Annotated in this window: 53 protein-coding genes and 1 tRNA gene; 21 read left to right on the forward strand and 33 right to left on the reverse strand. The window is 71.2% G+C overall.

Annotation, left to right across the window (positions count from 1 at the left end; all coding sequences use genetic code 11):
* Positions 1–309: transposase (locus BLT97_RS34835; RefSeq protein ID WP_143041435.1), on the reverse strand; the 309-nt coding region annotated here is incomplete at its 3' end.
* Positions 310–362: 53 nt separating this feature from the next.
* Between BLT97_RS34835 and BLT97_RS34840 the strand changes: the two genes are divergently transcribed.
* Positions 363–1,229 carry a hypothetical protein gene (locus BLT97_RS34840; protein WP_093617640.1) on the forward strand — a complete coding sequence of 289 codons (867 nt, stop codon included), beginning with the start codon at positions 363–365 and terminating at the stop codon, positions 1,227–1,229.
* Positions 1,230–1,476: 247 nt separating this feature from the next.
* Here the strand turns inward: BLT97_RS34840 and BLT97_RS37650 are convergent, their stop codons facing one another.
* The 3 genes from BLT97_RS37650 to BLT97_RS38795 form a co-directional block, all read right to left on the reverse strand.
* Positions 1,477–1,779, reverse strand: a complete 303-nt coding sequence (locus BLT97_RS37650) for a hypothetical protein (protein ID WP_143041436.1) — start codon at positions 1,777–1,779, stop codon at positions 1,477–1,479.
* A 406-nt stretch (positions 1,780–2,185) separates the two neighbouring features.
* Entirely contained in the window at positions 2,186–2,476 is a 291-nt protein-coding gene (locus BLT97_RS39150) for a DUF6896 domain-containing protein (RefSeq protein WP_425442818.1), read from the reverse strand.
* Positions 2,382–2,624, reverse strand: a complete 243-nt coding sequence (locus BLT97_RS38795; RefSeq protein WP_245769716.1) for a DUF6896 domain-containing protein — start codon at positions 2,622–2,624, stop codon at positions 2,382–2,384. Before BLT97_RS38795 ends, BLT97_RS39150 begins: the two co-directional genes overlap by 95 nt.
* A 312-nt stretch (positions 2,625–2,936) precedes the next feature.
* Here BLT97_RS38795 and BLT97_RS34855 point away from each other — a divergent pair, with 312 nt between their 5' ends.
* A complete protein-coding gene (locus BLT97_RS34855; protein ID WP_245769717.1) occupies positions 2,937–3,497 on the forward strand; it encodes a hypothetical protein in 561 nt (186 codons plus the stop codon).
* A gap of 248 nt (positions 3,498–3,745) precedes the next feature.
* Here the strand turns inward: BLT97_RS34855 and BLT97_RS34860 are convergent, their stop codons facing one another.
* On the reverse strand, positions 3,746–5,026 hold the full coding sequence (locus tag BLT97_RS34860) for a WD40 repeat domain-containing protein (RefSeq protein ID WP_093617644.1): 1,281 nt from the start codon (positions 5,024–5,026) through the stop codon (positions 3,746–3,748).
* A gap of 729 nt (positions 5,027–5,755) precedes the next feature.
* Between BLT97_RS34860 and BLT97_RS34870 the strand changes: the two genes are divergently transcribed.
* Positions 5,756–6,421: a hypothetical protein gene (locus BLT97_RS34870; RefSeq protein WP_245769718.1), complete on the forward strand. Its 666-nt coding sequence runs from the start codon at positions 5,756–5,758 to the stop codon at positions 6,419–6,421.
* Between the two features lie 103 nt (positions 6,422–6,524).
* Here BLT97_RS34870 and BLT97_RS34875 read toward each other — a convergent pair whose 3' ends face one another.
* A complete protein-coding gene (locus BLT97_RS34875) occupies positions 6,525–7,007 on the reverse strand; it encodes a hypothetical protein (RefSeq protein WP_093617646.1) in 483 nt (160 codons plus the stop codon).
* Between the two features lie 62 nt (positions 7,008–7,069).
* Here BLT97_RS34875 and BLT97_RS34880 point away from each other — a divergent pair, with 62 nt between their 5' ends.
* The 3 genes from BLT97_RS34880 (at position 7,070) to BLT97_RS34890 (ending at position 9,106) form a co-directional block, all read left to right on the forward strand.
* Positions 7,070–7,666: a TetR/AcrR family transcriptional regulator gene (locus BLT97_RS34880; RefSeq protein WP_093617648.1), complete on the forward strand. Its 597-nt coding sequence runs from the start codon at positions 7,070–7,072 to the stop codon at positions 7,664–7,666.
* Between the two features lie 125 nt (positions 7,667–7,791).
* Positions 7,792–8,625, forward strand: coding sequence for a PIG-L family deacetylase (locus tag BLT97_RS34885; protein WP_093617650.1), 834 nt, complete (start codon positions 7,792–7,794; stop codon positions 8,623–8,625).
* 100 nt (positions 8,626–8,725) lie between these two features.
* A complete protein-coding gene (locus BLT97_RS34890) occupies positions 8,726–9,106 on the forward strand; it encodes a VOC family protein (protein WP_093617652.1) in 381 nt (126 codons plus the stop codon).
* A 111-nt stretch (positions 9,107–9,217) separates the two neighbouring features.
* On the opposite strand, the gene BLT97_RS34895 is transcribed toward BLT97_RS34890, so the two are convergent.
* The gene (locus BLT97_RS34895; protein WP_093617734.1) at positions 9,218–10,561 is read right to left on the reverse strand and encodes an MFS transporter; all 1,344 of its coding nucleotides are present in this window, start codon (positions 10,559–10,561) and stop codon (positions 9,218–9,220) included.
* 426 nt (positions 10,562–10,987) lie between these two features.
* Here BLT97_RS34895 and BLT97_RS38180 point away from each other — a divergent pair, with 426 nt between their 5' ends.
* Positions 10,988–11,131 (forward strand): hypothetical protein, encoded by a 144-nt coding sequence (locus BLT97_RS38180; RefSeq protein ID WP_176954003.1) that lies wholly within the window; start codon positions 10,988–10,990, stop codon positions 11,129–11,131.
* A 142-nt stretch (positions 11,132–11,273) separates the two neighbouring features.
* Here the strand turns inward: BLT97_RS38180 and BLT97_RS34900 are convergent, their stop codons facing one another.
* Together BLT97_RS34900 and BLT97_RS34905 are read right to left on the reverse strand one after the other, a co-directional pair.
* A complete protein-coding gene (locus BLT97_RS34900; protein WP_093617654.1) occupies positions 11,274–11,642 on the reverse strand; it encodes a YciI family protein in 369 nt (122 codons plus the stop codon).
* Positions 11,643–11,827: 185 nt separating this feature from the next.
* Complete coding sequence (locus BLT97_RS34905; protein ID WP_093617656.1) at positions 11,828–14,566, reverse strand: helix-turn-helix transcriptional regulator; 2,739 nt, start codon at positions 14,564–14,566, stop codon at positions 11,828–11,830.
* A gap of 242 nt (positions 14,567–14,808) precedes the next feature.
* Between BLT97_RS34905 and BLT97_RS34910 the strand changes: the two genes are divergently transcribed.
* Positions 14,809–15,348, forward strand: coding sequence for an SRPBCC domain-containing protein (locus BLT97_RS34910; RefSeq protein ID WP_093617658.1), 540 nt, complete (start codon positions 14,809–14,811; stop codon positions 15,346–15,348).
* A gap of 80 nt (positions 15,349–15,428) precedes the next feature.
* Positions 15,429–16,616 carry a PP2C family protein-serine/threonine phosphatase gene (locus tag BLT97_RS34915; RefSeq protein ID WP_281251166.1) on the forward strand — a complete coding sequence of 396 codons (1,188 nt, stop codon included), beginning with the start codon at positions 15,429–15,431 and terminating at the stop codon, positions 16,614–16,616.
* A 99-nt stretch (positions 16,617–16,715) separates the two neighbouring features.
* Here BLT97_RS34915 and BLT97_RS34920 read toward each other — a convergent pair whose 3' ends face one another.
* The 3 genes from BLT97_RS34920 to BLT97_RS34930 form a co-directional block, all read right to left on the reverse strand.
* Positions 16,716–17,693, reverse strand: a complete 978-nt coding sequence (locus BLT97_RS34920) for an L-threonylcarbamoyladenylate synthase (RefSeq protein WP_245769721.1) — start codon at positions 17,691–17,693, stop codon at positions 16,716–16,718.
* Positions 17,694–18,055: 362 nt separating this feature from the next.
* On the reverse strand, positions 18,056–18,757 hold the full coding sequence (locus tag BLT97_RS39025; RefSeq protein WP_093617664.1) for a helix-turn-helix domain-containing protein: 702 nt from the start codon (positions 18,755–18,757) through the stop codon (positions 18,056–18,058).
* A complete protein-coding gene (locus BLT97_RS34930) occupies positions 18,758–19,054 on the reverse strand; it encodes a hypothetical protein (RefSeq protein WP_093617666.1) in 297 nt (98 codons plus the stop codon). It abuts the gene before it with no gap.
* 189 nt (positions 19,055–19,243) lie between these two features.
* Between BLT97_RS34930 and BLT97_RS34935 the strand changes: the two genes are divergently transcribed.
* From BLT97_RS34935 to BLT97_RS34945, 3 genes are all read left to right on the forward strand, one after another.
* The gene (locus tag BLT97_RS34935; RefSeq protein WP_093617668.1) at positions 19,244–21,043 is read left to right on the forward strand and encodes a chitinase; all 1,800 of its coding nucleotides are present in this window, start codon (positions 19,244–19,246) and stop codon (positions 21,041–21,043) included.
* Positions 21,044–21,112: 69 nt separating this feature from the next.
* On the forward strand, positions 21,113–22,057 hold the full coding sequence (gene bla / locus BLT97_RS34940; protein ID WP_093617670.1) for a class A beta-lactamase: 945 nt from the start codon (positions 21,113–21,115) through the stop codon (positions 22,055–22,057).
* A 65-nt stretch (positions 22,058–22,122) separates the two neighbouring features.
* Entirely contained in the window at positions 22,123–22,320 is a 198-nt protein-coding gene (locus tag BLT97_RS34945; RefSeq protein ID WP_093617672.1) for a hypothetical protein, read from the forward strand.
* 68 nt (positions 22,321–22,388) lie between these two features.
* Here BLT97_RS34945 and BLT97_RS34950 read toward each other — a convergent pair whose 3' ends face one another.
* The gene (locus tag BLT97_RS34950; RefSeq protein ID WP_093617674.1) at positions 22,389–24,350 is read right to left on the reverse strand and encodes a GMC family oxidoreductase N-terminal domain-containing protein; all 1,962 of its coding nucleotides are present in this window, start codon (positions 24,348–24,350) and stop codon (positions 22,389–22,391) included.
* 115 nt (positions 24,351–24,465) lie between these two features.
* A complete protein-coding gene (locus BLT97_RS34955) occupies positions 24,466–26,067 on the reverse strand; it encodes a long-chain-fatty-acid--CoA ligase (RefSeq protein ID WP_093617676.1) in 1,602 nt (533 codons plus the stop codon).
* Positions 26,068–26,292: 225 nt separating this feature from the next.
* On the opposite strand from BLT97_RS34955, the gene BLT97_RS34960 reads away from it, so the two are divergent.
* Positions 26,293–27,456, forward strand: a complete 1,164-nt coding sequence (locus BLT97_RS34960) for a TetR/AcrR family transcriptional regulator (RefSeq protein WP_093617678.1) — start codon at positions 26,293–26,295, stop codon at positions 27,454–27,456.
* A 97-nt stretch (positions 27,457–27,553) separates the two neighbouring features.
* Here the strand turns inward: BLT97_RS34960 and BLT97_RS34965 are convergent, their stop codons facing one another.
* Positions 27,554–28,762 carry an oxygenase MpaB family protein gene (locus tag BLT97_RS34965; protein WP_093617680.1) on the reverse strand — a complete coding sequence of 403 codons (1,209 nt, stop codon included), beginning with the start codon at positions 28,760–28,762 and terminating at the stop codon, positions 27,554–27,556.
* A gap of 206 nt (positions 28,763–28,968) precedes the next feature.
* Between BLT97_RS34965 and BLT97_RS34970 the strand changes: the two genes are divergently transcribed.
* From BLT97_RS34970 to BLT97_RS34980, 3 genes are all read left to right on the forward strand, one after another.
* Complete coding sequence (locus BLT97_RS34970) at positions 28,969–29,556, forward strand: DUF4334 domain-containing protein (RefSeq protein WP_093617682.1); 588 nt, start codon at positions 28,969–28,971, stop codon at positions 29,554–29,556.
* The gene (locus BLT97_RS34975; protein WP_093617684.1) at positions 29,553–30,608 is read left to right on the forward strand and encodes an alcohol dehydrogenase catalytic domain-containing protein; all 1,056 of its coding nucleotides are present in this window, start codon (positions 29,553–29,555) and stop codon (positions 30,606–30,608) included. Before BLT97_RS34970 ends, BLT97_RS34975 begins: the two co-directional genes overlap by 4 nt.
* Positions 30,609–30,706: 98 nt before the next feature.
* Entirely contained in the window at positions 30,707–31,870 is a 1,164-nt protein-coding gene (locus tag BLT97_RS34980; protein ID WP_093617686.1) for an acyl-CoA dehydrogenase family protein, read from the forward strand.
* A 163-nt stretch (positions 31,871–32,033) separates the two neighbouring features.
* On the opposite strand, the gene BLT97_RS38185 is transcribed toward BLT97_RS34980, so the two are convergent.
* Both BLT97_RS38185 and BLT97_RS34985 read right to left on the reverse strand, forming a co-directional pair.
* Positions 32,034–32,127, reverse strand: a tRNA-OTHER gene (locus tag BLT97_RS38185).
* 60 nt (positions 32,128–32,187) lie between these two features.
* On the reverse strand, positions 32,188–32,868 hold the full coding sequence (locus BLT97_RS34985; RefSeq protein ID WP_093617688.1) for a TetR/AcrR family transcriptional regulator: 681 nt from the start codon (positions 32,866–32,868) through the stop codon (positions 32,188–32,190).
* Between the two features lie 104 nt (positions 32,869–32,972).
* On the opposite strand from BLT97_RS34985, the gene BLT97_RS34990 reads away from it, so the two are divergent.
* Positions 32,973–33,938, forward strand: coding sequence for an NAD(P)-dependent alcohol dehydrogenase (locus tag BLT97_RS34990; protein WP_093617690.1), 966 nt, complete (start codon positions 32,973–32,975; stop codon positions 33,936–33,938).
* A gap of 63 nt (positions 33,939–34,001) precedes the next feature.
* Here the strand turns inward: BLT97_RS34990 and BLT97_RS34995 are convergent, their stop codons facing one another.
* The 6 genes from BLT97_RS34995 to BLT97_RS35020 all read right to left on the reverse strand — a co-directional run bounded on the left by BLT97_RS34995 (position 34,002) and on the right by BLT97_RS35020 (position 40,321).
* Positions 34,002–34,865 carry an arylamine N-acetyltransferase family protein gene (locus BLT97_RS34995; RefSeq protein ID WP_093617692.1) on the reverse strand — a complete coding sequence of 288 codons (864 nt, stop codon included), beginning with the start codon at positions 34,863–34,865 and terminating at the stop codon, positions 34,002–34,004.
* Positions 34,866–35,080: 215 nt separating this feature from the next.
* Positions 35,081–35,425, reverse strand: coding sequence for a hypothetical protein (locus BLT97_RS35000; RefSeq protein WP_143041437.1), 345 nt, complete (start codon positions 35,423–35,425; stop codon positions 35,081–35,083).
* Between the two features lie 121 nt (positions 35,426–35,546).
* Positions 35,547–36,449 carry a hypothetical protein gene (locus BLT97_RS35005; protein WP_093617696.1) on the reverse strand — a complete coding sequence of 301 codons (903 nt, stop codon included), beginning with the start codon at positions 36,447–36,449 and terminating at the stop codon, positions 35,547–35,549.
* Between the two features lie 255 nt (positions 36,450–36,704).
* Positions 36,705–37,979 carry a sulfite oxidase gene (locus tag BLT97_RS35010; RefSeq protein ID WP_093617698.1) on the reverse strand — a complete coding sequence of 425 codons (1,275 nt, stop codon included), beginning with the start codon at positions 37,977–37,979 and terminating at the stop codon, positions 36,705–36,707.
* Between the two features lie 132 nt (positions 37,980–38,111).
* Positions 38,112–39,221 carry a hypothetical protein gene (locus tag BLT97_RS35015; RefSeq protein WP_093617700.1) on the reverse strand — a complete coding sequence of 370 codons (1,110 nt, stop codon included), beginning with the start codon at positions 39,219–39,221 and terminating at the stop codon, positions 38,112–38,114.
* Between the two features lie 2 nt (positions 39,222–39,223).
* On the reverse strand, positions 39,224–40,321 hold the full coding sequence (locus BLT97_RS35020; RefSeq protein ID WP_093617702.1) for a hypothetical protein: 1,098 nt from the start codon (positions 40,319–40,321) through the stop codon (positions 39,224–39,226).
* 187 nt (positions 40,322–40,508) lie between these two features.
* Between BLT97_RS35020 and BLT97_RS35025 the strand changes: the two genes are divergently transcribed.
* A complete protein-coding gene (locus tag BLT97_RS35025) occupies positions 40,509–41,462 on the forward strand; it encodes a YihY/virulence factor BrkB family protein (RefSeq protein ID WP_093617704.1) in 954 nt (317 codons plus the stop codon).
* 105 nt (positions 41,463–41,567) lie between these two features.
* Here the strand turns inward: BLT97_RS35025 and BLT97_RS35030 are convergent, their stop codons facing one another.
* Positions 41,568–42,173 (reverse strand): dihydrofolate reductase family protein, encoded by a 606-nt coding sequence (locus tag BLT97_RS35030; RefSeq protein ID WP_093617706.1) that lies wholly within the window; start codon positions 42,171–42,173, stop codon positions 41,568–41,570.
* A gap of 323 nt (positions 42,174–42,496) precedes the next feature.
* On the opposite strand from BLT97_RS35030, the gene BLT97_RS35035 reads away from it, so the two are divergent.
* The 3 genes from BLT97_RS35035 to BLT97_RS35045 all read left to right on the forward strand — a co-directional run bounded on the left by BLT97_RS35035 (position 42,497) and on the right by BLT97_RS35045 (position 44,867).
* Positions 42,497–43,075, forward strand: coding sequence for a TetR/AcrR family transcriptional regulator (locus BLT97_RS35035; RefSeq protein ID WP_093617708.1), 579 nt, complete (start codon positions 42,497–42,499; stop codon positions 43,073–43,075).
* A gap of 106 nt (positions 43,076–43,181) precedes the next feature.
* Positions 43,182–43,907: a VWA domain-containing protein gene (locus BLT97_RS35040; protein WP_093617710.1), complete on the forward strand. Its 726-nt coding sequence runs from the start codon at positions 43,182–43,184 to the stop codon at positions 43,905–43,907.
* Between the two features lie 102 nt (positions 43,908–44,009).
* A complete protein-coding gene (locus BLT97_RS35045; protein ID WP_093617712.1) occupies positions 44,010–44,867 on the forward strand; it encodes a GNAT family N-acetyltransferase in 858 nt (285 codons plus the stop codon).
* 38 nt (positions 44,868–44,905) lie between these two features.
* Here the strand turns inward: BLT97_RS35045 and BLT97_RS35050 are convergent, their stop codons facing one another.
* The 9 genes from BLT97_RS35050 to BLT97_RS35090 all read right to left on the reverse strand — a co-directional run bounded on the left by BLT97_RS35050 (position 44,906) and on the right by BLT97_RS35090 (position 52,890).
* Complete coding sequence (locus tag BLT97_RS35050; RefSeq protein WP_093617714.1) at positions 44,906–45,469, reverse strand: DUF5709 domain-containing protein; 564 nt, start codon at positions 45,467–45,469, stop codon at positions 44,906–44,908.
* A 151-nt stretch (positions 45,470–45,620) separates the two neighbouring features.
* Positions 45,621–46,004, reverse strand: coding sequence for a hypothetical protein (locus tag BLT97_RS35055; RefSeq protein ID WP_245769719.1), 384 nt, complete (start codon positions 46,002–46,004; stop codon positions 45,621–45,623).
* Between the two features lie 43 nt (positions 46,005–46,047).
* Positions 46,048–47,013 (reverse strand): LLM class F420-dependent oxidoreductase, encoded by a 966-nt coding sequence (locus BLT97_RS35060; protein WP_093617716.1) that lies wholly within the window; start codon positions 47,011–47,013, stop codon positions 46,048–46,050.
* A 91-nt stretch (positions 47,014–47,104) separates the two neighbouring features.
* Positions 47,105–48,094, reverse strand: a complete 990-nt coding sequence (locus tag BLT97_RS35065; protein ID WP_093617718.1) for a glutathione S-transferase family protein — start codon at positions 48,092–48,094, stop codon at positions 47,105–47,107.
* Positions 48,095–48,169: 75 nt separating this feature from the next.
* Positions 48,170–48,520, reverse strand: a complete 351-nt coding sequence (locus BLT97_RS35070) for a hypothetical protein (protein ID WP_093617720.1) — start codon at positions 48,518–48,520, stop codon at positions 48,170–48,172.
* Positions 48,521–48,529: 9 nt separating this feature from the next.
* Positions 48,530–48,970, reverse strand: coding sequence for an SRPBCC family protein (locus tag BLT97_RS35075; protein WP_093617722.1), 441 nt, complete (start codon positions 48,968–48,970; stop codon positions 48,530–48,532).
* Between the two features lie 39 nt (positions 48,971–49,009).
* Complete coding sequence (locus BLT97_RS35080) at positions 49,010–50,104, reverse strand: baeRF3 domain-containing protein (RefSeq protein WP_093617724.1); 1,095 nt, start codon at positions 50,102–50,104, stop codon at positions 49,010–49,012.
* Between the two features lie 14 nt (positions 50,105–50,118).
* Positions 50,119–51,378 carry an arginine deiminase gene (locus BLT97_RS35085; protein ID WP_093617726.1) on the reverse strand — a complete coding sequence of 420 codons (1,260 nt, stop codon included), beginning with the start codon at positions 51,376–51,378 and terminating at the stop codon, positions 50,119–50,121.
* Positions 51,379–51,438: 60 nt separating this feature from the next.
* Positions 51,439–52,890 carry a basic amino acid/polyamine antiporter gene (locus tag BLT97_RS35090; protein ID WP_093617728.1) on the reverse strand — a complete coding sequence of 484 codons (1,452 nt, stop codon included), beginning with the start codon at positions 52,888–52,890 and terminating at the stop codon, positions 51,439–51,441.
* Between the last annotated feature and the right edge of the window lie 425 nt (positions 52,891–53,315).

A 53,315-nucleotide genomic window follows, 5' to 3' on the forward strand; every position in this document is an offset into this window, starting at 1 on the left:
GCAGCGCGACCAGTCCAACTCGCCGTTCGCGCCAAGCCGATCAAGAACGACGCGGTGCAGCTTGGCCCATACCCGCGCCCGCGACCAGTCCGTGAAACGCCGATGCACCGTCTGCCAGGAGGCGCCGAAGACCGGTGGCAGCTGCCGCCAGGCGCAACCCGAGGTCGCGACGAACACGATCGCGGCCAGCACCGCCCGGTCATCGCATCGCCGGCGGCCTCCGCCCTGGACGCGTACCGGCGGCTCCGGCGCCACGTCCTCGAAGATCTCCCACAGTCCGTCCGGCACGAGCCGCTCAACTATGTCCATGCCCGAAGCAACGACCTACCGCCAATCGAGACACCGTCTTAGGAGAGCCCACCTTGCGAAAGACCGTTCTCGTCCCCTACGCCCATCTGCCCCGTGCGCACGATGGCCACCACATCCTGACCAGTACCGTCGACGTTTTCGGCGCCGCCCACTGGCTGCTTGCCGACCGCGTGCCGCGGCCTGGTGAAGCTGCGCGGCCCTTTGACGCGCTGGTCGTATCCGTCCATCCGGACGGCGGCGCCGAACTCACCGAGCTGAGCGGCGTGCGAGCCCGTCGGCCGCACCTGGACCGCCTGCCCGACGGCAGGTTCGTCGTCGCCGCTCCTCGCGCCCGCCGATCTGCGGACGCGAACCAAGTTCAGGTCTTCGACACACTCGGCCGCGAGACCTCGTCCTTCTCCGTCGGGGACGCCATCGAGCACCTGCTCGTGGACGAGGCCGGCCGTATCTGGGTCGGGCACTTCGACGAGAACCCGGCGGGAATCCGCTGCTGGAGTGCAACCGGCCGACTCACTTGGACATCAGACGATGCGGGCATCCCCGGCCTCTTCGACCGCTACGCCCTGAACGTGTCGGGCACCACCGCCTGGGCCTGCCCGTACACGGACTTCCCGCTCGTCGAGATACGCCCCGACCGCACCCATCGGCCCGTGAGGGTGTGGGCGAACCGCGTACGAGGAGCCAGAGCGGTCGCGGTCCACGGTGAACGGATCGCGTTCTACGGCGGTTACGGCGACGAATGGGACCGACTCGTCCGCGGAGAGATCAGCGAAACATCCGTTGAGCCAACCGACGTCGGCCTGCTCACCCTGGCCGACGGCTCCGCCCCCGGCCGTCGGCGGGTTGTCGGCCGAGGCAGCAGGATCCATGTCCAGGCCGAACCGTTCACCACCTGGGGCGTATTCGACCTCAGCGGTTGATCCCCCGTCCGACCTCACAGGGAGCAGGAGTTAAGTAGCAGCCGGACGAGGAACTGAGTTCCTCTCCTCCTGCCACGTCGAAGAGTGTTTGAGCCCCGGAAACCGCGATGCTGCGGGGACCGGGGCCGGGCTGGGGTCGCCCGCAATTCGCCTTGCTCGGCGCATCCTTGCACCGGTCAAGGCCTGCACAGCGACAGCGCCTGTCCATCTGGCACACGGCCAGACACCGCACCCGCAGCCCAGCAATTCAGTCGTCGCCTACTTGAAGGAGCACGGCGAAGACGTCGCCGTTGGCCCCTGCAATCACGCCGTCAAAGGTATGCCGGGTCACCGGTGACGACGCCACCTCCTTGAGGGGCCCTGGTGCCAGCTTAAGGTTCGTCATCCAGGTGGCCTCATTGCCGAGCCGGCTGACGATCTGCTCCGCAACCTGCCGGGCATGGATCTGATCCTGGAGCATTACGCCCGACCAGACGAGGCTCTCGGTTGCCAGCGACGCTAGCAGGCTCGCACTCGATCCGACGTCCACAACCTGGAGTGCGTCTGCCACCTCAGTAGGTGAGGGTTCCGGGATTCGCTCGTCAGCATGGGCTGCCCACTCTTCTTGAGCAGTCCGAGCCAGCGCATGGATCTCGGAGGGCAGGTCAGCGACGCTCCCGACGCCGGATCTCACGTAGACCTCACGCGGTCCCAGCAGGGACCCCAATAACTCTCCGACCTGCTCCGATGCATTCACCACGTCATCCTGACACGACTCCGGCATGCATCACCTGGGACCGGACAAAGCGCCCGCGCGTGGCGCGGACAGTCAGCCGCCTTGGTGCGAGCCGCGAAGGTCGTGACCCCAATCGGGACCTGACGGGCGGATCCACGAGCCTTCCGGATTCGCGTGGCAGCGTGAAGCGAGCACAATCACTCGCGCGAAGGCAGCTCCAGTCCAAAGCCCGACACCGGATTCAGGTTGCCGTCGCAGCCTTAGCCCGGCAGAACCACCCAGGCCGCACCTCTGTCAGTAGAGGGCTCAGCGACTGCACAGCAGCGCGCAAGACCTGGTCGGAGAGGTCAAGAGGGTCGGGCAGACTCCGGGCGTAGAGACGCAGTCGCCAGAAGTCGAAGATCTCTGTCCCGTCGGGTGCAAAGTCCACGTCGATCTCAACGCCGTCCTGCCTGCAGAAGACACCCTGCTCCGTGAACGCTGTACGAGTAGTCGTCGAATTCGCCGGTCCGGCTGATCTCGTGCCGCGCACGAACCAGGTCGAGAACGTCAGCAAGCTGCTCCACTGAGGGGAATGCTGCCCGCATGGCCAGGCCGACCGAGCTCAGTGCATCGACATAGGCCATCACCACGCCACGCGCTGTCAATACGCCAGCCTCCACACGCTCGACCTCCGCCATGCCCTCCCCCTCGATGGCTACAGGCGAAGACCATCCTGTCGTGAGCGTAGACCGCCCACCAGAGACATCCTTGCCTCTAGCGTTCCCGTTCGAGCCTGGAGCCACAGGGAAGACCGGTCGCTGTCGGGCCTCATACGTGGAAGTTGCCCCAGAGCCCCACAGGCCAGTGGTGCGGGACACCGTCGACGCGACCCACGTCATGCCCCTGGGCAGCGGCCACTTCGGGGCGAGCTTCGAAGGCGATGTCTCTACTAGTTAGTTGGGCACCAAATTGAGGTGCTCCGAGGCCGGATCACACTGCATGATCGCGTCATGTCGGATTCTGCTTCCTTCCGGTATGAGTCCAACTGGGGCGGTTGCTACGAGCTGTCCATCGAGGTTGGTACCAGCGGTGACGCCGAGCTGCAGACTCTCCTGAGTGCTCTGTGGTCTGTGGCAGACATGCTGGGGTGCTTCGGGCGGTGTGACCGTGAGCACGAGTACACGGAAGTGCCGTGCACCGTGGCCTCGCTGAGTCAGTCCGGTCAGCTGGTCGGTCAGATCCGCTTGCCGACGGGCCGGCTGACGGTGAGTGGTTGCACGGCCGTGCGGGGTGGTGACGGAAGCGACTGGCTGGACCTGTCCATCCCGACATCCGAGCTGGACGAGGCGGGCATCGAGTACCACGCTGACGACCAGCCGTTCTTCAGGTCCGCCGTCCTTGACGACTGGCTCGCCGGCATCGCGTCGGCGACCTTCCAACAGGCATCCTTCAGCCTGGCGATCGTCGGCTGGATGATCTCCGGAGGCGCGGATGCCGCCATGCTGGCGGGCGAGTTGCCTCAGGAGCGCGCCATGGGATATCTGCTGCCACGTGACGGGGTTCTGCACTAAGGGCCGGCCAACAGCTGAGCCTGGCGTCGGACGTGCAGCCAGTGGGACACGTACGCCGCCCCACGCTCGTCACCCGTCTTCTCAAAACGTTCAACGCGCGTCGTCGACGGCCGCTGCTTCCCTACCGGCCCTCGCCTCGCGCCGCGGGCGCATCAGGGCGGGCACAAGTTCGCGACAGCGGAGGACGCGGAACAGACGGCCACGCCCGGGCAAAGGCAGGCTGCAACGACCGCACCCCTCCTTCCCGATCACCGTCCATCAGCGCGCATCTTGTTCACCGCCGCCTGGACCTGCAGCCAGGTCGGGTCGGCGCTCGATGCCTCGGTCACGCTGTCCAGGTCGTCCTGGTCCCAAGAGCGTTCGCCGTCGGCGAGGACCAGGTGCCGCTCCAGGTCTTGGTCGTCGTCGGGTACTTCGCTTGTGGAGTCCACGAAGGTGCGCACGACTTCAACCATCGCCTCGCGGTCCGGGATGTGTGGGCCGCCTGCCACAGCCACGAGCACGACCTCGCCTGTGGCGGTGGCGGCCACGAGGTCTCCTGTCACCAGCCTGCCGAGGGCAGTGACGGGTGCGCCGCCCAGCAGGGGATGCGGCGTGACGGTCTCCTCGTCGAGGTTGAGTTCGAGCAGGGTGCCGTCCGGTCGGCCGATCCACAGCACACCCGGCCGGGCGTCGAAAGCGATGTTGTGCCGGGACCAGTCCGCAACGTCCGCCCCCTCCCCCGTAGCCGAGGACAGCCGATCGGGCTCGTCGTCGCCGAGAGTCGTGAAGAGCATCAGCCGCAGTGTGGGGAACTCGTAGACCGACAGGGTTTCCTCGTAAGCGTTGCCCCGGATCGCGAAACGACGTCCATCGGAACTGAACACCGGGGCCTCGTACCCGTCGACATCGATGATCAGCGCACGCCGAAGGAAACGCAGCGGTCCGGACGCAAGGTCGGTGCGGGCGAACAGCACGAGGGTGGCACCCTGGTCGCTGTTGTACGTGGCCACCAGACCGCCCCCGGGGTGCTCCACGATCCCGGTGTCCCAGGCCCGGCCCGAACGGACAGTTCCGCTGCGCAGATCGATCGTGTCGCTGCGGTCCCACGCGTTGGTGGTGTTGTGCGCCGGCCAGGCCCACAGGGCGTCACCGTCCGGGCTGAACGCCAGATGCTGGTAGTCGAAATCAGGCACGTGGTGCATCGCCCGGACCTCCGTCCCGTCGCCTGCATGAGGCGCATCGTCGGCGAGGCGATGGACCCACTGACGGACGCGGCCCTCGTGCGTCACCGCAAGTGCGGCTTCGGTGGGGTGCCAGGCAACGGAAGGGGTGTCCCGATCCCAAGCCCCCACTTCCCCGTAGGGATCAGAGTGGGCCCCGATCGTGGCCAGTCGATCCAGACGTCCCGCCGAGCAGTCCCAGACGTGTACGGCAGGACGCACCGCATCAAGCGCAGCCACCAGAGGCAGCCGCGGATGACACACGAGGCGCTCCGCCCACGAGCCGTCCCCGACGCCCGCCCGCGTCACGATCACCACATCGCTCATGCCGGGCACCCTACGGGGCACCACCGACAACCAGCGTGCCGTCCCCAACCCCCTTGTCCGGAAGGGAACCTGTGCGACGACTACGGGCGTGTCAGGGCCTACTGGGAGAACGCGTAGGTGCGGACCGGGTCCAGGTGCAGCTCGTAGGGCCCGAGGCAGTCGGCCGCCAGGGTCGCGACCCGAGCGCCACAGGGGCAGGCTCGGTTGAGTCCCTCATCGCCTGCCGCCCGCAGCACCCCATGCTGTTCTCCCCGTCGGGCAACGGCTGAAGGCCGGCGGCATCCTCTGGGTGCACCACAACGGTCAGTCGGCTGCCGGCCGAAATGACGTAGCCCTCATCACGGCAGATCAAGTGCCCTCGTGGCTGAGCCGGCCTCGGGTTCCTCTGGTCGCCCTGCACGACGTAGGGAGGTCCCCAAGGCTCGGGATCGATCGCGTAGCGGCCCTGTGGAACGGTGGAAGGTGTTAGACGCGTCTTCTTGTCCCGGTCGCGCTCGCGGATCAAGGAGGCCGGGATGACAGCCAGTTCAACCAGCTCCGGTGTGATCGCGGTGCCGCACTTGGAACAGAGGAAGATGGTCATCGCCTCGTTGTAATCCTCTGAGCAGCTGCTTCGCACCCTCGTTTCGCCGCGCGGAGACTGCGCTCGCAGCGGGCGGACTTCACCTGCTGCATCCAGTCAGCAGATTCCGGATCTTCGGCTTGTCCACGATGAGGGAGACTGTGGAGGTGATCCCTTCCAGCGCCCTTGCCCCCTCTGAAGAGATACGCGCCCACCTTGTCGAGTACTTGAACCTGGCACTCCGTCGGCCTGGGATGTTCGGCGGTGAGACGACCCTTCGGATCTTGTTTGATCACCTGCTGTTTGTTGAACGTCAGCCCGAGGGATTCGCTCAGCAGCAGCAAGTTCTTGCAGATCGCGGGGCCTGGTCTGCCATAGGTGTGACCGGGGCCTTCCGAGATCTCATCCCAGGGCGCAATTACGAATACGGAATGGCTTCGGTGTACGCGGAGTTCGCGCTGCGACGCGGATGGCTCCGACCGGACCGGGTTCTTGCGGACGACGAGTACGAAGCGTTGAAGGGCCGCGTGCGGCAGTGGGCGGGCGAGGACCGCACGTGGGCGGATGTGACGGCGGAGTTCGGGTCCCCATGCGTGCTGTTCGGGGGGACCAACCCTCGCTACGGCAAGACCCTGGGGTACCTCAGCGAAGATCTGGAACAACCGATGGTGGTCTTCCACTTGTGGAACGGGAGTGCTCCAGGCGCTGAACCCTGGCCTCCTGAGCATGAGCAACCGCTCCTTCTCGCCGTGCGCTACGGCGAAGGCCCGTTCCGCCAGACCTTCACTTTCACCCCTGAGGGGCTGCGAAGGAAACCGTCCTCCGCCGAGTGAGGACGCGGGACAACGTCCCGCCTGAGCCTGCCGACCCCGCGGGCCATGGTGGGCCGGCGTAGGTGCCCTGACTGGCGGGCGCCCGACCGCGGTACCTGCCGAGTCAGCGCAGGAACCTACGAAGCATCCGCACGTAAAGACTCCACCGCGCCCTGCGCGCCACCACCCCCGAGTTGGCCGACTCGGCGCGATCCAGGCTGTCCTCGAGGCACGCGTCGTGGAGTGGGCGGAAGAGGAGGGGCCAGGTCAGGCGGGCCGGGCCGCGGGCGTGCATGGCGAGGGTGTGGCGCAGGAGTGTGTGGTCTTCGTCGACAGCTAGGGCCGCGTATGCGTGGAAGCCGGCGAAGCCGCGCGGTCCGTCGAAGGCGAAGCGCACCCAGGTCGAGGGGACGTAGGCCACCACGGTGTAGCGGACCGGGCCGTGGCCGCCGACCGCCCCGACCGACAGGGGGCGGTCGAACTCCATGGGCGGCCACTCGTCGTGCGCCCAGAGCTTGTCCTCGGTGCTGGACAGCGTGTCGATCAGCGCGCCGACTTCGCTCGCTTTCGCGGTCAGCAGGCGCTCGTGCACGTTGTAGACGCTCATTGGCCCTCCCCGGAGCTATATAGAGACCTGTCTCTAAAATAGTAGAGGGTAGTCTCTACTTCATGGCAAGACCGGCCGTCTTCGATAGCGAGCAACTCCTCGACGCCGCGGTGCGACTGGCCGCCTCCGGGGGGCCGGCCGCCGTGACCATGTCCGCGGTCGCAGCGGAGGCGGGGGCCTCGAGCGGATCGGTGTACCACCGCTTCGCCGGGCGGACCGCGCTGCTTGCCGAAGTGTGGCTGCGTACCGTCGAGGGTTTTCAGGACGGCTACTTCAAGGCCTTGGACGCAGGTGTCGACGCGCGGCAGGCGGGGTGCGCGGCGGCGCGGTATGTCATCGCCTGGAGCCGGGCCCACCCCGAGCAGGCTGCTCTTCTCCTTTACGGCGCCGAGGACTTCGGGCGCGCGAAGTGGTCGGAGGAGCACGTCCGGCGTGCGGACCGCGGAAACCAGCGTGTGCGCGCCACGCTCGGCTCCCTCACCGCCGATCTGGGCGGGGAGGGTCCGCAGGCCGCCGAGCAGGTCGCACTGGCCGTGGTCGACCTGCCCCTGTCACTGGTCCGTCGCCACCTCCGGGGCGGCGGCCGTCTGCCCGCGCACGCCGAGGACCTCGCCGAGCGATGCGCTGCGGCGTTGTTCGATTCCCTTCACGGGCCGTAGACGCCCGCGCTTGAGGGCGGGGTGTCAGAGCCACTCCGTAGTCTTCTGGGAACATCCGGTCCGGCCGTCGCGGTTGGATCAGGCGAGAGGCCTTGGGGCCGTGAGTTCTGCAGGAGGATTGTTCCGTGACTGACCGGCCGTTGACGCTGATGGCAGTGCATGCCCACCCGGACGACGAGGCCACAGGGACCGGAGGGATCCTCGCGCGATACGCGGCGGAGGGGGTTCGTACGGTGCTGGTGACCTGTACCGACGGTGGGTGCGGGGACGGCCCCGGGGGCAGCAAACCCGGTGATCCCGGGCACGATCCGGCGGCCGTCGCCGCGATGCGCCGCAAGGAGCTCCAGGCGAGCTGCGAGGTGCTCAAGATCAGTGATCTGGAGCTGCTGGACTATCCCGACTCGGGAATGATGGGCTGGCCGAGCAACGACGCGCCCGGGTCGTTCTGGCAGACCCCCGTGGAGGAGGGTGCCGCCCGGCTCGCGGAGCTCATGCGGCACTACCGTCCCGATGTGGTCGTCACCTACGACGAGAACGGCTTCTACGGGCACCCCGACCACATCCAGGCGCATCGCATCACGATGGCGGCCGTGGAGATGACCGGGCTGGCGTCGAAGGTGTACTGGACGACGATGCCCCGCTCGGGGATGCAGCGGTTCGGCGAGATCATGCGCGAGCTGGATCCCGACATGCCGGAGCCGGACCCCGCCGAGGCCGCCGCGATGGCCGAGATCGGCCTTCCTGACGACGAGATCACCACGTGGGTGGACACCACCGCGTTCAGCGGCCAGAAGTTCGATGCGCTGGCCGCCCATGCCAGTCAGGGCGAGAACATCTTCTTCCTCAAGATGGGCAAGGACAGGTTCGGCGAGCTGATGGGCATGGAGACGTTCGTGCGCGTCAAGGACACCACCGGAGCATCCCTCCCCGAGGACGACCTCTTCGCCGGTTTGCGCTGACCCGCACCCGGGGCGGGCCTTCAACAACATGTTTAAGACGCGCTGTTGGGGCACCCGAGGCGGGCACGCGCACGGAGGTCCACGAGCTGCGAGGGGAAAGATGGCTGTCGCCGAGATGCACTCCACTGTCCTGGACACCCCCGACCCGAAGGGACTGGCGTCGTTCTACGCGGAACTGCTGGGCGGCAGGGTCGACGATACGGGTCAGTGGCTGGCCGTCCACCTGCCCGACGGGCAACGGCTCGGCTTCCAGCACGTGGCGGAGCACGAACCGCCGGTGTGGCCGCACTGGCCGGGTGCCGAGGGCGATCCGCAGCAGACCCACCTTGATCTGCGGCTGACCGGCACCTACGAAGAGGCGGAAGAGCTGGTGCGCTTGCTGGGTGGCCGGGTCCTCGACGCTGACGACGACAACGGCGAGCGGCCCTACCGGGTCTACGCGGACCCGGCAGGGCACCCGTTCTGTCTGGGGCGGTTCTGAGCAGCTGAGCGCGTCACGCGCCGGCACACTCGTACCGACCCTGGTTGAACGAAGAAGGCGCCGCCGTGCCCTGCCTGCCAAGCCGCAGGCAGGGCACGGCGCGCCGATCGTTTACGTGGCCTGCTGATCCGCCTTTCCCAGGGCCGCAGAGCGGCCGATGATCACGGCGCCCGCGATCAGACCGGTGACGGCGAGAGCCGAGGCGATCAGGAACGGGTCCCACGGGTGCAGGGACGGTGCGAATCCGAGGCCGAGGTAGACGGCCACGCCGGTGGCTCCGCCGAGCTGGTCCGCCGCGCGCTGGACGCCGGAGGCGATTCCGGCGTCCGCGTCGGTGGTCCCGCTGACCGCGACGTACTGCAGCCCCACGAGCCCGAAGGCCATACCGGCTGCGATGAGCAGCATGCCCGGGAGCAGCCACGCGGCCCCGCCGCCCAGGTGCGCCACGAGCGCGATGACCGCCATCGCTCCCCCGGTGGACGCGAGCCCGGCCAGCACACACACGGGTGCGCCCCAGCGTCCCAGGAGCCTGGGCACCAGTACCGAGGCCGCGATCAGCGCCGCCGCCAGCGGCAGCATCGTGAGCCCGGCGCCCAGCGGGCCCATGTCCAGCCTGTCCTGCAAGTAGAAGGTGAACAGCAGGAACGAGGTCGACAGCGCGCCGCTGAGCAGCATCGTGGTCAGGTTCGCCCGTACGCGGACCCGGTCGGCGAGGAAGGACGGCGGGACGAGCGGGTGTGGCGACCTCGCCTCGATCCGTACGAAACCGGCAGCGGCCGCCGCGGCCCCCGCCAGTGCCGCGAGGATCGTCCACGGGCTCGTCGTGGACTCGCCCGCCGCGACCACGGCGTAGACGAAGAGCAGCGGGCACGCGGTGAGCAGGGCCGCTCCCGGCAGATCGAGACGGCCCCGTTCGAGGGAGGCGCTCCGGTCGGCCGGGACCAGGAGGAGCGCGGCCCCGATCACGGCCAGGATGAACGGGACCGACATCAGGAAGGTCCAGCGCCAGCCCAGGTGGGCCGTGATGACCCCGGAGAGGACGAATCCGAGGACCAGGCCGCAGCTGGCCACGGCGGCCCACACGCCGAGGGCACGCGAGCGCTGCGGGCCCTCGGGGAAGAGCAGCACGATGGTGGCCATCGCCGCGGGCAGCGCGACGGCCTCGCCGGCTCCTTGGAGCAGCCGTGCGGTGACCAGGACCGGGAAGGTGGGGGCCAGGCCCGCCAGCAGTGAGGCCGCGCCGAACAGGGTTGTGCCGACCAGCAGGGTGCGGCGGTGGCCCAGCAGGTCGCCGAGCCGGCCGCCGAGCATCAGCAGCCCGCCGCCGGTGATCGTGTAGCCGACCACGACCCAGGTCAGCGTGTGGCCGTGGACTCCGAGGTCCGCGCCGATCGTGGGCAGCGCGACGTTGACCACGGTCACGTCCACGGCGATGAAGAACTGCAGAAGAGACATCGCGCACAGCACGAGCCATGCGCGCGTGGGGGCGGGACGGTGCCCGCGGGAAGGGGTGGTGCCTGAAAGCATCGATTGCTCCGTCGCTCAGAAGCGTTACCGAGCAGCACGAAGGGCCGCTCCGGACTGAACACGAAGCGGCTGGACGTTCCAGGTGGTGGTGCTGTGAGCCGGACGTCCCGCCGCTAGCGGGGCGTCCTGGTCACTGCCGCGCAAGCGGCCGAGCACGAAGCGGCGGACATGCAGGGCATCGTAACAACGGACGCCGAGCCCAATCCGAGGCCGCCCGTCCTGCGGGGCGGGCCCCTGCTCCGTCCGCACCGCGGACACCGGGTGCCGGCCGGTCCGGAGGTCGCCGTAGACTCCCCGGGGTCCGTCGCCCTGCGCGCCGGCCACCAGCACGTGAACCAAGGAACGGAAACCGCAGTGAACGCCAGCACCGATGCGCCGATCTACGAGGAGCTCGTCGAGGAGCTCGGAGACGTCCCCGGCGAGGTACGGTCGGCGGCCGAGAAGGAGCTGAACCGGCTACAGGAGGTCTTCGGGCTGGAGCGTCCCCGCAAGGGATAGGCGCTTCGGTCCGTCTCTCCCGGACGAGGCGATGGGTCCCGTCCCCCCAGCGGACGAAGCTGCAGGTACAGCGGAGAGCCCGTGCGGTGGCGCGGTCCACGGAATCGGACCGCGCCTCCCCACCGATACGGTGCCGGAATCGTCAGGCGCCGGGCTCCTCCTGGAGGGCGCGGACCTCGATCCTGCTGCGCAGGGCCCGCGAGGCCTGCTTCGTCCACTCGATCGCCACGTCGTCGTTCTCGGCCTCGATGATCCAGAAGCCGCCGAGGTACTCGTCGGCCTTGACGAACGGGCCGGGGGTCAGGACGGGGCTGTCGCCGGTGTAGTCCACCGTGGTCGCGGTCGACGGGGGCTGAAGGCCGCCGGCCGTCACGAACGCGCCCGCCTCCTGGATGGCGGTGTTGAAGGCGCCGACCGCGGCGATGACCTCCTGGAGCTCGGCCGGGTCCATGCTCTCCATGGTCGGTTCCTCGGCGGAGTCGTGCGGGAGGCTCAGGAAGTACTTCGTCATGGTGATCTCCTTGTCGTGCGGCCGGTTCCGGTCACTAGGGGCGCTGTGCCCCGGCCCGGCGGCTGTTGCCTGGTGACGACTCAAACGCTAGGCGCGGTACGGGCGTCGGCGAATCAGTCATCGTGACTGGTGTCCCAGGATCGTGACCGGCGTCCGCCGTCACTCGACGAGAGCGGCGTCCGGAATCACTCCACGAGACCGGCCAGTTCGGCGCGCCCGGTGACGCCGAGTTTCGGGTACGCCTTGTACAGGTGATGGCCGACGGTCCGCGGGCTGAGGAAGAGCTGGGCGGCGATCTCCTTGTTCGTCTGGCCTGCGGCGGCCAGTCGTACGACCTGGAGTTCCTGCGGGGTCAGCAGGGTCAGTGGTCCGCTGCGTCCGGGCACCTCGCTCTTCTCGCCGAAGGCGGCCAGCTCCGTGTGCGCACGCTCGGCCCACAGCTGGGCGCCGAGGTGTTCGAAGGCGGAGGCCGCTGCCGTGAGGTGGCCGCGGGCCTCGGCGCGGCGGCGACGGCGGCGCAGCCACTCGCCGTAGACGAGCTGGGTGCGGGCGCGTTCGTAGGGGCCGCCGTGCTGCTCGTGGAGGCGCAGTGCCTCGGCATACAGGCGGTCCGGGTCGGTACCGCCGTCCGTGTCGTCGGTCAGGAGGGCCCGGCAGCGCAGGGCGAGCGCGGTGGCGAGCGGGCGGTCGACGTGTTCGGCCCAGTGCCGGAAGGCCGCCAGGTGCCGGTGGGCTCGTTCGGGTCGGCCGTCGCGTACGGCGGCCTCCACCAGGTCCGGGATCGCCCGCATCAGCAGGTCGCGGCGCGCGGGTCCGTCACACACCTGCTCGAGCTGGTCGCAGGCGTCGCCGAAGCGGCGGGCGGAGAGGTCGAGCATGCCGAGGCCCCAGGCCGCGATCTCGGCGTTGACCCGGTGCCGGGCCCGGGCTCGCGGGAGGACCTCCTCGGCGAGGGTGCGGCAGTGTTTCTCCTCGCCCGCCACGGCGTGCAGCCAGACCTGGATGGACTGGTGGGCCAAGTTCTCGGTGGTGTTGGAGAGTTCGGCGCTGACGGACACGCCCTCGGCCACGCAGGCGCGGGCGTCCGCGAACTCGCCGCGCAGCAGCCGTGCCACGGCGAGCACGTTCAGGGTGTACGGGATCCAGCCCAGCGCTCCGGTGGACCGCACCAGGGCCAGCATGTCCTCGGTCGATGCGACGACGGCGTCCTCGTCGGCGATCATGAGCCCGCCGAAGCCGGTGGTGATGCGCCGCATCAGGTCCTGCCCGCCGGGGAGGACGGCGGTGTCCAGCGCGCGCATCGGGCCGACGGCGGCCTCCGGGCGTCCGTCGAAGAGGTCCGCCCACGCGGCGAGTGCGGCGATGACGGGGGCCCAGTCCTGGGGCGGGGTGAATCCGTGCATCAACTCCGCCGCGCGCCGCACCAGTTCGTGGGCCGCTCCGTGCCGGGCGGCGTGGGCCGCCTCGTAGAGGCTGAGCGCGGCGCGCTCCGGGTCGGTGGCGCGTACCAACGCGGCGGCTTCCAGCGTCAGTTCGGCGTCGGCCCGCGGCGAGGTGCGTTCGTATTCCACGGCGCCGCGGGTGTAGATGGCGTCGGTCCGTACGCCGGTGTCGGTGGTGAGGGCGAGCGCCTCGGCCGCGAGGCGGGCTGCGCGGTCGGCGCTGCCCGCGTCGAACGCGGCCTGGCCGGCGAGGGCGATGCGCCGGGCCTTCAGCTCCCGGTCGGCGCTGAGCCGGCCGGCGCGTTCGTAGGCGGCGCAGACCGCCAGCGCGCCGCCCCGGTGCCAGGCACGCTCCGCCACGCCTTCGAGTGCGGCGGCCACCGTCTCGTCGGGTGTGGTGGTGGCCGCGGCAAGGTGCCAGGCCCGGCGGTCGGCGTCGGCGTCCGCGCGCAGGGCCTCGGCGTACGCCCGGTGCACCTCGATCCGCCGGTGCAGCGGCGCGTCCTGGTAGGCGGCTGCGCGCACCAGGGGGTGGCGGAAGGTGATGCGGCTGTCGATGCGGACCAGGCGGTCGCGTTCGGCGGGCTCGAGGTCGGCGGCGGCGCCGCCGAGGGATTCGATCACGTGCAGGATCGCGGACAGGGGCGCCGCCGTGTCGGCCGCCGCCACCACGAGCGCGCGCCGGGTGGGGTCGGGAAGCTCCACGATCTGGTGGCGGAAGGCGTCCTGGACGCGGCGGGTCACCGGCAGCGGGCCGACCTGTCCGGCTGGGTCCGAGTCGTCGGCGTCACCGTCCGCGAGCCGTGACAGCCCGAACTCGATGACGGCCAGGGGGTTGCCGGCGGACTCGGCGAGGACCCTGGTCCGTATCCGTTCGGCGAGATCCGGCGCGTGCTCGTCCAGCAGACGGGCGGCATCGGGTGCGGCAAGGGCGGGCAGGTCCACGACGTCGAGGCCGGCGAGGCCGGACGGCACCGAGGTCTCCCGTACGGCGCACAGCACCGCGATCCGGTCGGCGACGAAGCGGCGGGCCGCGAACAGCAGCGCCTCCACCGAGCCCTGGTCGCACCACTGCAGATCGTCGACCACGCACAGCAGCGGGGCGTCCTCGGCCAGATCGGCGAGCAGCGACAGCGTGCCCGCGGAGATCAGGAACCGGTTGCCGACGTCGCCCTCGGCCAGGCCGAACGCGCAGCGCAGCGCCGTCGCCTGGGGAGCGGGCAGGGCGTCAAGGCGGTCCAGGTACGGGAACAGGAGTTGATGCAGTCCGCCGTACGCCAGTTCGTGGTCGGACTCGATGCCCGCGCCGCGGAGCACCTGCATGCCCTCGGCCTCGGCGAGCGACACGGCGTGGTCGAGCAGGGCCGACTTCCCGATCCCCGGCGCCCCGCGCAGCACCAGAGCTCCGCTGCGCGCCTTCTGCGCATCCGCGAGCAGAGCCCGCACCTTCGCCTGTTCCGCCGCTCTCCCCACCAGCCCCATGCGGGCACCCTAGCCGCCGGGTGCGGCCGGATCGAAAGCCCCGAGGCAGGGCGGTATCGAACGGTCCGTGCGGCGGCGGCTGAGTCCGAACGCACTCGATTGACAGGCAAGCGACCACTTGCCTATCGTGAGGGTGCGGCGCTTGAAAAGTCCGCAATGCTACGTATGTAAGTTTTTGGCGCGGCCCATGTGCGACCTCCTCGGCAGGCCCCACCAGCGCGCCGCACGAGTCAGGAGCCCCGATGAACGAGCCCCTCGCCTACGGAACCCTGGAGACGGTCGACGGCCGGCCGATGCTGCGCTTCGAGCGCGTACTGGGCCATCCGGTCGAGCGCGTGTGGCAGGCCGTCAGCGTGCCCGCCGAGCTCGGGAAATGGTTCCCCTCGGCCGTCGACTGGAAGCCCGCGACGGGCGAGACCCTCGACGTCGGCGGCCAGCCCCTCCAGGTGACGGAGGCGACGCCGCCGCGGCGTCTGGCCTGGAGCTATGCCGGGCAGCCGTTCAGCTTCGAGCTGACGCCGCAGGGGCAGGGCTGCCGCCTGGTCTTCACGCACGTCATCGACGACCTGCCCGCGGCACAGACCGCCACCGGCTGGGAGACCTACCTCTCGCGCCTCGAGCCCACGCTCGCCGGCGAGGAGGTGTCAGAAGAGGCGGCGCACGCACGGTGGACGGAGATCCACGAGCTCTACGCCGCGCGTTTCGGCGTCGATCCGGAGCCGGGCCGGCAGTGGGCGGCAGCGAACCTTCCGGCCACACCTCAGGACGGCAACTCCGCCTGACCGCCGCCCGGATGGCAAGGTCACGCGGATGAGTGATGGAGGGCTTGTGTGGACCTGGCGTCGGCCCGTACCGTCCGCGCGTGACAGTAGCGGTGCCCGGCACGGGCGCAGAGGCCACGATTCTCCTCGTGGACGATCATGAGCCGAACCGGTTCGCCATGGGCAGCGTGCTGCGGCGTGCCGGGTACCGGGTGGTCGAGGCGGCGTCCGGACACGAGGCACTGGCCGCGTTGCACCGCAGTGATCCCGTACCGGAGCTGGCGATCATCGACGTACGGCTGCCCGGGGTCAGCGGCTTCGAACTCGCCCGGCGGATCGCCGCCGACGCCAAGCTGCCGCGTATCCCCGTCGTCCATGTCTCGGCGGAGGCCAACGACGCACGCGACCGCGTGGAAGGCCTCGAAGGCGGCGCCAGCGCCTATCTGGCCTCCCCCGTGGCCCCGGAGGAGCTGCTGGCCACGGTCGGCATGGTGCTGGCTGCGGGGCGCGAGGCGCGGGCCGCGCGGGACGAGCGCAGGTTCGCCTTCGAACTGCAGCGTGCGTTCCTGCCGCCTCCGGAGAAGCTGGCCGCCCTGGACGGCGTCGACCTCGCCGTCGGATATGTGCCGGCGATGGCCCGTCTGGAGCTGGGCGGGGACTTCTACGCCGCCTTCGCCGTCGAGCGGGGGGTGCTGTTGGCCGTGGGCGATGTGGTCGGGCACTCCCTCGCGGCGGCCACGGTCATGGTCGAGCTCCGGCACGTCCTGCGCGCCTACGCCCTTGAAGGCCATCCCCCGCACCGGATCCTGGAGTTGATGGACGGCCTGCTGGCGCACTTCCACCCGGAGGTCACGGCCACCATGTGCCTGGCGATCCTGGACCCGCGTACGGGCGCCGTGGAAGTCGCCAACGCGGGACACTTTCCGCCGCTGCTCATCTCGCCCGGACAGGGGGCGGACTATCTGCACGTGCACGGTCCCCTGCTGGGGCTGAACCTGGCGCACCAGCAGGCCACCGGTGCCCGGCTTGCCCCCGGCGAGATGCTCCTCATGGTCACCGACGGCCTGATCGAGCGGCCGCGCGTCGACCTCGCCGACTCCCTGGAGGATCTGCGCGAGCGAGCCGGCCGCGGGCCCTCGACGCCCGACTCGCTGCGCGATGACCTCCTCCAGCACTACAGCAGGGGCGCCGAGGACGACATCGCGCTGCTCGCCGTACGACGGCAGGGCACCGAGGTGCCCGGGCCGCGCGGGTCACGGCGTCCCGCGGCGGAGCAGCCGATGCGCTAGGAGCGCCGCAACTCCCGTTGGCCGGGCGGGATTTCGTCGCGCGACGCAGAGCGTGACCGGTCCGGCTGGCAAGCCGTCAAGTCGTCAGGCCGTAAGCCGTCAGGCCGTCGAGCGCGGTCCGGCCGCGCGGCGCAGGCGGTTCGCGATCGCCAGGCCCAGGCCCTCTTCCGCGGGCAGGGCGGCGAGGATGAGGTCGCAGCCCCGGCGGTCGAGTTCGCGCAGGAAGCCGTAGAGCTCGCGCGCGTAGGCGGGCAGCGAGGCGGGGACCTCGACGACCGCGTGGGCCGTGACCGGGGTGCCGGTGTGGGCGGCGGGCAGGAAGAGGCCCACGCGGTGACCGCGTCGCTGTGCTTCTTCTGCTTCGGCGATCAGCCGGTCGGGGTCGACGAGGACGACCCGCGCGTTCGGCGCGTAGTGGGACGGGTGCTGTCCCGGCACGCGGACCGGGCTCGACTCGGGCACCGCGAGGGGGCGGCCCAGGACCTCTTCGAGTGCCTCACGCGTGACGCCGCCCGGCCGCAGGATGACCGGGGTCTCGCCGGTGGCGTCGACGATGGTCGACTCGACGCCGACCTGGCAGGCGCCGCCGTCCAGGACGAAGTCCACCGCGTCGCCCAGTTCCGCGCGGACGTCGTCGGCGGTGGTGGGGCTGACCGAGCCGAAGCGGTTGGCGGACGGGGCGGTGACGCCGCCGCCGAAGGCCGACAGGAGGGCCAGCGCGTCGGGGTGATCGGGCACGCGGACGGCCACCGTCTCCAGGCCCCCGGTCGCCTCCAGGGGCACCCTGGGGCCGCGCTGAAGAACCAGGGTGAGCGGACCGGGCCAGAAGTGCTCGGCCAGCAGGCGGGCCGGCTCCGGCACCGTCCGCACCCAGTCGTCGAGCTGCGCGGCGTCGGCGATGTGGACGATCAGGGGGTGGGAGGGCGGGCGTCCCTTGACCTCGAAGATGCGCTTCACCGCGCCGGGGTTCTCGGCGTCGGCGCCCAGGCCGTAGACGGTCTCGGTCGGCAGGGCCACCAGCCCGCCGGCGCGCAGCACCTCGGCTGCCTTCTCGATGTCCCCGGTCCGGGCGGTCACCTGATCACTGGTACGTGCTGACACCCGGGCCATCTTAGAGGCCGCGGACGGTGATCGATTTCGGGCCGGGCGCCCCGCCCGCGCCGGGCACGGCACGCGGGCGCGGAGCGGCGTGCGGGCCGGAGCTCCGCCGACAGAGCTCCGGCCGCGTCCCGTCCCCTGTGGTGCTGGGTTCTCCCGCGACTCAGCACGCCGGGGAATCGTGTGCCCTCGGGCGATAGACAGATCGTGCCTTCCCGGGCGCGGCACGGCAGTGACGCGGAACGAAGTCTTCGGAGCCTTTCCGGGCCGGTTCGAGCCACGAAACGAAGGGGTGCGGTGAAGAGCGGGGTTGCTTCGCACCCGAGAGCGTCGGTGGGACGTCAGGGGAAGAGCCTCGGGAGGTCGGGCCCCTCCGGCGGGCGCTTGAGGGTGTCGGACGGGGAGCAGCCGAAGGTGCGCCGGTATGCGGCGGCGAACCGGCCGGGGTGACCGAAGCCCCAGGCGGTGGCGATGGCGGTGACCGTGACGCCGGCGGCGGGGACGGCGTTCCGCAGTTCGGCGTGGGCGCGGTGCAGGCGTACCGAGCGCAGGTACTCCATGGGCGTCTGGCCGAGGTGGCGGCGGAAGGCGTATTGCAGGGCCCGCGGGGTCACGTGTGCGGCTTCGGCGATCTCGGCCAGGCCGATGGCGGTGTGGGCGTGTTCGTCGATGAACGCCCGTGCGCGGGCGACCGTGCCAGGTGTGGCGTCGCGGGTGTCGGCCGGGGAGGGCTCACGGCCTGTGAGGTTGTTGGGGAAGACGCTCAGGGCCAGCGCGGCGAGGTGCTGCTCGAACGATGCGTAGACCAGGGGGTGTTCGAGGGTTCCTGTGGTGCAGAGTTCACGGAAGTGGAGTCGGGCGGATTCCCAGACGGCCGCGTGCCGCGGGGATATCGCGTCCAGGGCCTTGAAGCGGACTTCCTGCTTGCTGTGCGGATGGACGGATGCCGCCGCTCTCGCGAGCAGATCGGGATGCAGGTTGACGGTGGCCGCCTCGAACAGGTGGGTGCGGGCCGCGTAGGGGCGGTCGGGGGTGTTGGCCAGTCATACGTCGCCACCGCCGTAGGTGCCGCTGTGGCCGCCGCAGTTGCGCTCGACGGTTCCGCCGGTGCTGCTGATGACGACGAGGGGGCCGTGGGCCTCGTTGGTGAACCGGAGATCCGCGGGCAGCAGCACTTCGTCGTAGGCGAGCATGCCGACACTCGTATGGCTGAGCGAGAAGGTGGCGCCCTCGGGGATGCCGCCCATGCGCAGCCCGGAGCCGTACGCCTCCCGTAATGCGCTCTCCGCGACCTCCGCGTCCGATGTGCGGAGGTGGTGCTGCTCGATCTGCTGCGCCATGGGACTCCCCCATCCACTGCGCCGGCCTGCCGGGGCACGGCCGCGCCTCTCTTCGTACGGTAACGCGGTTCGCGTCGCCGCCCGCAGCACGAGGAAACGTCAACTGCCGTGCGCGCCACAGGTATTGACCACTCGATTGGTCTGGACCAAGCTGTGCGCCACTCCCCTCACAGGTCCCTGGAGGCAGTTGTGGAACGTCACAGACCCCTGGCCGCCGCTCTCGCGTCCGTGCTCGTCGCGGGCGGACTCCTCGCGACCGCCACGACGGCGGGTGCGGCGGACACCGAACTCGCCCGCAACGGCGGCTTCGAGGCCGGTCTCGCCGACTGGAGCTGCTCCGCCGGCAGCGGGGCGGTGGTCTCCTCACCCGTGCACGGCGGCACGAAGGCCCTGCAGGCGACGCCGGCCGGCAGCGACAACGCCAAGTGCTCCCAGACCATCACCGTCCAGCCCAACTCCTCCTACACGCTGAGCGGTTGGGTGCGCGGCAGCTACGTGTACCTGGGGGCGTCGGGCACCGGCACCACCGATGTCTCCACGTGGACGCAGTCCGCACCGGACTGGCAGAAGCTCTCCACCTCGTTCCGCACCGGGGCCTCCACCACCTCCGTGACCGTCTACACCCACGGCTGGTACGGGACGGCGGCCTACCAGGCCGACGACCTCTCGCTCGTCGGCCCCGGCGGCGCTCCGGTCCAGGTGCCCGCGGCGCCGACCGGGCTCGCGGCGGGCAGCCCCACCAGCACGGCCGTCCCGCTGTCCTGGTCCGCCGTCCCCGGCGCGACGCGCTACACCGTCTACGCGAACGGCGTGCAGAAGACGACGGTGAGCGGCACCTCGGCCACCGTCACCGGTCTTAATCCCGCCACGGCGTACACCTTCCAGGTCACCGCGGGCAACAGCGCCGGCGACTCCCCCAAGTCCGTCTCCGTCACCGCGACCACCACCGGCGGCGGCGAGCCCGGCGGCGGCGATCTGCCCGCGCACGCCCTCGTCGGCTATCTCCACGCGAGCTTCGCCAACGGCTCCGGGTATACGCGGATGGCCGACGTGCCCGACTCCTGGGACGTGATCAACCTGGCGTTCGGCGAGCCGACTTCGGTCACCTCGGGCGACATCCGCTTCAAGCTGTGCCCGCCGACCGAGTGCCCGGGCGTGGAGTCCGAGGCCGAGTTCAAGGCCGCGATCAAGGCCAAGCAGGCCGCGGGCAAGAAGGTGCTCATCTCGATCGGCGGCCAGAACGGGCAGGTGCAGCTGGCCACGGCCGGGGCCCGGGACGCCTTCGTCTCCTCCGTATCGCAGATCATCGACACTTACGGGCTCGACGGCCTCGACATCGACTTCGAGGGCCACTCGCTGTCGCTGCAGAACGGCGACACCGACTTCCGCAACCCCACGACTCCCGTGATCGTCAATCTGATTCAGGCGGTCAAGACGCTCAAGGCGAAGTACGGACCTGACTTCGTGCTGACGATGGCGCCGGAGACGTTCTTCGTGCAGCTCGGCTACCAGTTCTACGGATCGGGCCCCTGGGGCGGCCAGGACCCGCGCGCCGGCGCCTACCTGCCCGTGATCCACGCGCTGCGCGACGACCTCACGCTGCTGCACGTCCAGGACTACAACTCCGGCCCGATCATGGGCCTGGACAACCAGTACCACTCGATGGGCGGCGCCGACTTCCACATCGCGATGACCGACATGCTGCTCACCGGCTTCCCGGTGGCGGGCAACGCCGACCGCGTCTTCCCCGCCCTGCGGCCCGAGCAGGTGGCCATCGGGCTGCCCGCCTCCCCGAACGCGGGCAACGGGCACACGTCCACCGCCGAGGTGAACAAGGCGCTGGACTGCCTCACCAAGAAGACCAACTGCGGCTCGTACCAGACCCATGGGACCTGGCCGGGCCTGCGCGGGCTGATGACGTGGTCCATCAACTGGGACCGGTTCAACGGCTGGGAGTTCAGCAGGAACTTCGACGCCTACCGGTGGTAAGGCGGCGGGGGGACGGGGGGAGATCGTGTGCAATATCATGATCTTCCCCCCACCCTGGAGAAACACCGTATGCCGCACCGCCCCAGCCGCCGCACCGCTCTGACCGCGCTCCTCGCCGCAGCCGCCGTACCCCTGGCCGGCTGCGGCGGGGACGGGGAACCCCGTGCTGACCGGCCGGAGACTTCGGGCGACTCGAAGGCTCCGGCCACGGTCGAGGTGCCGGAGGCGGAATTCCGGTCCCTGGAGCGGGAGTTCGACGCGCGCCTCGGCGTGTTCGCCGTGGACACGGCCGACGGGCGGGAGCTCGCCTACCACGCCGACGAGCGGTTCGCGTACTGCTCGACCTGCAAGGCGTTCCTCGCGGCGGCCGTCCTGGACAAGGGCGGAGTCGGCGGCCTCGACCGTGAGGTGGCCGTGCGCCGCGCCGACGTCGAGGGCTGGTCGCCGGTGACCGAGAAGAACATCGGCTCCCGGATGACGTTGCGCGCGCTGTGCGACGCCGCGGTCCGCCACAGCGACAACGGGGCGGCCAACGCGCTCTTCCACGAGCTGGACGGGCCGCGCGGGCTGCAACGGGCGCTGCGGGCCATCGGGGACGAGACCACGCGCTGCGACCGCTACGAGGTCGAGTTGAGTGAGGCCCGGCCCGGTGACGAGCGGGACACCAGCACGCCGCGCGCGCTCGCCCGCTCCCTGCGGCAGTACGCGCTCGGCGACGTCCTCGACGCGGAGGGGCGCGGCCTGCTGACCGACTGGCTCGTCCGCAACACCACCGGTGACAAGCTCATCAGGGCCGGGGCGCCGGACGGCTGGCGGATCGGCGACAAGACCGGCAACGGCTCCTACGGGACCCGTAACGACATCGCGCTCGCCTGGCCGCCGGGCGGAGGCGAGCCGGTGGTCCTGGCCGTCATGTCCCGCCGCGCCGGCGGGGGCCCGGACGCGGAGCACGACGACGCGCTGATCGCCCGTGCCGCTGCCGCCGTCTTCCGCGCACTGGGGAGCGGCGCCTAGCGGGGCGGCCGGCGGCGAAGGAGAAACAGATCCTTGACGGCGCCGTGGCGGGGAACCGGGAACCCATGAACACCGCGAAACTCGAACTCGCCGCCAAGCGCTACCGCGAGGCACAGGCCGCCCTCGACGCCGCTCTCGACGATCTGCGCACGGAAGCCGCCACCGTGCTTCGCGACGGTGGTGACGTGGCGGAGGTCGCCCGGATCACAGGGTGGCGGAAGCGGCAGGTACGGCAGCTCGGCGCGCGCAGGAGCAGCGGCTGACCCCGGCGCGCGCGAGACCATCGGCCGGCCCCGGCCCCGCCGACCGTGGCGGAGCCGGAATCGGCGGGTCAGACGGTACGGCCCAGGCGCTCCGCGAGCCTCGTGGCGTTCATGTACGCGATGGCCTCGATGGAGATCATCGGGTTCACGCCCGACGAGGTCGGGAAGCAGGACGCGTCCGCCACCACGATGTTGGGGACCTCCCAGGTGGCTCCGTCGGGGTCGGTCGCGCTGGTGTCGCGGCTGCCGCCCATGCGGGCGGTGCCCATGATGTGCAGCGCGGCGATCGCACAACGCCCTGGCCGGTAGCCGGCGTTGCGGCAGGCTACCGCGAACTCCTCGAAGGTGCCGCTTCGTCCGGGTTCGTACGCGGGGCCCGCCTGGTGGGCCGAGGAGATGCGGCGGGCTCCGGCGGCGGCGAGGATCCTGGCGGCGCCCTCGACTCCGGCGTGCAGGTGTGCGGCGTCGCGGTCCGAGAGGCGGTAGTGCGGAACGGGTTCGCCGTCGCGCGCCACCTTGACCACACCGCTGTCGCGGTCGCGGGTGATGATGCCGACTCCGGCCGTACGAGGGAGGTCCTTCAGGGCCGCGAGGTGAGCGGTGCCGCCGCGCCAGTTCATGAAGCCCTGGAGCGCGGCCGGGTTGCCGGGGCCCGTCTCGTAGATCACGCCGTGGCCGCGGCCGTCGAGGTCGCTGTGCTCGCGCGAGTAGCGGGTCTGCATCCCGCCCTCCCAGGGGCGGATCTCCTCGTCGAACAGGCCCCACACCGCCGTCGCGGGATGCAGCCGCAGATAGCGGCCGATCGTCGCGTCGGTGAGTCCCGAGCGGCGCAGCAGCGCGGGTGTCTGGATGGCGCCCGCGGCCACGACGACCGCGCGGGCCCGCACGGTGACGGCATGCCCGGCGGTGGTGGTGCCGCGCACCCCGACGGCGCGGCCCTGCTGCACGTCGACGGTGCGGACGGCCGTGTCGATGACGAGGCGGGCGCCGGCCGCTTCGGCGTCGGCGAGCCAGGTCTTGGTGACGGACTGCTTCGCGCCGAGCCGGCAGCCGTATCCGCAGCGTCCGCAGTCCGTGCCCGTGTCGCAGCCGACGACGTTGCGCGGCATGGCGTCGACATGCCAGCCCAGGGCGCGCAGGCCCCGCTCCATCACGGTGTCGCGCGCCGATGCGGTGCTGTGGTCGGTGTTGACGGAAAGCCTCTCCGTGACCGCGTCGAGGGCCTGGGTGTACTCCTTCTCCGCGAACTGGCCCGCGCCGAGGGAGGCCCATTCCTCGCGGATCTCGTCGGGTGTACGGAAGGACGTGGTCCAGTTGACCACCGTGCCGCCGCCCAGGCAGGAGCCCGCGACCAGGGAGACCTGGCCCTCCGCGGTCGCCGAGGGGCCGGAGGCGTACAGGCGGCTCAAGCCCGACAGTTCACCGCCGTCGAAGTCCGCGTCGTCGAAGTACCCGCCGCGTTCGAGGACGACCACGTCGAGGCCCGCGCCGGCCAGGGCGGCTGCCGCGGTGCCGCCGCCGGCACCCGAGCCGACCACGACGACATCGCAGTCGAGGGTGGTGTCCGCGGTGGGCGACAGGGGTGCGAGGGGCGGGCGCGGGGCGTCGGGCTTCACGCCCAGCGGCCCGGGGTAGCCGATGGCCTCCCAGACCGGCGAGGTGCCGCTCTCCCCCGGGGCCAGCAGGTAGGCGGAGGTGGCCAGGCCGCGCAGGGCCTGGAACAGGACGCGTTTGCGCTCCGAGGAGGCGCCGCCCAGGCGGAGCAGGAGCTCCTCGCGGGCGGCCGGTGCGAGCTCGGAGAACCGGCGGCCGCGCGTGCCCAGGACCAGCCCGCCCAGCCGCGTGTCCCACACCGAGAGCAGGGTGGCGAGCTGCTTGCGGTCCCGGGCGCGCGGCATGGCGCCCGCGAGGCCTTCGGCCAGGGGCACCGCGCCGAGCGCGCCCGCCGACGGGATCGAGGCGCCGTCCCCCGGGGCGAAGGTGTCGCATATCGCGGTGAGCGCCGCCCGCTGGCGGGAGTCGAGCTGCATGGGGCCGTCCTTGGACGTGGGAGGGGTGAGGGGTTCCGGGGCCGCCGGATTCGCCGGCGGCCTGCGCGCGTGCGTCCGGGTGTGCTCAGTCCGGGTGTGCTCAGTCCCGGTGTGCTCAGGCGACGGGCCGTGTGCGGCTCTCGTCCTGCGTACGCAGCGTCTGCTTGACGACCTTGCCCCCGGCGTTGCGCGGCAGTCCATCGCCGGTCACGAGGTCCTTGGGCATCTTGAAGGAGGCAATCCTGCCGTCGAGGAAGCTCGTCAACTCCCCCAGGGACAGGATGGTTTCGGGCGCCAGGGTGACGTACGCGACCGGGATCTGGCCCCAGCGTTCGTCGGGCCGACCGATCACCGCGACCTCCAGCACCGCCGGATGCTCCGCGACGGCGTTCTCGACTTCGGCGCAGTAGATGTTCTCGCCGCCGCTGATGATCATGTCCTTCTTGCGGTCGACCACCCAGACGAAGCCCTCCTCGTCCATCCGCACCAGGTCGCCGGAGTGGAACCAGCCGCCTTCGAAGGCCTCCGCGGTCTCCTGCGGCTTGCGCCAGTAGCCCTGGGTCACGGTGGGGCCGCGGTAGACGATCTCGCCGACCTCGCCCACCGGCACGTCGTTCATCTCCGCGTCGACGATGCGGTACTGGATGGTCGGGATGGGCCGGCCGACCGAGCCGAGCTTGCGCAGGGAGTCCTCGCCGCGCAGCACACAGGTGATCGGCGAGGTCTCGGTCTGGCCGAACACCGCGACGTTCAGGGCGTCGGGGAAGGCCGCCCCCATGGCGCGCAGGGTCGCGTCGCTCGCGGGCGCGGCGCCCCAGCTGATGACGCGCAGCTTCAAGTCGCGCTTGTCGATGCCGGGTTGGGCACAGAGCAGGTCCCACTGCTGCGGCACGTTGAACACGACGGTGGCGCCCTCGCGTTCGTACGCGTCGAGGACGGCCTCGGGGTCGAAGGCGCCGAGCGGGTGGATCACGACGGTGCCGCCGACGAGCAGGTTGGCGACGATCGAGCCCAGACCGGCGATGTGGAAGAACGGGGCGGTCAGGAAGCCGACGTCGGAGTCGTCGAACATCTCCATGGCCCGGATGCAGGTGATCGCCTGGACCTGCATGTTGCGGTGCGAGAGCAGGACGCCCTTCGGCCGTCCCGTGGTGCCCGAGGTGTACATGATCAGCGCGGTGGAGTCCTCGGCGATGTCGGGGAGCTCGATCGGCTCGTACGCGGCGAGGAACTCCTCGTATGCGAACTGCCCCTCCGACGCCCCCTGTTGACCCTCGCCGCCGGGCGCTTCGGCGTCGCCGATCACGATGACGGTGCCGATGGCCGCGGCGGCCGGGACCGCGCGCAGCAGCGGCAGGAGGCGTGCGTCGACGACGATCGCGGACGGGGTGCAGTCGTCCAGGATGTAGCCGAGCTCGGGGGGTGCGAGGCGGAAGCTGAGCGGGACGGCCAGGGCGCCGAGGCTGTTGGCGGCGAGTACGCTCTCCACGAACCACGGGTGGTTGAGGGTCAGCAGGGCCACCCGGTCCCCCTCACCGACGCCGCGGCCGGCGAGCCCGGCCGCCAACTGCAGGGAGCGGCGGGAGAGTTGGGCCCAAGTGGTGGTGGCCCCGAGGTGGCGCAGTGCGGGCTTGTCGGGCCGCATGGCCGCGTGGGTGGCCACCTGCGCCATCCAGTGGTGCCGGAAGGACCAGGCGGGTGCCGTAACCGTGGACATGCCACTCCTCGGGATCCGGACGGAAAGGGGGTGGGTGCACTGGGTGGAAGCGTGGCCATTATGCCCGCGACAGCGCCGACCAAGAAGCCCTTTGTTAATGGAAAATCACATGGGATGTGAACGACGGGTCACGTGCCGACCGCAGTGCCGCACGGCTGCTCCCGGGCCGGTTCCGTGTGATTGACTGGGGCGCATGGTCCTGTCTCTGCGTCCCACGTCCTGCCGGTGACGGCCGAGCCGATCGCGGCCACGCGCCCGCGCAACCGCAAGCAGCTGATCGTCGAGGCGGCCGGCCGGGTGTTCAGCGAGCGCGGCTACCACGCGGCCTCCATGGAGGAGATCGCGGCGGCCGTGGGCATCACCGCCACGGCCCTGTACCGGCACTTCCCCAACAAGTACGCGCTGTTCGCCGAGTGCGCGAACGTCATGGTCGACCGGCTGGTCGCCGCGCTCGACGAGCTGCCGGCCGAGGCGGATACGGCGCAGGTGCTCGGCGCCGTGACACAGGTCGCGGTGGAACATCGTGCGTCCGGGGGTCTCTACCGCTGGGAGGCCCGCTATCTGCACGCCGCGGACCGGCAGCTCCTGAAGCGCAAGTTCGCCTGGGTCGTCGGGCGGGTGTCCGAGGCCGTACGGCGTGAACACCCGCTGCCCGAGGAGGAGTTGCGGGCCGTGGCGGCGCTCGGTGCGATCGGATCCGTCACGCAGCACCACAACGCCATCGCGCGGCGGCGCCTGGAGGACGTGCTCCTCTCCTCCGCGCTGCGGGTCGCGGCGACTACGCCCGCGGCGTACGCGCAGGCCCCGCGTCCGGTGGAGCTGCCCGCGCCGCCCGTACCGCGGACGCGGCGGGCGCAGATCCTGGCGGCGGCGATCCCGCTGTTTGCGCGGGACGGGTTCGCGAAGGTCACCAACGGGCAGATCGCCCAGGCCGTGGGGATCGCGCCGTCCGCGCTGTACCGCCACTACGCCACCAAGACGGACATCCTCGTGGCGGCCTGCCTTCAGGCGGCGGGGCTGCTCGCGCAGGCCGTGGAGCGGAGCCTGGACGAGGTGAGCGAGCCGCGCGAGGCGGTGGGCGCACTGGCGGCGGCGTATGTGGGCTACAGCTTCGAGCACACCGCGCTCACCAGCGTCGCCGAGGCCGAGGTGGCGGGCCTCCCGGACGAGTTGCGGCAGCCGGTGATCCTGGCGCAGCGCGAGCACATCGCCGTATGGGAGCAGCAACTGCTGCTCGCCCGGCCGGAGTTGGACACGCGCCAGGCCCGGGTGCTGGTGCACGCGGGGTTCGGAGTGGTCGTGGAGGCGGGCCGGCAGCTGCGCCGGCAGGACTCCCCCGGCCATCGGGCCCGCGTGACCGCGCTGATGGTCCGGGCCCTCGGCCTGTAACGGCGCCGGACCATCGTCCGGCCTCGGCCTGTGGCGGCGCCACGCGCTCCGTGGGGGAAGGCGCGGGACGTCGCCACGGGCCGGACGCGCGAAGCGCTCAGCCGCCCGGCCGGTTCGCGGCCGGGAGCGTGATCGGGGTCTGCGTCGGCGAGGTGCCGTTGTTCAGGTAGAGCATCGCGATGCCGCGCAGGGCCTGGTCGAACAGGTAGCCGCTGCCGGGCAGCACACCCGACGTGCCCTCGCGGAAGGCCACGTACAGGGGCCATTCGATGCGGATCAGGGCCGCGTGCGCCCAGTCGCGGCGCAGGTTGAGCCAGTCGCCGACCTCGTCGCCCAGCAGGAAGCGCACGAACTCGTTCACGAAGCCGGTGGCCAGGCCGAGGGTGGGCTGTGAGACATAGCCGAGCAGGGTCTCGGCCAGGCTGTTGCCCTCGCGCGTGGGGGCGAGGTCGGGCCAGAGCATGTGCTCGGCCTGGGCTAGCGCGTCGGCCCAGGTGGCGGGGATGAACTGCCGCTGCACACCGAGCAGATGGAGCGCGACCTGCCAGGCGTGCAGGTCGGCCTCCTTCTCGGCCGCCGACAGGCGGATGCCCCACTTGAGCAGGTTGCTGTGGGTGTACGTGGCCACCGAGTGGAAGGTGCGCAGGATGTCGCCGTTGCTGATCGGCTTGGGCTGGTCGGCGCTCTCCATGAAGCCGGCGGACTGCGGCAGCAGGTTGCGCACCACCGAGTGCACGAGGCGGGTCTTGTTGGCGGTGACGACGAAGTGGCCGGTGGGCTGCCAGGCGGTGGCCGAGTTGAGGTCGTAGCCGAAGGTGAACGTCTTGGCCGCGCGGTCCTTCATGTTTGCGCCGCCCGCGGACCAGTAGACCGCCCGGGCCTCGCGCGGGATCACGGTGCTCATGATGCCGCTGCCGATGCTCTGCGAGACGAACAGGTACGAAGCGAGGCGCTTGTAGTAGCGCTCGGACGCGGCGAGTTTGCCGGCGTCGGCCCAGGAGGGCAGCCGGTTCACCTTCTGCAGATAGCTGGTGAGGTAGCCCGGCATGCCGGACGGCAGGGGGTCCGCGTTGTCCACCCACCGGCGCCAGGCCTCGTTGACGGCCGGGATCGCGCCGTCGGCGAGGAGCCGTGCGGCCACGGCGTCCGGCTCCGGGCCCCAGACCTGGAACGGGTCGGTGACCTCGTCGGCGCCGGCGAGCGAGCCGGCGGAGGACCAGGCCCACGCCTCGGGGGCGGCCGCGGCGCTCGCGAGCCCTAAGGCGGCACCGAGCGAGAGCACTCGTCGTCTGCTGATACTTCCCATTCACTTACCTACTTCCGGGCAGGTCGGACCGCACCTTGAACTCGCTTACGCAGACTGCGATATGAGCGATCACCAAGGTTGTCCATGGGAGTGATTTCTGATTAACATAACGACGCGTGCTGTGGTCGGCAAGGCTTCTGCGATACGTCTGCACGCCCTCTCGATTCGCCCATCGCGCACCGGTGAACCCCCTTACGGAGTCCCGTATGAGCCAGGAGCAGGATCAGATCGACGTGGCGCCGAGGCCGCCGGGGGCGAGGCTCGTACGCCCCACCGTCGTCGAACGGTGGCGCGCGCTGCGGGAGGCTTCCGGTCCCGTCGACATCGGCGCGCTGGACGCACTGTGGGCGGATCTGGCCGTGGTCGAGGCCTCGTCGCTGCTCGGTTCCTGGCGGGGGTTCGCCTTGCCGACCGGCCATCCGCTGGAGCGGGTCCTGGCCCGCAGCAGGTGGCACGGCAAGCGGTTCGTCGCCCTGGACGACGCCAAGCCGCTGATCTGCCGGGGGCCGGGCGGCGGTCTCTACTCCGACACCGCGGCGGGCAAGGGCGAGGCGAGCCTGTGGAACGTGGAGTTCCGCGGCGAGGTGACCGCCACGATGGTGTACGACGGCATGGCCGTGTTCGACCACTTCAAGCGCGTGGACGAGAACACGCTCATGGGCGTGATGAACGGGAAGCCGCACCTTGTCCTCGCGGAGGGCCGGCACTTCTACTTCGGCCTTGAGCGCGAGCACGTCGGGCCAGGGAGCGCCGACTTCACCCACGGACGCGAGCCCGGCCGGGACCGCGGATGAAGATCTTCGCGCTGCTGTCCCGGGGCTCCGCGCCCGGCGAGCTCGTCGACGCCGAGCTGGACGAGCCGCGCGCCGACGAGGTGGTGGTCCGGATCGAGGCGGTCGGGGTGTGCCACACGGACCTCGTCACGCGGAAGGCGCTGGGCGACGCGCCTGTCGTGCTCGGGCACGAAGGGTGCGGCATCGTGCAGCAGGTGGGCTCGGCCGTCGACTCGCTGCGCACGGGAGAGCGGGTGGTCATCTCCTTTGCGTCCTGCGGCAGTTGCGAGCAGTGCAGGGCCGGGCATCCCGCCTACTGCGGCTGGGCCACGAGCCTGAACGGGTCGGGGCGCCGCCTGGACGGATCGCCGACCATCCGGGTGGGGGGCGAACCGGTGTACGGGGCCTTCTTCGGGCAGTCCTCGTTCGCGACGGCCGCGCTGGCCGCTGCCCGCTCGTGCGTGCCGGTCGGCGCGGTGCCGCCCGAGGTGGCCGCACCTTTCGGCTGCGGTTTCCTGACCGGTGCGGGTGCGGTGCTCAACGTGCTGCGTCCGGCGCCGGGCAACCGGCTCCTGGTGATCGGCGGCGGCGGTGTGGGGTCGGCCGCGATGCTGGCCGCCCTGTCCGAAGGCGTCGAGGTCGTCGTGTCCGAGCCGGTCGCCGCGCGCCGGGCGCTGGCCGTACGGTGCGGGGCCACGGCCGTCGGCTCGCTGGATGAGGCCCCGCCGCCCTTCACCCATGCGCTCGACACCACCGGAAAGCCCGAACAGATCCGGCGTGCGCTCGCGCTGCTCCGCTCGCGCGGGGTGCTGGCCCTCGTCGGGCGCGGTCCCGCCGAAGTGCCGCTCGATCTGCGGTCGTTGTTGCTGCGCGGCCTCGAGGTCCGCGGCTGCGTCGAGGGGGACGCCGAACCCGCCGTCCTCGTACCGGAGCTCCTCGACCGCTACCGCCGGGGGCGCCTGCCCGTGGACCGGCTCGTGACCACGTATCCGCTGCGCGAGTTCGACCGGGCCGTCGCGGATCAGCGGGCGGGCCGGGTCCTCAAGCCGGTGCTGCTGCCGCCGGACAGCTGACCGCGCCTCGCACCGGCCTCCCGGCGGGCCGCTGCGTCCGCCGGCCACCGGCCTTTCCGTCGTACGCCTGTGAACTCATCCGAACAGGAGTGGTCCCCGTGTCCCGTGCGCTCTCCCCTCAGCGGTCCCTCTACGACGACGAGCACGAACTGCTCAGGGACACCGTCCGGTCGTTCGCCGACAAGTACGCCGGCCCGCACATCGAGCGGTGGCGGGCCGAGGGGAAAGTCGACCGGACCCTGTTCGTGGAGGCCGCCCGCGCGGGGATTCTCGGCTTCAACATCCCCGAGGAGTACGGGGGCGGCGGTGTCGGCGACTTCCGGTTCAACGCGGTGATCGGCGAGGAGTTCTCGCGCCATCCCGCATCCGACGCGCTCGCGGGCGTGGGCCTGTCCAACGACATCGTGGTGCCCTACTTCACGGATCTCACCGACGCGGAGCAGAAGGCCCGCTGGCTGCCCGGCATCGCCGCCGGCGAGCTGATCGTGGCGGTCGCGATGACCGAGCCCGGTACGGGCAGCGACCTGGCCGGCATCGCCACCACCGCGGTGCTCGAGGGCGAGGAGTACGTGGTCAACGGCAGCAAGGTGTTCATCTCCAACGGGCAGAACGCCGATCTCGTCGTCACCGCCGTGCGCACCGGACCCGACCGGCACGGCGGCCTCAGCCTGCTCGTCCTGGAGGCCGACCGCCCCGGGTTCGCGCGCGGCCGCAACCTGGAGAAGGTGGGCCTGCACGCGCAGGACACCAGCGAGCTGTTCTTCCAGGACCTGCGCGTGCCGGCGGCCAATCTGCTCGGCGCGGAGGGTTCGGGATTCACGTCGTTGATGCGCAACCTCCCCCAGGAGCGCATCTCGATCGCCGCCAACGCCATGGCGTCCATCGAGGCCGTGCTGGAACGCACCCTCGACTACGTCAAGGAGCGCACGGCGTTCGGCAAGCCGATCGGCTCGTTCCAGAACACCCGCTTCGAGCTGGCCGAGATGGTCACCACCGCCCGGGTGGGCCGCAGCCACCTGGACGATCTGCTCGCGCGGCACGCGCGGGGCGAGCTGACGGCCGTGGACGCGGCGGCGGCCAAGTTCTGGGCCACCGAGCAGTACGTGGACATCGTGGGCCGCTGCCTCCAACTGCACGGCGCCTACGGCTACATGCGCGAGTACCGCATCGCCCGGGACTACCTGGACTCGCGCATCACCACGATCTACGGCGGCACCACCGAGATCATGAAGGAGATCGTCGGCCGCGATCTGGGGCTGTAGACCCGGCCGCTCCCCGCCCCTGCCGCTGCCCCGCGCCGGCTGCCCCGCGCATCGGGTGCACCGAGCGTCGTGGGACCGCCGGGCGGGCGCACGGCAGGGTGTTCAGAGATCGAGGTCGGTCGCGGCGACGTAAGCATCCTCGGCCGCTGGACGACACCGGCGGAGCCGGCGGCGGGATTCGAACCCGCGTCGCTCTCTTTGCAGGAGAAGTAGCCGCAACCTGCGCACCTGAACGAGGTTCACCGTATCCGCCGTGCCTGCGGTGGGCACCTGGATTTCCCGGCGGTCCGAGCATCACGTGCGCGGCACCGTGGAGGTCAGCCGTGCCGGGTCCGCCCCGGCTGCGCGCCGGGAGCGGCCAGCGGGAAGCTGCGCAGGCTGAGGGAACTCGGCGGCGGCAGAGGCGAGTTGGCGCGGTCCGCGCGGAAGGATTGGAGGAGGTACGCGACCAGGCGTCTCGACGCCGCCGCGTCTTCGGGCAGGGCGGCGGCAAGGCCGCAGTGCGCCAGGAAGACCACGGCGAGGTCGGAGGGCCGGAAGTCGGCGCGCAGCGCGCCCGCCTCCTGCGCCCGGCGCACCAGCGCCGCCAGGTCGCGTTCGGCGCGGTCCCGGGAGTGCGCCTGCCGCTGCGCGGCGTCGGGGAAGGCCGCGACGAACGCGGCCGGGAACCCGCGCTCGTACCGCTGGAGCTCGCAGACCGTCTCGATCAGCGTCCGGAAGCCGTGCCACGGGTCCGGGTCCGCCAGCGCGTCGGTGAGGGCCTGCGTGCAGGTCTCCATCTGCTGCGCGTAGGCACCCCGTACGAGCGCGTCGCGGGTCGGGAAGTGGCGGTACAGCGTGGCCACGCCGACCCCGGCCCTGCGCGCCACGGTCGCCATCGGCGCGTCGATCCCGTGCTCGGCGAAGACCGCGCGGGCGGCGGCCAGGACACGCTCCCGGTTGCGCCGCGCGTCCGACCGTGCGGCCTTCGGGGAGGTGATCCGAGAGGATTCCGTCATCACTGTTTCTCGCTTCCGGCCCAAACGGACGATGCCGTCCGTTTACCAGCCTACGGTCGATCACAAATGCCCCGCAGGCCGGGCCGCAGAGGAGGAGTGGAGCGATGGACGACCGGATGATGAAGGCAGTGCTGTACGACCGGTACGGCGGGCCCGACGTGCTCTACGTGGGCCGGGTTCCGCGGCCCCGCCCCGCGCGCGGCGAGGTCCTGGTACGCGTACGGGCGTTCAGCGTCAACGGGGGCGAACTGTCCGCGCGTTCGGGGCGCGTGCGTTTCCTGACCGGCCGGAAGTTCCCCCAGCGTGTGGGCCTGGACTTCACCGGCGAGGTGGCCGGACTCGGCGCGGGCGTGACGGACCTCGCGGTCGGCGAGCGCGTCTGGGGCGTGCTGGGGCGCACCTCCGGGTTCGGCAGCGCGGCCGAGTACGTGACCGTGCCCGCCGTGCGCGTGGGCCGGGTGCCCGAGGGCCTGGACCTGGTCGCCGCGGCCGCGCTGCCGGTGGCCACCACCGCCGTCACCGCCTTGCGGGACAAGGCCGGGCTGCGTGCGGGTGAGCGTCTGCTCGTACGGGGCGCGGCGGGCGGTGTCGGCAATGCGGCGGTGCAGCTGGGACGGGCGTACGGCGCGCAGGTCACGGCACTCGCCCGCGCCGCGAACCTCGACTTCGTGCGCGGTCTGGGCGCCCACGAAGCGGTCGACCATCGCGTGATGGGTCCGGGCGAGTTGGGCCGTTTCGACGTGGTCCTGGACACCGTCGGCACCGACCTGCGCCGCTACCGCGGCCTGCTGGCACCGGACGGACGGATGGTGACGATCGCCTTCGACACCGCCCGCCCCGTCGCCTCGCTGGGCTTCATCCTGGCCAGCGCCGTGCACGGGCGCGGCCGGGTGCGCTTCTTCAGCGGCAATCCGCAGCGCGCGGAGCTGGACGCGCTCGCGCGCCTGGTCGAGGAGAAGCAGCTCGCCCCGGCGACGGACACCGTCTTCCCGCTGGAGGAGACGGCGGCCGCGCACCGCGCCCTTGAGGCGGGCGGGGTGCGCGGGAAGTTCGTCGTCGAGGTCGGCTGATTACGGTCTCGCGAACCGGCCTTGGTACTTCGTTGTTGGGACTCCGGTCTTACGGAACCACGGTCACTGGGGTTCCGACTGGCCCAGGATCGCGGCCAGTTCGCCCTCCTCCAGCCGGATGTCGAAGGTCTCGGCGAGGAGGCGGCCGAGGTCGGCGGGGTCCACTTCCTTCTCGACATGGGTGCCGTCGGGCGTGAACGTCTTCCAGAGCGTGCCGTCGAGCTGGTGGTGGTGGGTACCGGTGAAGCGCTGGGCGAACAGGCGCGTCACGAACGGTGAGCGCGGGTGGGTGCCCACGTAGTGACTGCCCACGCGGTAGTCGATCGGGTACTGCTGGACGAGCACGAAGGTGTTGCGGTCGGTCCAGCCGTCGGGCCCGTCCTGCTGGAGGGACCAGGTGTCGGTAAGCGCGCCGGGCCCGCGCAGGAGGCGGTAGCGCCAGCCGTCGGCCTCCAGCATGGCGCCGTCGGCGAGTTCGATGGGGGCAGTCGGGCCGCTGCCGAACCCGACGTCGCACAGCCAGGCACGGTCGTCGTCCGCGTCGTCTTCCGGGAACCGCACGACGATCATCGCGTGGGTGGCGGGGGTGATCTTGGCGGCGCCGAGCGTGATACGGCCCGAGATGCCGGTGAGGTCGAAGCCGAGACGTTCCAGCGCGGCCGCGAACAGCACGACGTGCTCGAAGCAGTAGCCGCCCCGGCGCCGCCGCACCAGGCGTTCCTGGACCGAGTCCAGGTCGATGGGCAGGGGGGTGCCGAGTACGGCGTGGACGTTCTCGAAGGGGATCGAGGTGGTGTGCGCGCGCTGGAGGCGGCCGAGGGTGTCGAGGGTGGCGTCGCGCGGCCCCTCGAAGCCGATCCGCTCCAGGTAGGCCTCCAGGTCCAGGTCCTCGCCCTGCCACACCGATGCCGCCTGCTGCTCGCTCATGCGCTCGCCCCTCGTCCTCGTTCCGGCCCGGCCGCGGACGCGTTCGCTGTGTTCGCGGCCACCCAGAAGGTACGTGAAGCACCGCGCCGGCCGCCTCCGCGGAAGGTCGCGGTGGGCGTACGTCCTTGGTCCTGGGTCCTCGGCAGGGGACCTCGGACCTCGGCAGGTGGTCCTCGGACCTCGGCCGTGCGGGCGGCGGGGGCGCGTCGCGCCGTCTACCGGTGCAGGTCCGTCTCCGTGACCTGCTGCGGGTTATCGGCGCAGACCGCGTAGACGGTGTGTCCGCCGCCCGGGGTGACGACGGTGGTGCCGGTCAGGGTGGTGCTGCCCGGCTTCACGGGGGTCAGCTCCACCGGCTCGACCGGTGTGTGGGCCGTGCTGCCGTCACCGACGAGCCGGCCTTCCGCGCGCCCGCCCTGGGACGGGTCGGCGCAGCCGGTGAGCGTGAGGGTGACGGTCTGTCCGGGCCGTGCGCCGGCCGGGGACACGGAGAGCGTCGGGGTGGGTGCGGGGGCGCAGGCGAGGGTGCCCGCGAGTGCGGCGGTCAGAACGAGGGGCATGAACATGCGGTCCTCCGGCAGGAGTTGGGGGGTGCGGCGGGCAGTCGCCGCGGCGGGGTGGGGCCTTGCGGCCTCGCCCCCGCCGCGGCATCCGCGGTGCGCGGGATCGAGGTCGACCTGATCAGGCGGCGGAGTTGAGCCGGACCTCGCCCGGGTCGGTCGACGGGTCGACCGGAGCGGGCTTCGTGTCGGGCTTCGGCTTGGGCGCGACGTCGGTGTCGCGCTCCGGCTGCGGGTCCGGCTTGACCTGGTCGTCCGGGCCGATCTGGTCGTCGGGCACGACCGGGTCCGGCTCGGGGGTGGGCTCCGGGTCCGGGGTGGGCTCCGGGTTCGGCACCGGCTGACCGGAGTCGTCCATCCAGGAGGTCAGCCCGCCGTCCGGGGACAGCACGACGTGCATGCCGTTGTGCTCACCGGCGGCGGAGCGGCCGTCGGCGTCGAGGGTGCCGACCTTGGTCACTGCCTGGAAGTGGTTCGTGGACAGCTTGTAGATCTTGGCCGTGGAGCCGTCGGCGAGGGTGTCGGTCCGCACGAACTGGCGCTTCTCCGGGTCCGGCTTCGGCTTCGGCTTCGGCTTCGGCTTCGGCGCGGGCTTGCCCTTCTCCACCCAGGAGGAGACCTTGCCGGTCTTCGTCAGGGAGACGTGCAGGCCGTTGAGGTTCGCGTTCGCGGTCTTGCCGAAGGCGTTGATCGTGGCGATCTTCTTGCCGCCGTACAGGACGTCGGCCTGGAAGCAGGTCTTGCCGAGCTTGTACACCTTGGCGGTGTGGCCCTTGGAGGCCAGCTTCACGGTCTTGATGTAGGCGCGCTTGGCGTGGGCGACGGTCGCCACGGCGTCGGCGTCCATGTCGTCGGCCGCGGCCGTGACGACCTGGGCCTCGCCGTCCTCCGCAGTCGCCGCCTCCGCGGCGGAGGCGTTCGCCGTGTGGTCGGCGAAGGCGTGGGTGGTGGTGTAGGCGCCGATGCCGACGGCGGACACGGCGGCGACGGTGATGACGCTGGTGCGCAGGGCGCGGGTGGTCATACGCATGATGAAAAGGGCCCTCTCGGGTCGCGGTTTCAGGATGTGATGGCCGCCCGGTTACCGATCCCCTCCGGCGACATCTACGAAGCTACGGACCCGATGTCAAAGCAACCCATAAGGGATGTAACAGTAAAAACGCGCTTGTATCGCGTTTCGTTTACATGATCCCTACCGGGCCGTAGCACTCGCTCCTGACCAGCGTTTTGTCACCAGGCGTGACCGTCACGCACCCTGAGTGCACCCGCGCCCCGAAGCTCAGCCGCCCTCCACCACCCGTACGGGATGCCGTACGACGGCGTCGAAGAGGTAGCCCTGGGTGTTGTGCACGGTCCGGTCCGGCTGCGTGCGGCCCCGGGTGTCCGTGGCGCGGGCCAAGAGGTGGGTGTCACCAGGGCGTTCGGGGCGCCAACGCAGCGACCAGCGCACCCAGTTGTGTGCTCGCGCGGAGTCGTGGAGCCGGGCCCTGCGCCAGGTGGCGCCGCCGTCGGTGCTCACCTCGACCGAGGCGATACCGCCCGCCCCCGACCAGGAGCGGCCGGTGAGCGTATGGGACCGCCCGGCCGGGAACGCGGCGCCATGGTCGAGCTCGAAGGCGCTCTTGACGGTCTGCCGCGTCAGCGGCGCGCTGCCGGCCGGCGGGTGGGCGGCCCCGTAGAGCCGATAGAAGTCGGTGTTCCAGGGCGAATAGAGCGGGGTGTCGGAGACCTCGATGTCGCCGACCCACTTGATGGAGGCGATGCCCACCCAGGAAGGGACGAGGACCCGTACCGGGTGTCCGTGGTCGGCGGGCAGCGGCTCGCCGTTCATCTCGTACGCGAGCAGCACGTCGCCCAGTGCCTTGGCGACGGGCAGCGGCCGGCGCACCCGCCCCAGGTTCGCGCCGTCGGCGGTCGTGTACTCGGCGTCGAGGCCGCGCGGCTGCACGTCGACCGCATCCCGGGAGATCCCGGCCCGGTGCAGGACGTCGCGGAGCCGTACCCCGCGCCAGCGCGCGCTGCCGATCGCGCCGAGCCCCCACGCCGTACCGCTGACGGCCTCCCCTTGCTGGGTGGTGAAGTAGCTGCGGCCGTTGCCCGCGCATTCGACCAGCGCTTCGGTGGTGACCGCGGGCAGCCGGCGCAGGTCGTCGAGGCCGAACTCGCTCGCCTTGCCGTGCCGCAGTCCGCTCCCCCACACCTTGAGCCGCCAATTGCCCTGGTCCAGCAGGGGTGTTGAGGTGTGGTTGCGGACGAAGAACCGGTCGAGCGGGGTGTGGAAGCCCGCGCCCTGCCACGAGGCGGTCCTGCTCTCGGCGTTGGTGCCGCGTACGGTGAACAGCTCGGCCGGCAGCGGCTTCACGATCCCCGGCCCGGCGGCCGTCGCGGGTGCGGCGGCGCCGAGTCCAAGGCCGGCCGCGCCGCCCGCCGCGGCCAGCAGCTTCAGGAGCGTGCGCCGTTCGACGCCGTCGGCTCGTGCTTCGCCGGCGAGGTACTGGCGCAACCGGCGGCGGTCATAGGCGAGTTCGTCGGTCGCTGCGGTGTGATCAGGCATGGGGGCATGATCCCGGCCGGGTCCCGGGGCGATCCATGCCGGGAGCATGAAATTCGTGTGTCGTCACCCGGAGAGCCGGCCGCCGGGGCGCGGGCAGTGTGCCCGGAACCCCGGCCGGCGCGCCTCCCGCGCTCAGCCGTACCGCAGGATCCGCGGTGCGAACGTGCTCTCCGGTCCGGCGGCGCGGCCCACCGCCCACACCGTGTCCGTGCCCGGTACGGCGGCGAGCCTCAGTAGGGAGGAGTCACCCTCCCCCGGAACCGCCGGCTCGCTGTGGCCGGTGAACGCCGTGCCGTCCCAGGCCAGGAAGTCCGGGCCGGGCTCCAGCGGCGGGGAACTGCCGGGCGGAGCCCACTTCATGGAGTTCGACAGGGAGACCCAGCCCAGTTCACCGGAGTCGGTGGGTGCGAGGGAGGTGACCGAGCCGAAGTCGGCGGGCAGGGCCACGCGGCTCCATGTCTGTCCGTCGTAGCGCATCAGGAGTGGCGGGATGGGCCGGCCGGGCGGGCCGCCGATGAAGCCGGCCGTGCCGCCCGCCCACACCTCGGTCGGCGAGACGGCGAGGATGGTGCCCACGCCGGCGCGCGGGGCGCCGTCGACGATGGTCTGCTGCCACGCGCTGCCGTCCCAACGGGACACCGCCGCACCGCCGTTGGCCACTCCGGCGGCCCAGACGTCGTCGGGCGCGACGATGTGCAGCCCGTACACGGCGCCCGGTGGCGCGGGCAGGTCGCGCCAGGTGCGGCCGTCAAGTCGGAGGACGGCCTGGGCGCCGTCCCGCGTGCCGAGGAGCCAGGTCTCGCCGCTGCCCGTGACCACCTTGGTGAGGGCGACGCCGCGCGGGGCGCGGGTCTCGTGCCATGCGGTGCCGTCGTAGCGCAGCAGTCGGCCGGTGCCCGTGGTGTCGCGGCCGACGGCCCACACGGCGTCTGGTGCGGTCGCGGCCACGGAGAGGAGTTCGCCCTGCCAGGCGACGCCGGGCAGCGGCTCGCGCTGCCAACTCGCGCCGTTCCAGCGCAGGATCAGCGGGAACCCCGGCGCCTGCCGTCCGACGGCGTCGGTGCCGACGGCCCAGGCCCGGTCGGGCCCGAGGGCCACGGCTTCGGCCAGCGCGGCCTGGGGGCGGACCCCGGCGGGGACCGGCACATGCACCCAGGACGCGGCGCCGGCCGAGGCCGGTGTCACCGTGGCCAGGACGGCCAGGACGGCGGCGAGGACCGCGACGAGCAGTCGGCGTGCCATGGTCAGCCTCCCAGTCTCTCGCTCATGAGGTTCGGTTTCGTGCCGTAGATCTCGACGGTCCCGAAGGCGAGCAGCGATTTGCCGGCCGTGGCGAGGGCGCGCGGCTGGACGTCGATCGCGTTCGGACGCTCGGGTCCGTACGAGAAGGCCGTACGGTTGCCGTCGATGCGCGCGTACCGGGACTGGAAGGCGTGGTTGCTGCGCACGGGCAGCCACAGCGCGCCGTCGGGTCCGCGCTCCAGGCCGTAGAAGTAGGTGTCGCCGAGTGCGGGGTAAGTGGTGCGCCAGGAGCGGCCGTTCCAGGTCGTGAGGAACGGCCGGGGCACTCCGTCGGCGTCGGCCCGGCCGCCGAGGGTGACGCGGCCGGAGGGTTCGAGCAGGATCCGGTGCACGTTGCCCGGCTCGGGCAGCGGGATGTCCAGGCCGCGCCAGGCGGTGCCGTCCCAGCGCACGATCTCGCTGCCGCCGTCGGTGCGGGCCACTTCGGCCCAGGCGTCGTCGGCCGCGCGCGCCTCGATCACGCTGTAGTGCAGGACGCCTTCCGGCGCGGTCTGGGTGGTCCAGCGCGTCCCGTCGTAGTGCAGGATGTGGTGGCCGGTTTCGTCCTCGCCCACGACCCATGCGGCGCCCGGCACGGCCGCGAAGTCCTGGTACCACCAGAGGGTGCGCGGGACCGGGACGGTGCTCCAGGTGCCGGCCGACCAGCGGAGGATCTCGCCGGCTTCGGCGCGGTTGCGGAAGATCCACACCTCGTCGCCGACGAACTGGATCTTGCGCAGATACCCGGGTTCGTCGGCGCCGGGGAAGGTGGTGTCGCGGCTCCACGTCCGGCCGTCCCACCGGTGCAGGAGCGGCCGCGGGCCCTCGTCGGTCTGCACGTGGCCGGTGGCCCAGGCGTCGTCGGGTGCGCGGGCCGCCACATCGGCCACCCCCGCCGTGCCGCTCGTGACGGGCGGTACGGGCAGGGCCTCCCAGCGGGGCGCGGCGGCCGCGGGCGGCGACGCGCCCGCGGCGCTCGGCGGTGCCGCGCCGGCGGCCGGTGTCGCGAGCGAGGCGCACACGACGGTCAGGCAGACGAAGAACGCACGGAGTCCGGTCACCAGTCCTCCCCTGGGCGCGAAGGCCGCTCAGCGTACGGAGCTCCCCCACGCGTGAACAGACGCATCATTGACAATCCGGCGCTCCCCGACGCTCAAAAGTGCTCTGGATTGGACGAGTTGTGCGGGGGCACCAGTGACCCGGACAAGTCCGCGCACGCGGCGGGGCCGAGGGATCCGGGGGCTGCTGATGGGTACGGCGACGACGGTCCCCGAGACACGCGACATGAAGGGTCCCGAACTCTCCGGTGACGAGGCTTTCGAGGCGCTGCGGCACTACGGCGGACTGCATCTGCTGCACGACGCGTTCGTGCGCTTCCGGTACGCGGACGGCTTCAGCCACGCCCGGGCGCTCGCCCTGCAGACGGTCCTGGCCGTGGTGCCGATGGTCATCGTCTTCGTGGGGCTGTCGACCGTGCTGCACACCGAGAGCATCGGCCGGTTCGCGCAGGAGACCCTGCACCGCATGCCGTTGGGGCCGAGCGGCGAGGTGATCGACCAGGCGCTGGCGCGCAGCCGCAGGACCGCCGACGAGGGGACGCAGCTCGCCCTATGGCTGGCGCTGGTGTTCGCCCTGCTCAACATCACGACGGCCATGTGCCAGATCGAGCGGGGCGCGAACCGGATCTACGGCAACGAACGCGACCGCCCCTTCCGGCGGAAGTACCCGCGCGGCCTCGTCATGGCCGTCACGGCCGGGCTGCCGCTCGGCCTCGGCTTCGTGCTGATGGTGGCCGGGGACGCGCTGGGAGCGGCGGCCGCCTCCGTGTACGGCATCGACGCCGGGACCGGCACGGCGTGGGCGGTGCTGCGCTGGCCGCTGGGGTTCGTGCTCGCGCTGCTGTCGGCGAGCGTCATCTTCCGGCGCGCGCCGCGCCGGCGCCAACCCGGCTACACCTGGCTGGCGTTCGGCGCGGCGGTGTATCTCGTCCTGTGGACCGCGCTGACCTGGATCCTGAGCCGCTATCTGGCACTGAGCGGTTCCTTCGACGCGGTCTACGGCCCGCTCAGCGCCTTCATGTCCCTGCTCCTGTGGGCGTATCTCACCTCGATCGCCCTGTTCCTGGGCCTGGCCTTCGCCGCCCAGCTGGAGGCGGCACGGGCGCTGCGTCCGGGGCCGGCCGAGCCGGATCCGGGGGTGTGAGGCGGATCCGGGGGTGTGGGGCGGACCGGTCCTCCGGCAGGAAGGCCGACGGTGGAGCGGAGCCGGCGCCGTCCGCCGGGACGGCGCCGGCTCCGCCGTTGCCTCCTACGAGCTCTGCTCTTTCCTCGTGTACGTCAGGAACGCACTGCCGCTCTCCAGAATCTTGCTGTCCGTCAAGGTGAAGGCGGTGGGCTCGAAGCGGGCGTGCGTGCCGAACAGCGGGATGCCTGTGCCGACCGTGAGTGGGGCGAGCTTCAGGATCAGTTGGTCGATCTCGCCGTAGAGAGCGCCCGCGAGTTCACCTCCGCCGATCAGCCAGATGTCCTTGCCGTCCTCCTTCTTGAGGCGGCGGACGGTTTCCACCGGGTCCTCCGCGACCAGTTCGACGCTCGGGGCGGGGCTCTGGGTCAGGGTGCGGGAGAAGACGAGGTGGCGCAGGTGCGGGTAGGCGTCCGGGACGCCGGCGTCGACTCCGAGCTGATAGGTGCGGCGCCCTTCGAGGACGGTGTCGAAGCGGGTGCCGGGTGCGGTGATGCCGAGCGCCTCCCGGGCCGGGGCCGGCAGGGTCTCCGGGAACTCGGCGGCCAGATGCTGAAGGTAGTCGTCGGCGATCGGCCAGAACGCGTCCGGACCGCTGGTGGGGTCCGACCCGTCGGGGCCGGCGATCTGCCCGTCCAGGGTGACGGCGATGTAGTAGACGAGCTTGCGCACGGGTTCCTCCCCGGGACGGTGGTGCGACGGACGGTCTGCGGCGGTGGTGCGGGAAGTGGCTGTCATAGGCCCTTTCAGCGGCGGGTGCCCGGCTTGGGGAGCGGGCGGGGGCGGGGAATCGAGCGGGGCTTGGCGGGCTGCGGGAAACGGGCACCCTGCGCGTGGGTCATGCGGTGGGGCTCGGCCCGGCGTACGGACTGGTTGCGCATCGCACTCCTCGGCGGCTGTCATGGATCACGGCGACTGATGTACTCTGCTTGCAGTGGTTAGAACGTAGTACTGCACTTGCAGTGGTGTCAACGCCTTTCCGGAAGGAATCCTCGATGCGCCAGAACCCGGCCCGCCGCACCGCACTCCTCGACGCCGCCGTGGAGGTCCTGGCCCGCGAGGGCTCGCGTGGACTCACCCTGCGCGCCGTCGACACCGAGGCCCAGGTCCCGAAGGGCACGACCACCAACTACTTCGCCCACCGCGCCGAGTTGCTCGCGCAGGTCATGACCCGGATCCAGGAGCGCCTCACGCCCGACGAGGGCCAACTCGCCGCCACCATGCAGGAGAAGCCCTCGGCCGAGCTGACCGCCACGCTCCTCAAGCAGCTGCACCAGCGGATGCGCGCCGACCGCAGCAGCTGGCTGGCGCTCATGGAGCTGCGGCTCGAAGCCACCCGCCGGCCCGAACTGCACGCCGAACTCACCCGGTTCTTCACCGCTCAGCTCGACGGCAACATCGCCTTCCACCTCGACTCCGGCCTGCCCGGCGACCGGATCACCGTCGTCCTGCTCTATCTGGCGATGCTCGGCCTGATCATCGACGACCTCACGGTGCCCGACCTCCTTGCGCCCTACCCGATCGACCAGCTCATCGAGGAGATGACCCGCCGACTGCTGCCCTCCGCCCAGTAGTTCCCCGCGTACTGCTCCTGCCGGGTTCTGCCCGCGCGCCGGCTCCGACCGCCCTGTGGCGTACGCTCGCCGTCCGGAGGGAACGGCGAGGCAGGGGGCACAGGGCATGGCGGCGATCAGTCTGCGCAAGGTGGAGGAGACCGCGCCCGCGCTGGTCAGCCTGTACAAGAGCGCGGGGGTGTCGCTGGCCAAGCACGGCCTCGGACACCAACGCGCCGCCGTCTACCTGGTCGTGGACTACTCGGGCTCGATGAAGCCGTACTACAAGAACGGCAGCGTGCAGGCGCTGGCCGACCGGGTGCTCGGTCTCTCCGCCCATCTCGACGACGACGGTCAAGTCCCCACCGTCTTCTTCTCCACCGACATCGACGCGGTCGAGACCATCGGCCTCGCGGGCCACGAGGGCCGGATCGAGCAGATCGTGTCCCGGCTCGGCCACATGGGCAAGACCAGCTACCACCTCGCGATGGACGCGGTGATCGACCACTACCTCGACAGCAACCCCACCGCCCCGGCGCTCGTGGTCTTCCAGACCGACGGCGGGCCCATCAACAAGCTCGCCGCCGAACGGTACGTGTGCAAGGCGGCGAAGCTGCCGATGTTCTGGCAGTTCATCGGCTTCGGCGATCCGCACAGCAAGCAGTTCGACTTCCTGCGCAAGCTCGACGAACTCGCCGTCCCCCAGCGGCGCGTGGTCGACAACGCGGGGTTCTTCCACGCCGGCCACGACCCGCTGGCCGTGCCGGACGACGTCCTGTACGACCGGCTCGTCGGGGAGTTCCCGCGCTGGCTCGAGGCTGCGCAGGCGCAGGGCATCCGGCCGGGCGCATAGCCGCACCGCGCGCGTTGCCGGGGCGGGTGCCGCTCAACCGCACGCCGCGACGGCCCTGTCGGTCCCGCTAGGCTCCATGGCACCCGAGTCGAAGGAGTGCCCATGCCCGCGCCGGAGCCGACCGACCTCTCGCAGCTGCCGATACGCCGGCTCGCGAGCACCGAGCTCGCCGCGATCCAGGACCTGGCCTACGGCAGGGACTGGTACTACCCGGACCGCACCTGGCAGTTGCTCTTCGGCATCGGCGAGCTGCACGGCGTCTTCGACGGGCACGGGCGTCTGCTCTCGGTCGGCGCCCTGAGCCGCTTCGGCGCGCGGCTCGCCGCAATCGGGATGGTCATGACGGATCCCGGCCACGAGGGGCGGGGCCTGTCCCGGCGCGTGATGAGCCGCCTCATCGAGCGCGCGGGCGACGCACAGGTCACGCTCTACGCCACCACGGCCGGCCGTCCGCTGTACGAGAAGCTCGGGTTCACCGCCACCGGCTCCAGCACCATGTTCACCGGCCGGCCCGTCGCGGTCACGCCTTCCGGGCGCTCACGCCCCGCCGTGCCCGCCGATCTGCCGCGCCTGCTCGAACTCGACGCCCGCGCCATGGGGGTCGACCGCTCCCCGCTGCTGATCCGGCTCTTCGACTACGCGGACCGGCTGCGCGTCATCGAGGAGGACGGGCGGCTGCTCGCGTACGGGGGTGCGTGGCGCGGCTCCGACAAGGTCGTGATCGGGCCGCTGATCGCACACCGGGACCAGGACGCGCTCGACCTCCTCGACGACATCGCGGCCTCCGTACGCGGCACCGTCCGGCTCGAAGCGCACAGCGAGCGCCCGCACCTTGCGGAGTGGGCCACCGCCCACAAGCTCGGCGAGCAGGCCACGATCACGCCCATGGCGCTGCGGGACCAAGCCCTGCCCGGTGAGCGGGAGTTGTGGCACGTGCCGTTCTCCGTCGCCGTGAACTGACGAGGCGGGGGGCGGGTCGGCGGGTACGCGGCGCCCGGTCAGGTGTCGCGCGGTGACGGCGTGACGTGCACCGCGGCCTCCTCGGCCCCTGCGGCGCCGCCGTCCACCCCGCGGTCGGCGGCGACCTCCTCCTTCGTGGTCACCTCGCGCACGCCCTCGTCCGGGGCGACCAGGCGCCCGGCGCGCTCCGCGCCCGCCTCCGGGTCGACCGGCTCGCCCTCACCGCCGGGCAGATCGCCCACCGGCTCGCCGCCGCTCTCGCCGCGCTCGCCGGGTTCGCCGGGTTCGCCGCGTTCAGCGACGGCCTCGTCCGGCGCGGGCTGGGTCGTGTCGGGGACTTCCTGCCGCAGGCGCTCGTCCAGGCTCTCGCCCTCGTGCTGCTCCGCGGCCGTGACGCCCGTCTTCGTCACACCGAGGGGCTTCTCCGGCGGTGAGTAGCCCTCGTCGAGGATGTCGTCCGCGTCCCGTTCGTCCAGGGCGTCCTGGAGGTCGAGGGGCGCGGCGTCCTCCTGCTCCTCGTTGCTCCCGGTGGGCTGGTGGACCTCGTCCGCCATGCTCGCGTGGATGTCCTCCGGCGTGATGTCCTGCTCGTCGTCGCTCATGACCGCCTCGCGTTCGTTCGTGTTTCGGCCGCCCCGATGCGGCCAAAGTCGCCGCAGGGGGACGGACCTGACGCAGTACCCCGCGCACGCAGGCGCATGCGGTGATCGCGTCGGCTGGGCGTGGCCCCGGCCGCACCGCGTCGGACTCCCGTCAGCTCAGCCGCAGTTGTGCGTCCACCTCCTGGTCGCCGGAGGCGCTGCCGAGGTCCGCGACCGCGAACGCGGCCTCCAGTGCCTCCCGCAGCCGCGCCACCGCGACAGGGCCGCCTTGCAGCTGCGCCGTGACAGGTCCTTCGAGGCGTACGTCCGGGCCGGGGTGCGGGCGGTGCGCCGCAGCGAAGGTGCCGATCCACACCGCGGGCGTCCGGCTTCCGGCCGGCAGCGGCCCGCCGGGGTCGCGGTCGGAGGGGAACTGCTCCCGCAGGACCGTGAACACCGCTTCGGCATCGGCCGCGGAGCATTCGCCCAGGACGACCTGCACCTGGTCGACGGAGGGCGCGTCCGCCGAGACGTTCCGGCCGGGTGAGCCGTTCATGGGGTCTCCTCGCTCTCCTTGCGTGCCTGTCTTCAAGTTCCTGTCACAACTCGCGCAGCGCGGGCAGCAGTTCCTTCTCGGCCCAGTCGATGTACGGGCGCTGGTGGTCGCCGCCCACCTGGACCAGGGCGATCTCCGTGAAGCCGGCTTCCGCGTAGGGGCGGACCGCTTCCACGAACGCCTCGACGTCGTCCCCGCAGGGGATCTTCTCGGCGATGTCCTGCGGCGTGACGTACTGCGTCGCCGCGCTGAACGCGCTGGGCCCCGGCAGGGCGGCGTTGACCGGCCAGCCGCCGACGGCCCAGCGGAACTGCTCGTGGGCGCGGGCGACCGCCGCGTCCTTGTCCCGGTCGAAGCAGACGGGCAGCTGTCCCACCCTCGGCTTGCCCGCGCCTCCGTGCCGGTCGAAGGACTCCAGGAGCTCCGCCTCGGGCTCGGTCGCGATGACCAGATCCGCGTGCTTGCCCGCGAGCGCGCAGGACAGCTCGCCCGACACCGCGATGCCGAGGGGCACCGGCTCGTCGGGCAGGTCCCACAGGCGCGCATCAGCCACGTCGAAGTGGGTGCCTTCGTGGTTCACATTGCCCCCGGCGAACAGCGCGCGGATGATCCCGACCGCTTCCTCCAGCATGTCGAGGCGCACCCGTGCGGAGGGCCAACCGCCGCCGACCACATGCTCGTTGAGGTTCTCGCCGGAGCCGAGCCCTAGCCGGAACCGCCCTTCGGACAGGAGCTGCATCGTCGCGGCCTTCTGCGCCACGACGGCCGGGTGGTAGCGGGTGGTCGGGCAGGTCACGTACGTCATGAGCGGGATCCGCGAGGTGGCCTGTGCCGCGGCCCCGAGCACGCTCCAGGCGTACGGGGAATGTCCCTGGGACTCCAGCCACGGGAAGTAGTGGTCCGAGGTGACGGAGAAGTCGAAGCCCGCCCGTTCCGCGGCGACGACATCGTCGACGAGCGCCCGGGGGCCTGCCTGCTCGGTCATCATCGTGTAGCCGATTTGCACCATAGAGCCCGATTTTCCAACGGGGCCCGTCTGAAACATCCGGGCCCCGGACAGGGCGCACACGGGCAGCAGCCGACCCTCCCGGCCGCGTCGGTCAGGCGGTGAGCGGCGGGACGCGCTCGCCCTCGGGCGGCGGTCCCGGCGGAGTGCCGTCGCCGAACGGGCGCCCGCCCAGGGCCTCCCGCCCGTGCGGGGTCAGCCAGCCCTGTGGCGCGGGTCCTGCCGGGACGATGCCGGTCGGGTTGATGGTGCGGTGCACCCCGTAGTAGTGCGTCTTGATCTGCTCGAAGTCGATGGTGTCGCCGAAGCCCGGGGTCTGGAACAGGTCTCGCGCGTACGCCCACAGGGCGGGCAGCTCGGTGAGCTTGTGCCGGTTGCACTTGAAGTGGCCGTGGTAGACCGCGTCGAACCGGACCAGCGTCACGAAGAGCCGTACATCCGCCTCGGTGATCGAGTCACCCACCAGGTACCGGCGGGTGGAGAGCCGCTCCTCCAGCCGGTCCATCCGCTCCCACAGGGCCCGGTAGGCCCGCTCGTACGCCTCCTGGGAGGTGGCGAACCCGCACTTGTACACCCCGTTGTTGAGGTCGGCGAACACCTGGTCCGCGATCTCGTCGATCTCGTCGCGGAGCTTCTCGGGGTACAGGTCGGGAGCGCCCTCGCGCTGGTGCGCCCGCCACTCGTGGCCCAGGTCGAGGGTGATCTGCGCGAAGTCGTTCGTCACGACCTTGCCGGTGGGGATGTCCACGATCGCCGGCACGGTGATGCCGAGGGGGTAGTCGGGGTCGCGCGCGAAGAACGCCTCCTGGAGGCGCTCGATGCCGAGCACGGGGTCCTTGCCGTCCGGGTCGAGGTGGAAGGACCAGCTGCGCTCGTCGTGCAGCGGTCCGGCGATACCCATCGACAGGACGCCCTCGAGCCCCATCAGCCGCCGCACGATCGCCGCTCGGTTCGCCCAGGGGCACGCACGGGCGATGACCAGCCGGTAGCGGCCCGGCTCGACGGGATATCCGTCGCGCCCGTCCTCCGTGATCCGCGTGGTGATGTACCGCTGGTCCCTCTTGAACTCTCCGTCACCGGCCATGAATTGAGCCTACTGCGCCGCCGGGGAGACGGCAGATCCGCGCCGCCTCGGGGCAGCCGGCAGGTCTGCGTCGTGTCAGTCGCCCTGCGCCCACGCGGCACACGGAAGCGAGAGGTAGACGCCGACGTCGCGCAGCCCTGTGGCGGCGACGATGTTCGCGTGGAGGGTGTCGATGCGCTCCTGCCGGTTCGCGGCCCGGCTCTCGAACCACTTGGACTTCACCTCGATCACCACCTCGAGACCGCTGCGGTCCAGCGGACCGCGCTGCCGGAAGCGGAGCTCCACATCTCCCGGCCGCAGGTCCCCGTCGTACGGCTCCTCGGGGCACTGCACGGCGAGGGACACGAGATGGGGCAGCGCGTCGCCCAGGGCGCGGAGTCCGGGTTCGGCGACGGAGGGTGCATAGGTGATGTCCACGAGCGGCATCGGGCCACTCTAGAGCTGGTGCTCGCGCTCGGCGATCCGCGCCAGCTTCGTGAGCATCATGCCGTTGCGGACCTTCACCAAGTAGTCCACCGGAAGGCCGTGCATCCTGCTGCCCGGGCCGCGGATGGGGTGCCAGTCGAGGATGAAGAGGGTGTTCTCGCCCCAGGGGATCAGCTTCATCGCGATACGGGCTGCTCCGAACGGGCCTGCCTTCGCCTCCAGTTCCAGGCGCTCCTGCGGGACGCAGATGCGCACGGTGGAGGTGTCGTCGAGGGTGGCGGCGCCGAGGCCCACGCGGACTTTCAGCTGGGAGCCGACCGCCGGCCAGTGCGGGTCGGCCGCGAGCACCTGCTGCGTTCCGGTGACCCACTCCCCGTAGCGCCGTCCGCTGGACAGGAGATCCCAGACCTCGGCCGGTGAGCTCTGGATCAGACAGCGATTGCGTGCCATGTGGCGCTTCCTTCCGTCGTGAGGTGACCCCGTGGCGCGTCAGTAGCGCAGGACTCCCGCGATCCGCCCCGCGGCGGACAGGGCGTCGTCGGGCACGAAGTGCACCTCGGCGCCGGTCTCCAGGGCCTGTTCGACGATCTCGTCCACGATGTCCTCGCGTGCGTCGAGGTCGGTGGGCACGGCCGGTTCCAGGTGGTCGAGGTAGTCGCGGACCACGGTCTTGAAGTGCTCCTCCACGACGAGGAGCCGGATCCTGCCGTCGAACGCGGCCTCGGCGACCTCGTCGAGACCGCCGGCGAACTGCTTTTGTCCGCGGGCCGTTTCGAGTGCGGCGAGGGCCGCCGCGTGCTCGGCTTTCGCCCGCTCGGCCTGCACGGGTTCGAGCACGCGCTGCACCTGCGCGGCCGGTCCCGCGCCGAGGCCGCCGCGCCGAATGGTGGTCGTGTCCCGTGCCAGGGGGCCGAACTCTTCCATGAGGGCGAGCGCCGCGGCCTCGCCGATCAGGTACAGCGGGCGGGGTGCGGAGTCCACGACCGTCCTGAGCGCCTCGTGTGCCTGCCGCAGGAACTGGCGGGTCTGCTCGTCGCGGAAGGTGCTCGGCAGATCCCCGAAGCGCTCCTTGCGCTCCGCGTCGGGGTCTTCGAGGCTCCGTACCAGCGGAAAGCCGTCCCCGGTGTGCTCACCGGTCCGCCGGTCGTCGCCGCTCCACAGACAGACCCGGTCGGCCGCCACGGTGAGGGCCCAGAAGGGCCGGACCGCGGCCCGTGCCGCGGCGAGGTTGCGGGTGAGGAAGGTGTCGGAGAGCACGACGCGTTCGGGGACTTCGCGCGGCACGGACCAGACGTGGTGCTCGCCGGGCGCCACGAAGATGACGAGGCCGTCCTCGGCGTGGGCGAGGTCCACGTCCTGCAGCGCCTGTTCCAGGCGGCTCTCCACTTCCGTGCGCCGCTCGCGTGTGACGGCCGGGTCGGCGGCGAGCTGTTCCCTGGCCCGCGCGATGAGATTGCGGAGCCGTACGGGATCCTGCGCGTTCTCCGGCTCGCGGCGGTGCGTCGGCATGAGCAGCGATACGGCCGGATAGGGCCGTTCCTGGCGCAGCCGGGCCAGGACGTCGCTGCCGGGGAGGGAGTCCATGGGATCGGCTCCCCTCAGAAGTCCACGGGTTCGCGGATGATCGGGCAGGTCATGCAGTGTCCGCCGCCGCGCCCGCGGCCGAGTTCGGCGCCGACGATGGTGATGACCTCGACCCCGGCCTTGCGCAGCAGGGTGTTGGTCTGGGTGTTGCGGTCGTAGGTGAAGACGACTCCGGGTTCGAGGGCCACGGCGTTGTTGCCGCTGTCCCACTGCTGGCGCTCGGAGGCGTAGACGTCGCCGCCCGTCTCGATCACCTGGAGGCTCGGCAGCCCGAGCCCCTTGGCCACGACGTCGACGAAGGGGGTGCTGCCCTCGTCGGTGATGTGCAGCCCGGACGGGTCGGAGCCGGGGCGCAGCGAGAAGGTGTGGACCGAGTCCATGATGCGCGGGTAGAGGGTGACGATGTCGCGGTCGGCGAAGGTGAACACGGTGTCGAGGTGCATCGCGGCACGGAGTTTGGGCATGCCGGCGACGATGACGTGTGCGGCGGCGCCGTTCTCGAAGAGGGCGGCGGCGACCTGGGTGATGGCCTGGCGTGAGGTGCGTTCGCTCATGCCCATGAGGACGACCCCGTTGCCGACGGGCAGGATGTCGCCGCCTTCGAACGTGGCCTGGCCCCAGTCGCGTTCGGGATCGCCCCACCACACCGTGGAGCCCTTGAAGTCGGGGTGGAACTCGTAGATCGCCTTCATGAGGAGGGTCTCGTCGTGCCGGGCGGGCCAGTACAGCGGGTTCATGGTGAGGCCGCCGTACAGCCAGCAGGTGGTGTCGCGGGTGTAGAGGGTGTTGGGCAGCGGCGGCATCAAGTACTCGCGCGCGCCCGCGGATTCACGGGCGAGCGCCACATAGTCGGGGCGGAACTCGTCGGGCAGATCGGTGGTGGCCAGGCCGCCGATGAGGTACTCGGCGAGCTCGCGCGGTTGCAGCGACTCGAGGAAGGCCCGGGTGTCGTCGATGAGCCCGAGGCCGACCTGGTTGGGGACGATCTTGCGGTCCAGGAGCCAGGACTTGGCCGCGTCGATCGCCATCGTCTCGGCGAGCAGGTTGTGCAGCTCGACCACCTCGACCCCGCGCTGTTCCAGCTTGTTGACGAAGTCGGCGTGGTCGCGCTGGGCGTTCTCCACCCACATGACGTCGTCGAAGAGCAGGTCGTCGGAGTTGGTGGGGGTGAGCCTGCGGTGGGCGAGCCCGGGAGCGCACACGAGGACCTTGTGCAGGCGTCCCACTTCGGAGTGGACCCCGTACGACTGGGACGGAGTGCTCGGACTGGTCATGGTGTCCTCCCTGACAGGAGTGCGAGGGCGAATGCCGTGGAGCGCGGGGACGGTGCGGGGTCAGAGGCTGATCCACCCTGCGGCCAGCGCGATGATCCCGATGACGGCGCCGGCGACGGAGACGGCCAGGACGACGAGTTCACGGGGCGAGAAGAGCTTGCGCCCCTGCTCGCGGCGGGCCATGACGAAGAGGATCGTGGCGGGCGCGTAGAGGATGAAGGACATCAGCAGGAAGCGCAGTCCGGCCGCGTAGATCAGGAACGCGGTGTAGAGCAGGGCGATGACCGCCATGGTCAGTTCGCGCGACGAGGTCCTGCCGCCTTCGGTCAGCGGGTCGTTCCGTGTGCCGATCTTCACGGCGAAGGCGGCCGCCAGCAGATAGGGGATCAGGGACAGGGCGCTGGTGAGGTCGAGCGCGAAGTTGAAGGCGTCGTCGGAGAACGCGGTGACGACCAGCACGACCTGCGACAGGGCCGTGGTCATGATCAGGGCGGGCACGGGCACGTCGGCCCGGTTGGAGCGGCCGAGGAACCGCGGCATGTCGTCGTCCTTGGCGGCGACGAACAGGACTTCGGCGGACATCAGCGTCCAGGCGAGGTAGGCGCCGAGCACCGAGACGATCAGTCCGACGCTGATGAACACCTTGCCCCAGGTCCCGACCGCTTCTTCGAGCGCGCCGGCCATGGAGGGCTGGCGCAGCTCGGCGATCTGTTCCATCGGCATGATCCCGTACGAGACGATCACGACGGAGGCGAAGACGGCGAAGACGCTGAGGAAGCCGAGGATGGTCGCCTTGCCCACGTCGGAGCGCTTCTTGGCGTGCCGGGAGTAGACGCTGGCGCCCTCGACGCCGAGGAACACGAAGACGGTGGCGAGCATGGTGCCGCGCACCTGGCTGAACAGGGAGCCGTAGGAGTCGCCGCCGCCCCAGTTGTCCGCGAACACGGAGGGGTCGAAGTAGAAGAGCGCCAGGAGGACGAAGACCAGGATCGGCACGATCTTCGCCACGGTGACGATCTTGTTGATCGCGGCGGCTTCCTTCACACCGCGGCGGATCATGAAGAAGAACGCCCACAGGCCCGCCGAGGAGAGCAGGATGGCGAGCGCTGTGTCGCCGTCGCCCAGGGCAGGCCAGATCGCGCCGATCGTCGACATGATGAGGACCCAGTACGTCACGTTGCCCACGCACGCACTGGCCCAGTAGCCGAAGGCCGAGAAGAAGCCGAGGTACTCGCCGAACCCGGCCTTCGCGTACGCGTAGACACCGGCGTCCAGATCGGGGCGGCGCACGGCCAGCGACTGGAACACGAAGGCCAGCATCAGCATGCCGGCGCCGGCGATGGCCCAGGCGATCAGCGCCCCGGCCACCCCGGTCTCCTCCGCGAAGCGCCGCGGCAGCGAGAACACGCCGGCTCCCACCATGGAGCCGACGACCATCGTGGTCAGGGTGAAGAGCGTGAGCTTGACGGCCGGCGTCGACTGCGGCTCGGCACCGGTGGTGGCCTGCGTCATGACGTCCCTCCGGTCCTCACAGGACGGGCCGGCCCGGACACCTGTGCCCCTTTTGGTACCTCAGGTTCCTTTTGTACTCTGTTCGGCTTACCTGCGCATGCCGGGTCCCAGTGGCCTGCCCGGGAACGTGGAGACGGGTGCTGCCCGGGCCGTCGGCAGGTCACAAATGGCCGATATCACCCCTCTCGCCGATCCTGGAGTCACCTCCTCCGGCCCGGAATCACCCTCCGGCCCGCGCGAAAGGAACACCTCGTGAGCAAGGAACACCTCATGAGCGCAGGCAGGCCCCGGGCCGGCCGCCGGACTCCGCGCCGCAGCCTGGCCGCGCTGGCCGTGTGTGCCGCGGTCACCGGCGCCGCGCTGGCCGGTTGCGGCAGTGACGGCGGCGACGACGCGGCCGCGACGCCCACGGCGCGGGCGACCCC

It is taken from the genome of Streptomyces indicus, assembly GCF_900100315.1.
Taxonomy (GTDB): Bacteria; Actinomycetota; Actinomycetes; order Streptomycetales; family Streptomycetaceae; genus Streptomyces; species Streptomyces indicus.

Bases quoted from the DNA above. Each gene is read 5' to 3' on its own strand.
- BLT97_RS35055 (WP_245769719.1), bottom strand. From the start codon at position 46,004: ATGAACGGCTCACCCGGCCGGAACGTCTCGGCGGACGCGCCCTCCGTC.
- BLT97_RS35005 (WP_093617696.1), bottom strand. From the start codon at position 36,449: ATGACCACCCGCGCCCTGCGCACCAGCGTCATCACCGTCGCCGCCGTG.
- BLT97_RS34860 (WP_093617644.1), bottom strand. From the start codon at position 5,026: ATGAGCGATGTGGTGATCGTGACGCGGGCGGGCGTCGGGGACGGCTCG.
- BLT97_RS34895 (WP_093617734.1), bottom strand. From the start codon at position 10,561: ATGTCTCTTCTGCAGTTCTTCATCGCCGTGGACGTGACCGTGGTCAAC.
- BLT97_RS35080 (WP_093617724.1), bottom strand. From the start codon at position 50,104: ATGGACTCCCTCCCCGGCAGCGACGTCCTGGCCCGGCTGCGCCAGGAA.
- BLT97_RS38795 (WP_245769716.1), bottom strand. From the start codon at position 2,624: ATGGCGGAGGTCGAGCGTGTGGAGGCTGGCGTATTGACAGCGCGTGGC.
- BLT97_RS35075 (WP_093617722.1), bottom strand. From the start codon at position 48,970: ATGGCACGCAATCGCTGTCTGATCCAGAGCTCACCGGCCGAGGTCTGG.
- BLT97_RS35070 (WP_093617720.1), bottom strand. From the start codon at position 48,520: ATGCCGCTCGTGGACATCACCTATGCACCCTCCGTCGCCGAACCCGGA.
- BLT97_RS35000 (WP_143041437.1), bottom strand. From the start codon at position 35,425: ATGCCCCTCGTTCTGACCGCCGCACTCGCGGGCACCCTCGCCTGCGCC.
- BLT97_RS34875 (WP_093617646.1), bottom strand. From the start codon at position 7,007: ATGAGCGTCTACAACGTGCACGAGCGCCTGCTGACCGCGAAAGCGAGC.
- BLT97_RS35090 (WP_093617728.1), bottom strand. From the start codon at position 52,890: ATGACGCAGGCCACCACCGGTGCCGAGCCGCAGTCGACGCCGGCCGTC.
- BLT97_RS35010 (WP_093617698.1), bottom strand. From the start codon at position 37,979: ATGCCTGATCACACCGCAGCGACCGACGAACTCGCCTATGACCGCCGC.
- BLT97_RS35050 (WP_093617714.1), bottom strand. From the start codon at position 45,469: ATGAGCGACGACGAGCAGGACATCACGCCGGAGGACATCCACGCGAGC.
- BLT97_RS35045 (WP_093617712.1), top strand. From the start codon at position 44,010: ATGCCCGCGCCGGAGCCGACCGACCTCTCGCAGCTGCCGATACGCCGG.
- BLT97_RS34890 (WP_093617652.1), top strand. From the start codon at position 8,726: ATGGCTGTCGCCGAGATGCACTCCACTGTCCTGGACACCCCCGACCCG.
- BLT97_RS34990 (WP_093617690.1), top strand. From the start codon at position 32,973: ATGGACGACCGGATGATGAAGGCAGTGCTGTACGACCGGTACGGCGGG.
- BLT97_RS35085 (WP_093617726.1), bottom strand. From the start codon at position 51,378: ATGACCAGTCCGAGCACTCCGTCCCAGTCGTACGGGGTCCACTCCGAA.
- BLT97_RS34955 (WP_093617676.1), bottom strand. From the start codon at position 26,067: ATGTCCACGGTTACGGCACCCGCCTGGTCCTTCCGGCACCACTGGATG.
- BLT97_RS35065 (WP_093617718.1), bottom strand. From the start codon at position 48,094: ATGGCCGGTGACGGAGAGTTCAAGAGGGACCAGCGGTACATCACCACG.
- BLT97_RS34975 (WP_093617684.1), top strand. From the start codon at position 29,553: ATGAAGATCTTCGCGCTGCTGTCCCGGGGCTCCGCGCCCGGCGAGCTC.
- BLT97_RS34880 (WP_093617648.1), top strand. From the start codon at position 7,070: ATGGCAAGACCGGCCGTCTTCGATAGCGAGCAACTCCTCGACGCCGCG.
- BLT97_RS34965 (WP_093617680.1), bottom strand. From the start codon at position 28,762: ATGGGAAGTATCAGCAGACGACGAGTGCTCTCGCTCGGTGCCGCCTTA.
- BLT97_RS34995 (WP_093617692.1), bottom strand. From the start codon at position 34,865: ATGAGCGAGCAGCAGGCGGCATCGGTGTGGCAGGGCGAGGACCTGGAC.
- BLT97_RS34900 (WP_093617654.1), bottom strand. From the start codon at position 11,642: ATGACGAAGTACTTCCTGAGCCTCCCGCACGACTCCGCCGAGGAACCG.
- bla (WP_093617670.1), top strand. From the start codon at position 21,113: ATGCCGCACCGCCCCAGCCGCCGCACCGCTCTGACCGCGCTCCTCGCC.
- BLT97_RS35015 (WP_093617700.1), bottom strand. From the start codon at position 39,221: ATGGCACGCCGACTGCTCGTCGCGGTCCTCGCCGCCGTCCTGGCCGTC.
- BLT97_RS34950 (WP_093617674.1), bottom strand. From the start codon at position 24,350: ATGCAGCTCGACTCCCGCCAGCGGGCGGCGCTCACCGCGATATGCGAC.
- BLT97_RS35025 (WP_093617704.1), top strand. From the start codon at position 40,509: ATGGGTACGGCGACGACGGTCCCCGAGACACGCGACATGAAGGGTCCC.
- BLT97_RS35035 (WP_093617708.1), top strand. From the start codon at position 42,497: ATGCGCCAGAACCCGGCCCGCCGCACCGCACTCCTCGACGCCGCCGTG.
- BLT97_RS35060 (WP_093617716.1), bottom strand. From the start codon at position 47,013: ATGGTGCAAATCGGCTACACGATGATGACCGAGCAGGCAGGCCCCCGG.
- BLT97_RS34930 (WP_093617666.1), bottom strand. From the start codon at position 19,054: ATGGCGCAGCAGATCGAGCAGCACCACCTCCGCACATCGGACGCGGAG.
- BLT97_RS35040 (WP_093617710.1), top strand. From the start codon at position 43,182: ATGGCGGCGATCAGTCTGCGCAAGGTGGAGGAGACCGCGCCCGCGCTG.
- BLT97_RS34945 (WP_093617672.1), top strand. From the start codon at position 22,123: ATGAACACCGCGAAACTCGAACTCGCCGCCAAGCGCTACCGCGAGGCA.
- BLT97_RS34985 (WP_093617688.1), bottom strand. From the start codon at position 32,868: ATGACGGAATCCTCTCGGATCACCTCCCCGAAGGCCGCACGGTCGGAC.
- BLT97_RS34855 (WP_245769717.1), top strand. From the start codon at position 2,937: ATGTCGGATTCTGCTTCCTTCCGGTATGAGTCCAACTGGGGCGGTTGC.
- BLT97_RS34910 (WP_093617658.1), top strand. From the start codon at position 14,809: ATGAACGAGCCCCTCGCCTACGGAACCCTGGAGACGGTCGACGGCCGG.
- BLT97_RS34905 (WP_093617656.1), bottom strand. From the start codon at position 14,566: ATGGGGCTGGTGGGGAGAGCGGCGGAACAGGCGAAGGTGCGGGCTCTG.
- BLT97_RS34970 (WP_093617682.1), top strand. From the start codon at position 28,969: ATGAGCCAGGAGCAGGATCAGATCGACGTGGCGCCGAGGCCGCCGGGG.